Origin of the sequence: Enterobacter sp. BRE11, from assembly GCF_031844285.1 — a bacterium.
In the GTDB taxonomy this organism is placed as follows: Bacteria; Pseudomonadota; Gammaproteobacteria; order Enterobacterales; family Enterobacteriaceae; genus Pantoea.
On record NZ_JAUZUX010000011.1, the window covers coordinates 111389 to 167254 of the forward strand.

Consider the following 55866-nt stretch of genomic DNA (forward strand, 5'->3'; position numbering starts at 1 on the left):
CGGCATGCCTTAGTGTAGAGCGGCCTTTTTTTCATCAACCGATCTGTGAATAAGACCTTTTCAGGGATTCTGAGAGAACCAATGCAAACCTCATCTCCGCTTGCGCGCTATGAGCAAGCGCTGTCGCAGGGCGACTTTAAACCCGATGATGTACAACGCGATGCCATCACCCGACTGGACGCCGTTCAGCGGGCCTTACTCGCGCGTCAGCCCGAACCGCCCGCCAGCGGCAAAGGACTATTTGGCCGCCTCTCCCGACTGATGGGCAAAGAGAAAACCGACGTGCAGACGCCGGTGCGCGGCCTCTATATGTGGGGCGGCGTAGGACGCGGCAAAACCTGGGTCATGGATTTGTTTTTTCAGTCTATTCCTGGCAACCGCAAGCTGCGCCTGCACTTCCATCGCTTTATGCTGCGCGTGCATGAAGAGCTAACCCAGCTGCAGGGAGAGAGCGATCCGCTGCTCATCATCGCCGACCGCTTTAAAGCCGAAACTGACATTCTCTGCTTCGACGAGTTTTTTGTCTCAGATATTACCGACGCCATGCTGCTCGGCACCCTGATGGAAGCGCTGTTCGCGCGCGGCATTACGCTGGTGGCAACCTCGAACATTCCGCCAGACGATCTTTACCGCAACGGCCTGCAGCGCGCGCGTTTTCTGCCGGCAATTGAGCAAATTAAACAGCACTGCGACGTGATGAACGTCGATGCCGGCATTGACTACCGGCTGCGCACCCTGACCTCGGCGCATCTGTGGAACTCGCCGCTGAACGAGGCGACGCACGCCGAAATGGAGCGCATGTTTAAGGCGCTGGCGGGCAGCGCGCGCGATGATGCGCCGGTGCTGGAGATTAACCACCGCCAGATGGCGACGCTGGGCGTCAGCGAAGGGGTGCTGGCGATCGACTTCCTGACGCTGTGCGGAGAAGGGCGCAGCCAGCATGACTATATTGAGCTGTCGCGCCGTTTCCACAGCGTGCTGCTCTACGACGTACCGGTAATGATTTATAAAACCGAAGATCAGGCGCGCCGCTTTCTGGCGCTGGTGGATGAGTTCTACGAGCGCCACGTCAAGCTGGTGGTCGCGGCGGAAACGTCACTGTTCGAAATCTATCAGGGCACGCGACTGAAATTTGAGTATCAGCGCTGCCTGTCGCGCCTGCAGGAGATGCAGAGCGAGGAGTATCTGCGGCTGCCGCATCTGCCTTAAGGGCGCGCAAGAAAAAGATCAAATAGGGTTCGATTTTTGCAATCGACTTCTCTATAATCTTGCGACCCCACGTTACAGCAACTGGATTTATTTCCCGAATCCGTTGTGCTCCGGTAACTCTATCCGAAGGGGTGGGCTTGCTGGTCAAAATGGTCGTGTGAGCCTCAACCGTTTACTTAAGCGTTTGGGTTTTCACCAACGTGTAACTTAATTTGGGTAAGCTTTTCGATGAAAACTTTTACAGCTAAACCAGAAACCGTACAGCGTGACTGGTATGTTGTTGACGCAACTGGCAAAACCTTGGGTCGCCTGGCGACTGAACTGGCGCGCCGTCTGCGTGGTAAGCATAAAGCGGAATACACTCCGCACGTTGATACTGGTGATTACATCATCGTTCTGAACGCTGACAAAGTCGCCGTTACTGGCAACAAGCGTACTGACAAGATTTACTATCACCACACTGGCCACATCGGTGGTATCAAACAGGCGACCTTTGAAGAGATGATTGCTCGCCGTCCTGAGCGTGTGATTGAAATCGCGGTTAAAGGCATGCTGCCGAAGGGCCCGCTGGGCCGTGCAATGTTCCGTAAGCTGAAAGTTTACGCGGGCAACGAGCACACCCATGCGGCACAGCAACCGCAAGTTCTTGACATTTAATCGGGATTACAGGCAATGGCTGAAACTCAAAACTACGGCACTGGTCGCCGCAAAAGCTCTACCGCTCGCGTATTTATCAAGCCGGGCAGTGGCAACATCGTTATCAACCAACGTTCTCTGGAGCAGTATTTCGGTCGCGAAACTGCCCGCATGGTCGTTCGTCAGCCGCTGGAGCTGCTGGACCTGGTTGGTAAATTCGATCTGTACGTCACCGTTAAAGGTGGTGGTATTTCTGGTCAGGCAGGTGCGATCCGTCACGGCATCACCCGCGCTCTGATGGAGTACGACGAATCTCTGCGTGCTGAACTGCGTAAAGCGGGCTTCGTTACCCGTGACGCACGTCAGGTTGAACGTAAGAAAGTCGGTCTGCGTAAAGCACGCCGTCGTCCGCAGTTCTCCAAGCGTTAATTGTTTGCGGCTTCGGCTGCTGCGATTGGCACAAAAAACCCGCTTCGGCGGGTTTTTTATTTCCTGGCCCGTCACGTCAAAAAACGCGTAAAACCCCCACGCTGCTCGCAAATTCCCCGCAAATCTCGAATCCTCGCCCACAAGCTGCCCAAAATCTGGTAAACTCTGTGTCACTTTGCGCCCATCAGTCGGCGTGTGATGTCGGTCAACCCTCAGGATGTCGGAAAGACAGATCTAACGCGGGCTGTGAGCGAACGATTGAGCAGGTGAGTCGCCGTGTGGTTGGCTATTCGCAGTAACTTTTTGTGAACAAACTTGGAGGTTTTCATGGCTGTCGCTGCCAACAAACGTTCGGTAATGACGCTGTTTTCCGGTCCTACTGACATTTTCAGCCATCAGGTACGCATCGTACTGGCTGAAAAAGGCGTTAGTGTAGAGATCGAGCAGGTCGAAATGGATAACCTGCCGCAGGATCTGATTGACCTCAACCCGTATCGCACTGTGCCGACGCTGGTAGATCGCGAACTGACGCTGTATGAATCCCGTATCATCATGGAGTATCTGGACGAGCGTTTCCCGCATCCGCCGCTGATGCCGGTCTATCCGGTTGCGCGCGGCGAAAGCCGTCTGATGATGCACCGCGTCGAGCAGGACTGGTATAGCCTGATGCACATCATCGAAAAAAGCAGCGGCCAGGAAGCGGAAGCCGCACGCAAACAGCTGCGCGAAGAGCTGCTGGCGATTGCGCCGCTGTTCGCCCGCACGCCGTTCTTTATGAGCGAAGAGTTTAGCCTGGTGGACTGCTACCTGGCGCCGCTGCTGTGGCGTTTGCCGTCAATGGGCATTGATCTGGCTGGCGCTGGATCGAAAGAGCTGAAAGGCTATATGAATCGCGTATTTGAGCGTGACTCTTTCCTCGCTTCTCTGACGGAAGCGGAACGTGAAATGCGCCTGCAAGCCCGGGGCTAACCTATGGAAATGTCGCAACTCTCAGCCCGCCGTCCTTACCTGCTTCGCGCGTTCTATGACTGGCTGCTCGACAACCAGCTTACGCCGCATCTGGTGGTCGACATCAATCTGGAAGGGGTTCAGGTGCCGCTGGAATACGCGCGCGATGGACAGATTGTGCTGAATATTGCGCCGCGTGCGGTCGGCAACCTGGAACTCGGTAACGACGAAGTGCGCTTCAACGCGCGTTTCGGCGGCGTGCCGCGCCAGGTCTCCGTGCCGATGGCCGCTATTCTGGCAATCTACGCGCGTGAAAACGGCGCGGGCACGATGTTTGAGCCAGAACCCGCCTACGAGCTGGGTGCGCAGGAGGTCGAAGAGACGCCGGTCGATCCGGTGATGTCTGTGATCGATGGCGACCGCCCGGACGACGCCAGCGAAGACGATCCCTCACCGGATGACGATCCGCCGCCGCGCGGCAATCGCCCGTCGCTGCGGGTGGTGAAATAACCTGTAAAAAAGCCGGCTGCGATAGCCGGCTTTTTTGTTGCTGTGTGAACCTTACACTTCCAGATAGTCCATGATGCCTTCGGCGGCTTTACGCCCTTCAGCAATCGCTGTCACCACCAGATCTGAACCGCGCACCGCATCGCCGCCGGCGAAGATTTTCGGGTTGCTGGTCTGGAAGGCGCTTTCAGCCTGTTCCGGCGCGATAATGCGTCCCTGACCGTCCAGCTCTACGCTGAAGTCGGCCAGCCACTCCATTTTGTGCGGACGGAAGCCGAATGCCATGACGACCGCGTCTGCGGGCAGCACATGCTCGGAGCCCGGCACGATTTCCGCGCGGCGACGTCCTGCCGCATCCGGCTGGCCCATCTCGGTGCGCGCCACTTTGACGCCGCTGACGCGACCGCTGGCGTTGATTTCGACGCCCAGCGGCTGCACGTTGAACTGGAACTCCACGCCCTCTTCACGCGCGTTTTTCACCTCGCGCTTCGAGCCCGGCATGTTGGCTTCGTCACGGCGGTAGGCGCAGGTAACGTGCGTCGCACCCTGACGGATTGAGGTACGTACGCAGTCCATCGCGGTATCGCCGCCACCCAGCACCACGACGCGCTTGCCTTCCATACTGATGTAAGGCTGTTCCTCCTGCTGCGCAAAGCCCATCGTATGCTTCGTGTTGGCAATCAGGAACGGCAGCGCGTCATAGACGCCCGGCGCATCTTCGTTTTCCAGACCACCGCGCATTGACTGGTAGGTGCCGACGCCCAGGAAGACGGCGTCATAGCTGTTTAGCAGGTCGCTCATCTGCACGTCGCGGCCCACTTCTGTATTCAGTTGAAACTCAATGCCCATCCCGGTAAAGAGTTCGCGGCGCTTGATCATCACCTCTTTTTCCAGCTTAAACGACGGGATGCCGAAGGTCAGCAGGCCGCCGATTTCCGGATGGCGATCGTAAACCACCGCTTTGACGCCGTTGCGCGTCAGCACGTCCGCGCAGGCGAGGCCCGCCGGACCCGCGCCGATAATCGCCACGCGCTTGCCGGTCGGTTTAACGTGCGACATATCGGGACGCCAGCCCATCTCCATCGCTTTATCGTTGATGTAGCGCTCGATATTGCCGATGGTGACCGCACCAAACTCATCATTCAGGGTGCAAGAGCCTTCGCACAGACGATCCTGCGGGCAGACGCGTCCGCACACTTCCGGCAGGCTGTTGGTCTGATGCGACAGCTCCGCCGCTTCGATAATGCGGCCTTCGTTCGCCAGCTTCAGCCAGTTAGGAATGTAGTTATGAACCGGGCACTTCCACTCGCAGTAAGGGTTGCCGCACGAGAGACAGCGATCGGCCTGCGCCTTTACCTGGCTGTCAGAAAAGGGCTCATAAATTTCGACAAACTCAATTTTACGAATTTTCAGCGGCTTCTTTGGCGGGTCAACGCGCTGCAGGTCGATAAATTGATATACGTTTTGACTCATCGTAACCTCTTACGGCTATCCCGTCCGGCGGGCCGCGCCGGACGGAGCAAACTATTACTGTGCCTGCACGCGCAGCTCGGCTGCGGAACGACTGCGGTGACCCAGCAACGCTTTGACGTCGCTGGACTTCGGTTTAACCAGCGCGAAGCGCGACGACCAGAGCGGCCAGTTGGCGAGGATCTCTTCGCCGCGGCTGGAGCCGGTGTGCTGTACATGCTCGGTGATCAGGCCGCGCAGGTGTTCCTCATGGATCGCCAGCTCGTCGACGTTGAGCACTTCCACCAGCTCCGGGTTGACGCGCTTGCGGAACTCGCCGTCTTCATCCAGCACGTAGGCGAAGCCGCCCGTCATGCCGGCGCCGAAGTTAACGCCGGTGCGGCCCAGCACGCAGACGATGCCGCCGGTCATATATTCGCATCCGTTGTCGCCGATCCCTTCTACCACCGTAATCGCGCCCGAGTTGCGCACGGCGAAACGCTCGCCCGCGCGGCCTGCGGCAAACAGCTTGCCGCCCGTCGCGCCGTAGAGGCAGGTGTTGCCCGCAATGGTCGCTTCGTGGCTGCGGAACGCCGAGCCGACCGGCGGACGGATTGCCAGCATGCCGCCAGCCATTCCCTTGCCGACGTAGTCGTTGGCGTCGCCGGTCAGCGTCAGTTCGACGCCGCCAGCGTTCCATACGCCGAAGCTCTGACCGGCGGTGCCGGAGAAGTGCGCGCGGATCGGATCCGCCGCCAGCCCCTGATCGCCGTGGATCGCCGCGATAGCGCCGGAGAGCGTCGCGCCGACGGAGCGGTCGGTGTTGCGAATGTCGAAGAAGAAGGTCTTGCTCTGTCTCGCTTCTACAAACGGCATCGCCTGGTCGTGCAGCGCTTTATTCAGCTCGCCTTTGTCGAAAGGCGGGTTGCTGCCTTCGGTGCAGTGCAGCGCTTTGCCCGGCATCGGCGTCGCGGTTTTCAGCAGCGACGAGAGATCCAGGTTCTGCTGTTTGGCGGTGAAGCCGTCCAGCTCTTTCAGCAGATCGGTGCGGCCGATCAGGTCAGTCAGGCGTTTCACGCCCAGGCTGGCCATCAGCTCGCGGGTTTCACGCGCAATGAACTCAAAGTAGTTGGTTACCTTGAAGGGCAGGCCGTGATAGTGATTCTTACGCAGCTTGTCGTCCTGGGTCGCTACGCCGGTCGCGCAGTTGTTCAGGTGACAGATACGCAGGTATTTACAGCCCAGCGCCACCATCGGACCGGTGCCGAAGCCGAAGCTTTCCGCGCCGAGGATCGCCGCTTTGATAATGTCGAGGCCGGTTTTCAGGCCACCGTCGACCTGCAGACGGATCTTATGCCGCAGACCGTTGGAGACCAGCGCCTGCTGGGTTTCCACCAGACCGAGCTCCCATGGGCAGCCCGCATATTTCACCGAGCTTAGCGGACTGGCGCCGGTGCCGCCGTCATAGCCAGCGATGGTAATCAGGTCGGCATAGGCTTTTGCCACGCCGGTTGCAATGGTGCCGACGCCTGGTTCAGAGACCAGCTTCACCGAAATCATCGCTTTAGGATTCACCTGCTTCAGGTCGAAAATCAGCTGCGCCAGATCTTCGATCGAGTAGATGTCGTGATGCGGCGGCGGGGAGATCAGCGTGACGCCCGGCACGGAGTAGCGCAGCTTCGCGATATACGGCGTGACTTTGTCGCCCGGCAGCTGGCCGCCTTCGCCTGGCTTCGCCCCCTGCGCCACTTTAATCTGAATCACGTCGGCATTGGCCAGATAGGCTGGCGTCACGCCGAAGCGGCCGGAAGCGACCTGCTTGATACGCGAAACTTTGTTGGTGCCGTAGCGCGCCGGATCTTCGCCGCCTTCGCCAGAGTTAGAGTAGCCGCCGAGCGAGTTCATCGCTTCGGCCAGCGCCTCATGCGCCTCTGGGCTGAGTGCACCGATAGACATCGCCGCGGTGTCAAAACGCTTAAACAGCTCGCTGGCCGGCTCGACCTCATCAATGTGAACGGATTCAGTGCCTGGCTGCAGCGCCAGCAGATCGCGCAGCGTTGCCACTGGGCGCTCGTTTACCAGCTTCGCATAGGCCTGATAGTCGCTGTATTCGCCGCTTTCTACCGCGCGTTGCAGCGTACCCACCACGTCCGGGTTATAGGCGTGATACTCGCCGCCGTGCACATACTTCAGCAGGCCGCCCTGGTCCAGCGGCTTGCGCTGCAGCCAGGCGCGTTTCGCCAGGTTGGTCAGATCCTGCTGGAAGTCGGCGAAGCTGGCGCCGTTGATGCGGCTGACCACGCCCTGGAAGCAGAGGCGCGAGACATCGGCATGCAGGCCCACCGCTTCGAACAGTTTCGAGCAGCGATAGGAGGCGATGGTCGAGATGCCCATCTTGGACATGATCTTGTAAAGGCCTTTATTGATGCCGTTACGGTAGTTCAGCATTACCGCGCGATAATCTTTTTCGATCACGTTGCTGTCAACCATCTTCGCCAGTGACTCATAGGCCAGATAGGGATAGATAGCCGTCGCGCCAAAGCCGAGCAGTACGGCAAAATGGTGCGGATCGCGCGCGCTGGCGGTTTCAACAATAATGTTGGCGTCGCAGCGCAGGTTTTTCTCAACCAGACGCGTCTGCACCGCGCCGACGATCATCGGCGCCGGAACCGGCAGGCGGTTTTCGCCGATGGCGCGATCGGAGAGCACCAGCAGCACGGTGCCGTCGCGCACCATGCGTTCAGCCTCATCGCACAGCACGTGCATCGCCTGTTCCAGGGTTTGCGTCGCCGGGTCGAAGGTGCAGTCGAGCGTGTCGGCGCGATAGTACTCGCCTTCCATGGTGGTCAGCTGATTAAAGTCTGACCACAGCAGGATAGGGGACTTAAAGCTGACGCGATGCGCCTGGCCTTCCGCTTCGCAGAAGACGTTCATTTCACGGCCGATGCTGGTCGCCAGCGACATCACATGGTTTTCACGCAGCGGATCGATCGGCGGATTGGTCACCTGAGCGAACTGCTGGCGGAAATAGTCATAAATAATGCGCGGGCGACTGGAGAGCACGGCAAACGGCGTGTCGTCGCCCATCGAGCCGACCGCTTCCTGGCCGTTTTCGCCCAGCACGCGAATAATAGTGTCGAGCTCTTCGCTGCTGTAGCCGAACTGCTTCTGATAGGTCGCCAGCAGCGGATCGTTCAGCTCGCGGCTGCCAACCTGGTCGTCAGGCAGATCTTCGAACGGCACCAGACGCTTAACGTTTTTCTCCATCCACTCTTTATAGGGATGGCGACTCTTCAGATCGTTGTCGGTTTCCGCCGAATGGAGGATGCGACCGATACGGGTGTCGATCACCATCAGCTCGCCCGGACCGACACGGCCTTTCTCCACCACTTCATCCGGCTGGTAATCCCAGATGCCAACTTCGGAGGCGCAGGTAATCAGCTTGTCCTTGGTGATCACGTAGCGCGCCGGGCGCAGGCCGTTACGGTCAAGGTTACAGGCGGCGTAGCGGCCGTCGGACATGACGATGCCCGCCGGGCCGTCCCACGGCTCCATATGCATGGAGTTGAAGTCGAAGAAGGCGCGCAGCTCCGGATCCATATCCGGGTTGTTCTGCCAGGCGGGCGGCACCAGCAGGCGCATCGCACGCACCAGGTCCATGCCGCCGTTCAGGAACAGCTCCAGCATGTTGTCCATCGAACTGGAGTCGGAGCCGGTTTCATTAACGAACGGCCCGGCGTTCTGCAGGTCGGGGATCAGCGGCGTATTGAATTTATAGGCGCGCGCGCGCGCCCACTGCCGGTTACCGGCAATGGTATTGATTTCGCCGTTGTGCGCCATATAGCGGAACGGCTGTGCCAGCGGCCAGCGCGGCACGGTATTGGTGGAGAAGCGCTGGTGGAACAGGCAGATAGCCGATTCCAGGCGCAGATCCGCCAGATCGAGATAGAAGCGCGGCAGGTCGGCCGGCATACACAGGCCTTTATAGATATTGACCTGGTTTGAGAAGCTGCAGATATAGAACGCTTTATCATCGGTTTGTTCGATACGCTTTTCCGCGCGGCGACGCGCCATATAAAGGCGACGCTCCATATCGCGCGGACGCCAGCCGGCCGGGGCGTTAATAAAGAGCTGCTGAATGCGCGGCATAGAGGAGAGGGCAATCTCTCCCAGGACGTCCTGATTGACGGGCACGTCGCGCCAGCCGACCACAGAGAGGGTTTCACGGACCACTTCCTCTTCCACAATGCGGCGGCTCGCCTGAGCCTCTTCCTCATCATGGCTGAGGAACAGCATGCCTACGGCGTAGTTTTTCGCCAGGCGCCAGCCTTTCTCTTCCGCAACGACGCGGAAGAAGCGGTCAGGTTTTTGTAATAACAGACCACAACCGTCGCCGGTCTTGCCGTCGGCAAGGATCGCGCCACGGTGTTGCATACGGGCCAGCGCATGGATAGCGGTACGCACTACCTTATGGCTAGGTTCGCCTTCTATATGGGCGATGAGGCCGAAACCACAGTTATCCTTTTCAAGGGATTTGTCATACAACATTTCAGTGAACCTCCCCAGGCTCTGTGGATTCCCTTTGGTCGGGCTACGGGCGCAGAAAGTGCTAAGCGACAGGCTGGCGCGCATCGTGCGCTGCACTCCTGTGTCGCCCCATCTGTCTGGCCTTTGGCGTCGTTGTCACAAGCATCGTGGTCTTGTTACAGGGGGAATCTCTGTTACTGCATAAATATGACGAGTTGAGTACCCGTCCAGAAAGCTTCCAGCGGATTTCCAACTTATCGGGAAAGCGGAATAAGGTCAAATAGCATTCCTGGTCGTCTTTTTAGCGAGGAGTTATCAATTAACTATATGAATTTTATCGTCTTTAATGCGAAAAATGCGGTGATCAGCCACTGTGTCTGCCCGGCCGAAATGTGAACTGTCTCACTATCATGCAGCGGTCATATCCCTTAGGCGTGCTGGTTTGATGTGCTTTGACAGCAGAATGTGCTGAATAGCAGATTTCCCGCACATCATGTATCTGTTTTTCTTATAACAGCCTTTCTGCCGCAAATGAGCCAGCGCCATAAGTAAAATTAATCAGGCTGCGTGCGACTATTCACGCAATTAAAATGAATTTCTATTCAAATGGAAAAAGGGGGCCGGGACAACGGGAGGCTGTCAATAAAGAAAAAGAGAGGGTTGGATCACAGTCGCCGAGAAGCAGGCGGCCCTCCAGATTATTCGGTTGGTGCAATTAGTCAAGTGATTTAGCGCCAGCGCAGGCATCGTCGGCGATCGTGGCGTCAGATGCACCATAACGGGGCATAACGCGCGTTTTCCGGCGCTTCGCCGCGCCATCAGTCGCGTAATTACGTTATGATGAACCTGTTCTTTTCCAGGGAGTTCGTATGAAACAGATTCGCCTGCTGGCGCAGTATTATGTTGATTTGATGGTTAAGCTGGGACTGGTGCGTTTTTCGCTGCTGCTGGCGTCGGCGCTGGTGGTGCTGGCGATGGTGGTACAGATGGCGGTGACCATGGTGCTGCGCGGCCATGTCGAAAGCATCGACGTGGTACGTTCGGTGTTCTTCGGGCTGCTGATTACACCCTGGGCGGTTTACTTTCTCTCGGTGGTGGTCGATCAGCTGGAGGAGTCCCGTCAGCGTCTGTCGCGGCTGGTGGATAAGCTGGAGGAGATGCGCACCCGTGATTTAGAGCTCAATCAGCAAATGAAAGAAACCATCACCCAGCTCAATCAGGAAATTAGCGATCGTATCAAGGCGGAGCAGGCGCGCGAGCAGGTGATGGATAAGCTGCGCGAGGAGATGGCACGCCGCGAACAGGCGCAGATCGAACTGGAACAGCAATCTTCATTTCTTCGCTCTTTTCTCGACGCTTCGCCCGATCTGGTGTTCTACCGCAATATCGACAAGCAGTTCTCCGGCTGTAACCGCGCTATGGAGCTGCTGACCGGCAAAAGCGAAAAGCAGCTGATTGGCCTGACGCCGCGCGATATCTACGACGACGACGCGGCTACCAAAGTGCTGGAGACGGATGAAAAAGTTTTCCGCCATAACGTATCGCTCACTTATGAGCAGTGGCTGCAGTACCCGGACGGGCGCAAAGCCTGTTTTGAAATTCGTAAAGTGCCCTACTACGACCGCGTCGGCAAACGCAGCGGCCTGATGGGCTTTGGCCGCGATATTACCGAGCGTAAGCGCTACCAGGACGCGCTGGAGAACGCCAGCCGGGAGAAAACCACCTTTATCTCTACGATCAGCCACGAGCTGCGTACGCCGCTTAACGGCATTGTCGGCCTGAGCCGCATTTTGCTTGATACCGATCTCAATCAGGAGCAGCTGAAATACCTGAAAACCATTCACGTCTCTGCCATTACGCTCGGCAACATCTTCAATGACGTCATTGAGGTCGACAAGATCGAGCGCCGCAAGGTGCAGCTGGATAACCAGCCGCTCGACTTCACCGGCTTCCTGGCGGATCTGGAGAACCTTTCCGGGCTGCTGGCGCAGCCGAAAGGGCTTAAGTTCGTGATGGCGCCTGATTTGCCGCTGCCGCACAAGATTTGCGCCGACGGTACGCGCCTGCGTCAGATCCTGTGGAACCTGATCGGCAACGCAGTGAAGTTCACCCAGCAGGGCGAAATTGTGGTGCGCGTCGCCTATGAATCGAACGAGACGCTGCGCTTTGAGGTTGAAGACTCGGGGCAGGGCATTCCGCAGGAAGAGCAGGACAAGATCTTCGCCATGTATTACCAGGTAAAAGATCAGCACGGCGGCAAGCCTGCGACTGGCACCGGCATCGGGCTGGCGGTATCGCGTCGTCTGGCGCAGGCGATGGGCGGCGATATTACCGTACGCAGCGCGCCGGGGCAGGGCTCATGCTTTACCGTACTGATTAAGGCGCCGCGCGTGGCCGAAGAGGTAGAGGATGACAGCAGAGACAGCAGCATGCCGCTGCCAGCGCTGCACGTTTTGCTGGTGGAAGATATCGAACTGAACGTGATCGTGGCGCGTTCAGTGCTGGAGAAGCTTGGCTGCAGCGTCGAGGTCGCCATGACCGGCCAGGCTGCGCTGGAGATGTTTGATCCGCTGGAATTTGATCTCGCCCTGCTGGATATCCAGCTACCGGATATGACGGGTCTCGACGTCTCGCGCGCTATCCATCAGCGCTATCCGGACGCCAGCCTGCCGCCGCTGGTGGCGCTCACCGCCAACGTGCTCAAAGACAAAAAAGAGTATCTGGAGGCCGGTATGGACGATGTGCTGAGCAAACCGCTCTCCGTGCCGGCGCTGACCGCCATGATCAAAAAGTTCTGGGATCATCAGAACGAAGAGGCGGGTGCTGACCACCCGGAAATCGATGGCAAGACGCGCGCGCTGCTGGATGTGCCTATGCTGGAACAATATATTGAACTAGTGGGCCCCAGCCTGATTACACAGAGCCTGACAATGTTCGAACAGATGATGCCTGGCTATCTGGAGGTGCTCGATTCAAATTTGATGGCGCGCGACCAGAAAGGTATTGCGGAAGAGGGGCACAAAATCAAAGGCGCGGCGGGATCGGTTGGGCTACAGCACCTGCAGCAGGTGGCTAAACAGATTCAAAGCCCGGAGCTGCCGGCATGGTGGGACAACGTAGGAGAATGGGTCGAAGAGCTCAAGCGCGAATGGCGCCATGATGTTCAGGTATTGCGCGACTGGGTGGTGGAAAGAGAAAACCAGGGGGGCTAAAAAAAATGACCCCAGTCGAAGACCGGGGTGCGCGAATACTGCGCCAACACCAGGGAAAAAGTCGCTGTTGCTCTACTTGGAGGCGTTTAAATGCAGCAGCGTGGTATCGGTTAACGTCTGCCATCACCTTAGCAAATTCATCAATGACCAGGTAAAGATTCATTAAAATGTGTGATGTTGAGCAGCGTTTAAATACAGAAAACATTAATTTGGCAACACAGTCAAGTAAGGAATTAATTTCTGCGTTGCATTGCGCTCATTTTGACCAATTGTTGCATTTTTTGTGCGGTTTTCAGTAGCCGCAACCACCGGAACATGGCCTTAAGCCAGGGAAAAAGGCTTAAGGCGGTTTTTGGCATCCATAATCATGGTAACCTGATGAAATATAAAGTTTAAGTTGCACTTACCATAATCTTATCCAAAACGTTTTGGAAAGCGCGCCCTTAAAGTTCCAGTTTTGAATTGAGTCCTGCCAAATTACAGCGGTTGACGCGTCAGTTTTAATGGTTGAGCCAGTATGCGGGAAATCAAATTCGCGGCATGAGGTTGTCAATTGTGTAACCATTCGCTTCAATTGGTGAAAAGCGCAACAGTGCGGAATCTGGCACAGTTTAGAAAGTTGAATCATTCAAGGCGGCGCTTATCACAAATAATTAAGTAAAGGGCGTAAAAAGGGATAAGCATGCAGCAGGTATGGAACCGATTCCTTTTTTGCGGAAGTGCTTGATGTCACTGGATCTGTTTTAATATTTTGGCGGTAAAATCTCGTGGTGGCGGTTATCTTACGCGCATCTTTTGGCGCTTCTTCAGCGATTTTGACCAAGACGCGGCTTTCATCACGTCGGAAATTGATTAATGCAGGGAACAGGTAAGAGAAGATTGCATGAGCAAGAATAAAGGAAAGCGCTGGCAACGCCTTAAGCGCGCTGTTACTGGCGCAGCGATCGCTGTAGTCGGTATCTGGGTCGCAGGAATTATTCTGTTTTCCTTTCTGCCGGTGCCGTTTTCAGCGGTAATGGCGGAACGGCAAATTGGTGCCTGGCTGCGCGGCGATTTTCATTACGTCGCGCACGCCGACTGGGCGGGGCATGACGACATATCGCCCTGGATGGCGCTGGCGGTGATCGCCGCAGAAGACCAAAAGTTTCCCGAGCACTGGGGTTTTGACGTCGACGCGATTGAAACGGCGCTGGACAGCGAAAGCGAGCGAATGCGCGGTGCCTCGACGCTGTCGCAGCAAACGGCGAAAAATCTCTTTCTCTGGGATGGACGCAGTTGGGTGCGGAAAGGGCTGGAAGCGGGTTTAACGGTCGGCATCGAAACCGTCTGGACCAAGCGTCGCATCCTGACGGTCTATCTGAATATCGCTGAGTTCGGTCAGGGCACCTTCGGCGTGGAGGCGGCGGCGCAGCGCTATTTTCACAAGCCTGCCAGTCGATTAACCCTGTCGGAAGCGGCGCTGCTGGCGGCGGTGCTGCCGAACCCCATCCGTTTTCGCGCTGACGCCCCCTCAGGCTATGTGCGGCAGCGTCAGCAGTGGATTATGCGCCAGATGCGCCAGCTGGGTGGAGAAGGCTTTTTGCAGCGCCATCATCTCAACTAGCCTTTACTCTTCGTCGAAGCCAGCCTCGAAAAGTTCGATGACGGCAGCCAGCGCCTGACGCTCTTCCGGGCCGCTGGCTTCAATCTCAATATGGCCGCCTTTCGCCGAGTCGAGCATCAGCAGGGCGATGACGCTGCTGGCCTCCGCCTCGGTGCCGGATTCGTTACGCAGCAGCACGTCGGCATCGAAGCTCTGTACCAGCTCAAACAGCTTCATGGCCGGACGCGCGTGCATGCCCAGCTTATTTTTGATTTCCACAGTTTGTTTGACGGTCATGATTTGCGTTTTTCCAGCGTACGATGGCGTGACTGCACGTTTTTGCCGCGTGAGCGGAAGTAATCCGCCAGCTGTTCGGCAATATAGACCGAACGGTGTTTACCGCCGGTGCAGCCGATGGCAACGGTCAGATAGCTGCGGTTGTTGGTTTCCAGCATCGGCAGCCAAAGCTCAAGATAGCTGCGCGTCTGATAGATAAAGTTGTGTACTTCAGTATGGCGATCGAGAAACGCCGCCACCGGGCGATCGAGGCCGGTCATCGGCCGCAGTTTGGGATCCCAGTGCGGGTTGGGCAGAAAGCGCACGTCGAAAACGTAGTCGGCGTCGATGGGGATGCCGTGCTTAAAGCCGAAAGACTCAAATACCATGGTCAGTTCGCGTTCGCGCTTGCCCAGCAGGCGCGTGCGCAGCATCTCGGCCAGCTCGTGGACCGACATTTCAGAGGTATCGATAATTAAATCGGCACGGGAGCGCAGCGGCTCCAGCAGATCGTTCTCTTCATCGATAGCGCTTTCCAGCGACAGATTTTTGCTGGAGAGCGGGTGCAGGCGGCGCGTGTCGCTATAGCGGCGGATTAGCGTATTGCGATCGGCGTCCAGAAACAGCAGCTGCGGCGAAAAGTCATCCGGCAGATTGTTCAGCGCATGTTCGAATACCTCTGGCGACTCCGGCATATTGCGCACATCAATGCTGACGGCGGCCGAAATATTGCGCTCCACCAGCGAATTCGCCAGCTCGGGCAGCAGCACCACGGGCAGGTTATCAACGCAGTAGAACCCCATATCTTCCAGCGCGCGAAGCGCCACCGACTTTCCTGAGCCTGACCGACCGCTAACGATCATCAGCACCATGACCTTCTCTCCCGTTTTAAACCAGCGCGCACGCCGGTAAAAGCGCAGCGCGCGTTACTGCTCCTCTGGAGCTTCTGTAATAATGGCGTAGAGTTCTTCATCGCTCTGTGCCGCACGCAGGCGGCGACACACGGTCTTATCCGCCAGGCGTTTCGCGACCAGAGACAGGGTGTGCAGATGGGTTTTGCACTGATCCGCTGGCACCAGCAGCGCAAACAGCAGGTCGACCGGCTGGTTATCTACCGCATCGAATGCGATAGGCTGGTCGAGACTGATAAAAACACCGACGGCGCGCAGCGTGTCCTCTTCCAGCTTACCGTGCGGAATGGCGATACCGTTGCCGATACCGGTGCTGCCCATGCGTTCACGGGTCAGGATCGCTTCAAACAGCGTTTGATGCGGCAGATTAAGCTGCTTCGCTGCCAGCTCGCTGATAATTTCCAGCGCGCGCTTTTTACTCTGGCAGTGTACGCCGCTGCGCGTACAGTCCGGCGTCAGCACGGTGCTCAGTTCCAGTGTCAGATCGTTGTTCATTGTCGTTTCACTTGCGAGTTCACAGAGCCGCGGGCCTGCCGCGCTAAACAGCCGCGCGGTATCCCGTGGCGCTTGCACAGATGGCAAAACGGGGCGGTAAATCCGCCCCATCCTGACCGCCCTGAGCGCGCGACAGGCGCGCTGCAAGCGTGAAGGTTAGTGTTTTTTCAGTTTGTCTTTATGCCGGGTGAGCTGACGGACGAGTTTATCCACCAGTCCGTCAAGCGCCGCATACATATCTTCCGCTTCCGACGTGGCGTGCTGCTCGCCGCCGTTGACGTGCAAAGTCGCCTCTGCAACCTGAGTGACCTTTTCCACTTTCAGAACAATATAAACCTGATTAATACGATCGAAGTAGTGTTCCAGTTTGGCAAATTTCGTATTGATGAACTCACGCAGTGGTTCAGTGATTTCAACGTTTTGCCCAGTGAGGTTTAGCTGCATAGGTCTTCCTTCTCATTTCGGTCAAACCAGCTGTTTGCGCTGGTTGGAGGGCGGGATAGATAAAGACTCGCGATATTTAGCGACGGTCCGGCGCGCCACCATAATGCCCTGTTCAGATAACATGGTGGTGAGCTTGCTGTCGCTCAAGGGTTTAGCGGGATTCTCCGCCGAGATTAATTTTTTCACCAGCGCGCGGATCGCCGTAGAAGAGGCTTCGCCACCGCCTTCGGTATTCACATGGCTGGAGAAAAAATATTTAAGTTCAAAGATGCCGCGCGGGCTGTGCAGGTATTTCTGCGTGGTCACGCGAGAGATGGTGGACTCATGCATATCCACGGCCTGGGCGATATCCGCCAGCACCATAGGACGCATAAACTCTTCACCCTGTTCGAAAAAGGCCTGCTGCTGCTCAACGATGCAGCGCGTGACTTTCAGCAGCGTATCGTTGCGGCTTTCCAGACTTTTGATCAGCCAGCGCGCTTCCTGCAGATTAGTGCGGATAAACTGACTGTCGCTGTCGTTCCGCGCCGCGCCGCCCATAGCGGCGTAATGCTGATTGATCCTGAGACGCGGCACGCTATCGGCGTTGAGATCCACCGTCCAGCGCTTGCCGACCTTACGCACCAGCACATCGGGAATGACATATTCCGGCTCGCCGGTCTGCACCGACTGGCCAGGACGCGGATCCAGCGACTGAATCAGCAGCATCGCCTCTTTCAGCACATCTTCTTTGAAACGGGTGACGCGCATCAGGCTGCGGAAATCGTGGTTGGCCAGCAGGTCGAGATGATTGCTGACGATCAGGCGCGCCTCGGCCAGCATCGGCGTGGTCGGCGCGAACTGGGAAAGCTGCACCAGCAGGCAGTCGCGCAGATCGCGCGCGCCAACCCCCACCGGATCGAAGCGCTGAATACGCTTCAGCACCGCCTCGACCTCATCCAGCGCCAGCTCTTCATCGCCCATGCTGTCGAGGATATCCTCAAGCGAAACGGTAAGATAACCAGTATCGTCGATGGCGTCGACGATCGAGGTGGCGATAGCGCGATCGGTATCGGTAAAGGGCGTTAAATCTACCTGCCACATCAGGTAATCCTGCAGCGACTGAGTCGTTTCGCCCTGATAGACCGGCAGCTCATCATCCTGATAGTCAGTACCGGTGCCGGAAGGGGTGCCTGCGGTATACATTTCGTCCCAGGTGGCGTCGAGCGGCAAATCGTCCGGCAGCTCTTTCTGTTCAAGCGCCTCGCGCGTGTCCAGCACCTCATCTTCCTGATAGTCGCGGCTGTCGATCTCTTCATGCATTTCAGCCTGTTCCAGCAGCGGATTACTCTCCAGCGCCAGCTGCAGCTCTTGCTGCAGCTCAAGCGTAGAGAGCTGCAGCAGCCGAATGGCCTGCTGCAGCTGCGGAGTCATCGCCAGCTGTTGGCTGAACCTGAGTTGCAAACCTTGCTTCATATTCAGGACGGGATTTCCTAAGCAAACATCGTATTAACGACACCTTATCAGAGTCTGAACTCTTCGCCCAAATAAACCCGTTTAACCTGCTCATCTTCAAGAATTTCATTCGGCGTGCCGTGAGCGATAAGACGCCCCTGGCTGACGATATAGGCGCGTTCGCAAACCGCCAGGGTTTCACGTACGTTATGGTCGGTAATCAGCACGCCAAGCCCGCTGTCGCGCAGATGCTCAATGATTTTTTTAATATCGATAACCGAGATGGGATCGACGCCGGCGAAGGGCTCATCCAGCAGGATAAATTTAGGATTAGCGGCCAGCGCGCGCGCAATCTCGACGCGGCGGCGCTCGCCGCCCGACAGCGCCTGACCCATGCTGTCGCGCAGATGGGCGATATGGAACTCATCCATCAGCTCGTTAGCGCGATCCTGACGCTGCTCTTCAGTGAGATCGTCGCGAATTTGCAGCACCGCCATCAGGTTGTCGTAGACGCTGAGGCGGCGAAAAATCGACGCCTCCTGCGGCAAATAGCCAATGCCGCGACGCGCGCGAGCGTGCAGCGGCAGGATGCTGATATCATCCTCATCGATCACGATGCGACCCGCATCGCGCGGTACGATGCCGACGACCATGTAGAAGGTGGTGGTCTTGCCCGCGCCGTTAGGGCCAAGCAGGCCAACGATCTCGCCCGATTTCACCTGCAGGCTGACATCTTCCACCACGCGACGGTCTTTATACGCCTTCGCCAGATTTTCTGCGATTAAAGTGGCCATAGCGATCAGTTACTCTTTTTCGGGCTGTTAGCGTTCTTGTCCTGCAGCTGCGACGGCACCAGCACGGTGGTGACGCGCTTGCTCTGACCCTGGCTGTAGGCCTGCATTTTCTGCTCTTTGACCAGATAGGTTATACGGTCGCCTTTGATGTTGCTGTCCTGCTGCTCGATATAAGCGTTGCCGGTCAGCTCGACAAAATCTTTCGCCAGCTCATAGTGCAGCTTAGCGGCGTGGCCCTGCACCGGCTTGCCGCTATCCTGCATCTGATAGAAGGTGGCAGGATTGCCGTAGGCATCCACGATGGTTTTATTGCTGTCGCCGCCAGGCCGCGTTACCACCACTTTATCGGCGGTGATTTTGATCGTTCCCTGGGTCACGATGACGTTGCCGGTAAAGGTCGCCACATTGCCTTGCAGGTCCAGTGCCTGGTTTTCGGAGTCGATGTTAACGGGTTTGTCCGAGTCGCCGGTCACCGCCAGCGCGGGCAAGCTGGCCGCCAGCAGAGCGCCGACCAGGAAAAACTTAAGGCTGTTGTTGTGCATTTTGAATTTCATAATAAGTTTTGACCTTTTCAATCAACTCGGCGTTTTTCGTCCGTAGATTCCCGCGCATCTTCATGCCGGTAGAGTTAAAACCGCGCCCGAACAAGGTAACCTGATCGTCGGAGGTCACGTCCTGCGAGATGAGGTTGACCTGCGCGTTGTCCGTTTTGATGCGCTGCAGCTGTGAATCCTGCGTCAGGGTATTCACCTCGACGTGGCCATACAGATAAAGCATACGATCTTTGGTTAATTTGGCTTTATCGGCGCGCACCGACCATGTCGGCATTTTATTTTCGTCGTAGGTGGTCATAACCGGCTTGTCGAACCAGCTCACTTCATCCGCCGCGAAATAGGTCACTTTATCGGACACCAGTTTGTAAGCCAGCGCCCCTTGGGGGTTGTAGACCACGGTGTTCGAATTCGCGCTGGTATAGGTCGGCTCCTGGTCGTTAGCGGCGACCGGCGCGCTGCTTTCATCCTGACTGGTCAGGTTCCAGCCGATTAGCACCAGCGCAATCAAGGCCAGAATCAGCGTTATCCAACGCCTGCTTTTACTCATACTGATTGCCCTTTGGCATCCTCAAATTTGTTCTGCGCCATTAAAATCAGGTCGCAAAGTTCGCGTACTGCGCCGCGTCCGCCTGCAATGTGCGTAACGTAATGGGCGCGCGGCAGCAATACCGGATGCGCATCCGCTACCGCCACGCTCAGTCCTACCCGAGCCATCACCGGCCAGTCGATGAGGTCATCGCCGATATAGGCGACCTGCTCATCGGAAAGCGACAGTTTATCCAGAAGTTCGCGATAGGCCAAAAGCTTATCGGACTGTCCCTGGTAAAGATGACGAATGCCTAAGGTTTTGCAGCGATCCTCCATCAGACGCGCGTTGCGTCCGGTAATAATCGCCACCTCTATATCAGAGGTTAGCAAACAGCGGATGCCGTAGCCGTCGCGCACGTTAAAAGCCTTCAGCTCTTCGCCGTTATTACCCATATAGATCACGCCGTCGGACATCACGCCGTCGACGTCGCAAATCAGAAGGCGGATTTGACCGGCGCGCGCCATCACCTCCGCGCTGACCGGGCCGTAGCAGGTTTCTACCAGGGGAGTATTTACCGACATTCTTATTTCCTGTTCAGACTACGCCAGCGCGCAGCATGTCATGCATATGTACCACACCGAGCAGACGATCGTCATCGGCCACCAGCACAGCGGTAATGTTTTTGTTTTGCATCAGGTTCAGCGCTTCGACCGCCAGCATATTAGGGCGCACCCGAATGCCGCCGCGCGTCATCACTTCCGAAATAGTGGCCTTCTGAAAGTCGATGCCCATATCGAAAATGCGGCGCAGGTCACCGTCGGTAAAAATGCCTTCGATCTTCATGAGATCGTCGACAATAACCGTCAGCCCTAAATTTTTACGCGTAATCTCCAGCAGCGCGTCGCGCAGCGAGGCGTCGCGCGTCACGTGCGGGATTTCGTCGCCGCTATGCATGATGTCGCTGACGTGCAGCAGCAATTTGCGGCCCAGCGCGCCGCCTGGATGCGACAGCGCGAAATCTTCCGCGGTAAAACCGCGCGCTTCCAGCAGCGCCACCGCCAGCGCATCGCCCATGACCAGCGTCGCCGTGGTACTGCTGGTTGGGGCGAGCCCGAGCGGGCAAGCTTCCTGGGGGACTTTTACGCACAGATGCACATCGGCGGCGCGGCCCATGGCGCTCTCGGAGCGGCCGGTAAGGCAGATAAGCGGCACATGCTGACGCTTCAGCACCGGGATCAGCGCCAGAATCTCGTTGGACTCGCCGCTGTTTGAGATAGCGAGCACCACATCGTTGCGGCCGACCATCCCCAGGTCGCCGTGGCTGGCTTCGCCGGGATGCACGAAAAAGGCGGGGGTACCGGTACTGGCGAAGGTGGCGGCCATCTTCTTGCCGATATGGCCCGACTTGCCCATGCCCATGACGACCACTTTGCCCTGGCAGCGATAGATCATCTCGCAGGCGCGGGTAAAGTCGTCATTAATATACTGGTCCAGCTGCTCCAGACCTTCACGCTCGATGCGCAGTACCGCTTTTCCCGCCGTCTGAAAGTCGAAATTCGCGTTAGAAAGCTGAGTTGACATGGCAAACCTGTCCTTTGTTATCCGTCGAGGAAGGCGGGCTGAACCCATAAGAGCGCGCCCCAGACGATGAAACCACAGAGTAAGAAAGCGCCTGCGACGCGGCCAATGCGACGGCGGCGCTGCAGGCAGAGCAGGGCGAACAGCGCGCTGACGGCCAGCATGACCCAGTAATCGCGCGCAAAGGCGTGCTCGTCCACGCTACCGGGATTGATCAGCGCCGGTAAGCCCAGCACGATGGCGATATTATAAATGTTGGCGCCGATAAGATTGCCAATAGCGATATCGTCCTCGCCTTTCAGCGCGCCCGCCAGCACCGTCGCCAGCTCCGGCAGGCTGGTGCCTACTGCGATCAGCGTGGCGCCCATTACCAGCTCGCTGACGCCGAAATAATCGGCAAAGGCGGTGGCGTTGTCGATTACCATGCGCGTCGCCATGGGCAAAATAATCAGCGCGACCGCCAGCCAGAGAAAGGCTACCGTGTTGCCGCTCTCTTCGCGCGGCAGCTCCGCGAGCTGTTCGCGTGTCAGGGTATCGCTATTGTCCCGCTCGGCGCGGCGCGCGAAGCGGATTGCCACCAGCAAATAGGCGATGGCGATGGCGATCAGGCCGAGGCCGTCAAGGCGGCTCAGATAGTTATCGAACAGCATCAGGCCGCTGAGCAGCGAAACCAGCAGCATCAGCGGCAGCTCGCGCCGGATCAGATTGGAGTAGATATTCAGAGGGTGCAGTAGCGCCGCGCCGCCAAGGATCAGTAAAATATTGGTAATATTGGAACCCAGCGCGGTGCCAACGGCGAGATCCATCTGGCCATGCTGCGCCGCCGAAAAAGAGAGGATCATCTCCGGTAGCGAGGTGCCGATACTGACGACCGTCATGCCGATAATCAGCGGCGGGATACCAAAGGATCGACACAGTATCGCGGCGCTAAACACCAGGCGATCGGCGCCATAAGCCAGTAAAATCAAACCAACGATCATCAGGGCAGCGGCTACGAACATGGAAAATCCTTGGATGAAAGGCGTTGCCGTCACGTCTTGTGCGGCAGGTTTCAGCTTCTGTTATCAGAAACAGGCGCTGATTTTGACCGTCTGAGCGGCAAAAGTAAATTTTATGCCCGCTTTCGCCAAATGAAGGCGGTAAGTTTCTGTAATGCTATCGTGCACTGGCGCATTACAGGCTACCATCGTAGGCTTTATAACGCCCGATCCACAGAAGAGGTAATAATGGACCAACAGGAAACGAACCTGGTTGAGGTTCGTGGCGTCAGTTTTACACGCGGCGATCGTCCGATTTTCGACGATATTTCGCTGACGGTGCCAAAGGGAAAAGTAACGGCCATTATGGGGCCGTCGGGCATAGGCAAAACGACGCTGCTGCGCCTGATTGGCGGCCAGCTGCAGCCCGATCGGGGGGAAATCTGGTTTCGTGGTGAAAATATTCCCAGCCTGTCCCGCGCGAAGCTTTACGAAACCCGCAAAAAGATGAGCATGCTGTTCCAGTCCGGCGCGCTGTTCACCGACCTGACGGTATATGAAAATGTGGCCTGGCCATTGCGCGAGCATACGCAACTGCCCGCGGCGCTGCTGCACAGCACGGTGATGATGAAGCTGGAAGCGGTAGGACTGCGCGGCGCGGCGCAGCTGAAGCCGGCAGAACTCTCTGGCGGCATGGCGCGGCGTGCCGCGCTGGCGCGCGCTATCGCGCTTGAGCCGGAGCTCATCATGTTTGACGAACCGTTTGTTGGCCAGGATCCCATTACCATGGGCGTGCTGGTCAAGCTGATCGACGAGCTCAACCATTCGCTGGGCCTGACCTGCATTGTGGTATCGCACGATGTGCCAGAGGTGCTCAGCATCGCCGACAGAGCCTATATTGTGGCAGGCCAGAAAATCATTGCGCAGGGCAGTACACCGGAGCTGCGGCAAAACCCTGACCCGCGCGTGCGTCAGTTTCTGGATGGGATCGCGGACGGACCTGTCCCGTTCCGGTTTGCCGCCGGGGACTATCTTGCCGACTTAACCGGCTCAGGGAGAGTGTAAGCCAATGTTGTTAAAGGCGCTGGCGTCATTAGGACGCCGGGGAATCAATACCTGCTCCACCTTTGGTCGGGCAGGTTTAATGCTGTTTCACGCGCTGGTAGGGAAACCCGCCTTTCGTAAACACACGCCGCTGCTGATCAAACAGCTTTACAGCGTCGGCGTCTTATCGCTGTTGATTATCGTCGTGTCCGGGCTGTTTATTGGCATGGTGCTGGGGCTGCAGGGCTATCTGGTGCTGACCACCTACAGCGCGGAAACCAGTCTCGGCATGCTGGTGGCGCTGTCGCTGCTGCGCGAGCTGGGACCGGTAGTGACCGCGCTGCTGTTCGCCGGCCGCGCCGGATCGGCGTTGACGGCGGAGATTGGCCTGATGAAGGCGACCGAACAGCTCTCCAGTATGGAGATGATGGCGGTCGATCCGCTGCGCCGCGTTGTCTCGCCGCGCTTCTGGGCGGGCTTTATCAGCATGCCGCTTCTGACGCTAATTTTTACCGCCGTCGGCATCGCTGGCGGTGCGCTGGTCGGCGTGAGCTGGAAAGGCATCGATCCCGGCTTTTTCTGGTCGGCGATGCAAAACGCGGTCGATTTTCGTACTGACGTCATCAACTGCATTATTAAAAGCGCCGTTTTTGCCGTGACGGTCACCTGGATCGCGCTGTTTAACGGTTACGACGCGATTCCGACCTCTGAAGGGATTAGCCGCGCGACGACGCGCACCGTGGTGCACGCCTCGCTGGCGGTACTCGGTCTGGATTTTGTGCTGACAGCACTGATGTTTGGGAACTAATGCAATGCAAAGCAAAAAAAGCGAAATTTGGGTTGGCGTGTTTATGCTTCTGGCGCTGGTGGCGATGCTGTTTCTCTGCCTGCGCGTGGCGGATCTTAAGTCGCTCGGCACGCAGCCGACCTGGCAGCTTTACGCTACCTTCGATAATATCGGCGGCCTGAAAGTCAGCTCGCCGGTTAAAATCGGCGGCGTGGTGATCGGCCGCGTCACTGATATCTCCCTGGAACCTAAAACGCTGTTACCGCGCGTCACCATGGCGATCAGCGACGAGTACGCCGACAAGATTTCCGATACCAGCTCGCTGGCGATCCGCACACAGGGCTTACTCGGCGAGCAGTTTTTAGCGTTGAATCTGGGCTTTGACGATCCCGAGCTGGGCTCGGCGATGTTGAAAGACGGCGACACGCTGCGCGATACCAAATCGGCAATGGTACTGGAGGACCTGATAGGTCAGTTCCTGTACAAGAGCGGTGACAAGAAAAACGATGCGGATAACAAGGGTACGCAGGGCGACGAGAGCGCGCCTGCTGCCCCGGCTCAACCCTGAGAGGTAAAAAACGATGTTTAAACGTTTCCTGATGATTGCCATGCTGGTGGTTGCGCCGCTGGCCACGGCAAATGCCGTCGACCAAAGCAATCCTTACAAGCTGATGAATGAGGCGGCGGCCAAGACCTTTACGCGTCTTAAAAACGAGCAGCCAAAAATCAAGCAGAATCCTAATTACCTGCGCGATATCGTTCGTCAGGAGCTGCTGCCCTATGTGCAAATCAAGTACGCCGGCGCGCTGGTGCTGGGCCGCTACTATCGTGAGGCGACGCCAGCGCAGCGCGATGCCTATTTCGCCGCATTTGGCGACTATCTGGCTCAGGCTTACGGCCAGGCGCTGGCGCTTTATCACGGTCAGACTTACCAGATTCAGCCGGAGCAGCCGCTCGACGGCAAGAATATCGTTGCGATTCGCGTCACCATCGTGGACCCCAACGGTCGTCCGCCTGTTCGCCTGGATTTTCAGTGGCGTAAAAACAGCCAGAGTGGCAACTGGCAGGCGTATGACATGGTGGCGGAAGGCGTCAGCATGATCACCACTAAACAGAACGAGTGGGGCGACTTGCTGCGTACCAAAGGCATTGATGGCCTGACAGCACAGCTGAAAAGCTCTGCGGCACAGCCGATTACGCTGGATAAACAGTAACGATGCATGAGTCATTACGCTGGCAGCGTGACGCCAGCACGCTGTCGCTGTACGGCGAACTGAACCGCGATACGCTGCTGGCGCTCTGGCAGCAGCGCGACACGCTAATCGACAAAGCAGAGATTATCGACGTTTCCGGACTGGCGCGCGTCGACTCAGCCGGTCTGGCGTTGCTGGTGCACCTGCGCGAAATCGCCCGCGCTCAGGGCGTCACGCCGCGTTTTAGCGGCATCAGCGAGAAATTGCAGTCGCTGATTACTCTCTACAATCTTCAGCAGATTATTGTTTCTGCGGAAAAAAGCAGCTGACCGCTTTCTCACACTCTTAAGCCCCTGTTTCTGGCAGGGGCTTTTGCATGTTTAAGAGTCCGCCGCTTTCCTCTAAGATGTCACCCTTTATTCTTTACAACTTAAGTAATGAGCAATGGAAAACAGTGAAATTCAGGCCGTGCTGATGAAAGCGCTGCCGCTGGACGAAGTCCATGTGATGAGCAACGATGGCAGCCACTTTCAGGTCATTGCCGTAGGTGAAATGTTTGGCGAGCTGAGCCGCGTGAAAAAACAGCAGGCCGTTTACGCGCCGCTGATGGAATATATCGCCGACAACCGCATTCATGCCGTCTCCATTAAAACTTATACCCCTGCTGAATGGGCGCGCGACCGTAAACTTAACGGTTTTTGAGCCTTCATCATGGGCGCTCGCCGCTGGCGAGCTCTTCCCGTCTTTAGTTAATTGAGAGCCGTGTTAATGGACAAATTTCGTGTGCAAGGCCCCACCCGCCTGAGTGGTGAAGTCACCATTTCCGGGGCGAAAAATGCCGCACTGCCGATTCTGTTTGCTGCGCTGCTGGCTGAAGAGCCGGTCGAGATCCAGAACGTGCCGAAGCTGCGCGATATCGATACCACAATGAAGCTGCTAAGCCAGCTGGGTGCGAAGGTTGAGCGCAACGGCTCCGTCCACGTCGACGCCAGCAAGGTCGATATTTTCTGCGCGCCGTACGAATTAGTGAAAACCATGCGCGCTTCTATCTGGGCGCTCGGTCCGCTGGTCGCGCGCTTCGGCCAGGGCCAGGTCTCTCTGCCGGGCGGCTGCGCCATCGGCGCGCGTCCGGTCGACCTGCATATTACGGGCCTGGAGCAGCTGGGCGCTGAAATCAAGCTGGAAGAGGGCTACGTTAAGGCCTCTGTCGACGGCCGCCTGAAAGGCGCGCATATCGTGATGGATAAAGTGAGCGTAGGCGCGACCGTGACCATCATGAGCGCGGCGACGCTGGCTACCGGCGTCACCATTATCGAGAACGCGGCGCGCGAGCCGGAAATTGTCGATACGGCCAACTTCCTGATTACGCTGGGCGCGAAGATCAGCGGCGCAGGCACCGACAAGATCACCATTGAAGGCGTTGAACGCCTGGGCGGCGGCGTCTATCGCGTCCTGCCGGACCGCATCGAAACCGGCACTTTCCTGGTGGCGGCAGCCATCTCAGGCGGCAAAGTGCTCTGTCACAACACCCAGCCGGATACGCTGGACGCCGTTCTGGCGAAGCTGCGCGATGCGGGCGCCGACATCGAAACCGGCGACGACTGGATTAGCCTGGATATGCACGGCAAACGCCCTAAAGCGGTCAACGTACGTACGGCGCCGCACCCGGGCTTCCCGACTGACATGCAGGCGCAGTTCACCCTGCTTAACCTGGTAGCGGAAGGCACGGGCGTCATCACCGAAACCATTTTCGAAAACCGCTTTATGCATATTCCCGAGCTGATCCGTATGGGCGCGCACGCGGAAATTGAGAGCAATACCGCCATCTGCCACGGCGTGGAAAAACTTTCCGGCGCGCAGGTGATGGCAACCGATCTGCGGGCGTCGGCGAGCCTGGTGCTGGCAGGCTGCATCGCCGAAGGCACGACGCTGGTGGATCGCATATACCATATCGATCGCGGCTATGAGCACATCGAAGATAAACTGAAGGCGATGGGCGCGCAGATTGAACGCGTAAGCGCTGAGTAAACGCCGCGCGAATAAAAAAACCAGCCACGGCAGCGCGGCTGGTTTTTTTTTGCCTGTTCGATCCTCAGGCGCTGGCGGGATCCTGCTTGCGCTTCTCGTCTCCGGCGGGGGATCGAATACGCTTTTTGCGATCCAGCAGCAGATGGGTGTGCGGATCGTAGTAGCGGCTTGGCCAGATCTCGGCGGGATGGACGTCAATTGCCTCCGCAATTAGCCACTCTCCTTTCGGCCAGGGACGCGAAAGGGCATTGGCCAGCGTAGATGAACTCAAGCCCGCCTGGCGTGACAACGCCGCCAGCGTCGTGCCGCGTCTGCGCAGCGCAGCAATCACATCGGCTGGATGCCAGTCTTCACTCCTTTTTTGCATATCGCATTCTCCTTGTTCCTTGCGTGAATATTCCCAGTGCAGTGAGGGACCGTGCTCTTTTCTCTTATCTGGAATGTTGTGGAATTTTTATACCAGAAAGTTTCTTGTTGTTTCCAGTAATTTTTGGGCCAGTCGCGAGAAGTGAGCGCCTTGACGCAAAAGCGCGGCAACAGCAGTGATGCATTTTCGGAAAAAAGTGAAGCGGGAAGGGGGAAACAGCGGAGCTGCGGCGGCAGCTCCGAAGGGAAGTCAGAAATCGCGCTGGACAGACATATGCGCCAGCGCTTCGAGCGCGCTGCGCCAGGGCGATTCCGGCAGTGCGCTGAGCGCCGCAATAGCCTTATCCGCTTCCTGCTCGGCGCGCTTTCGGGTCCATTCCAGCGAACCGCACTGCTGCATGGCGGCGAGCACCGGTTCGAGCAGGTGACGGCCGTTGCCCTGTTCGATCGCCTCGCGGATCATCTTTGTCTGTTCCGGCGTGCCGTTATGCATCGCATGCAGCAGCGGCAGCGTCGGTTTGCCTTCGCTGAGATCGTCGCCGGTATTTTTGCCCAGCGTGGCGCCGTCGGCGCTGTAGTCGAGCAGATCGTCGATTAACTGGAAAGCGGTGCCGAGAAAGCGTCCGTAATCCTGCATCGCTTTCTCCTGTGCCGGCGTGGCGTCGGCGAGAATAGCGGATGCCTGCGAAGCGGCTTCGAACAAACGCGCGGTTTTGCTGTAAATTACGCGCATATAGCTCTCTTCAGTGATGTCCGGATCGTTGACGTTCATCAGCTGCAGCACCTCGCCTTCAGCTATCACGTTCACCGCTTCGGACATCAGCGCCAGAATACGCAACGAGCCCATGCTGGTCATCATCTGGAAGGCGCGCGTATAGATAAAGTCGCCGACCAGCACGCTGGCCGCATTGCCGAACGCCGCATTAGCGGTCGCTTTGCCGCGACGCATATCGGATTCATCCACCACGTCGTCATGCAGCAGCGTCGCAGTGTGGATAAATTCGATCAGCGCCGCGTTAATGACGTGCAGCTCGCCCTGGTAGCCGAGCGCGCGTGCCGAAAGCACGGCGATCATCGGACGGATGCGCTTGCCGCCGCCGCTGATGATGTAATAGCCAAGCTGATTAATCAGCGAGACCTCGGAATTCAGCTGGTCGAGGATGGTCTGGTTGACGGCCGCCATATCCTGCGCGGTTAATTCATTAATTTGTTCTAAGTTCATTCGTCTGTTCAGCTTTGACTCGTTTCAACGGCTCATGGTACGTGCTTTAACCAGCCTGAGTTCAGGTAATCTGTTACTGATTGTACTTGAATTTTCCGGATGAGAAACGTTTGCGATCGGCCTGTGTTTTTTTTCTGCAAGAGAGTGCAAAGTGCTCTTGTCTTCTGCTGGAGATTTGCGTAGAATTCGCGCCCTATTGTGAATATTTATCGCGCCGCCTGATGAACGAAAGGCATGCGCAGAAGCGGAGTTTTATATGTACGCGGTTTTCCAAAGTGGTGGTAAACAACACCGAGTAAGCGAAGGTCAGACCGTTCGCCTGGAAAAGCTGGACATCGCAACCGGTGAAACCATTGAGTTTGACCAGGTGCTGATGATCGCAAATGGCGAAGACGTGAAAATCGGCGCGCCACTGGTTTCAGGCGGCGTTATCAAAGCTGAAATCGTTGCTCACGGTCGTGGCGAGAAAGTTAAAATCGTTAAGTTTCGTCGTCGTAAGCACTACCGTAAGCAGGCTGGCCACCGTCAGTGGTTCACTGATGTGAAAATTACTGGCATCAGCGCTTAAGAGGAGATCTGACAAATGGCACATAAAAAGGCTGGTGGCTCGACTCGTAACGGTCGTGACTCCAATGCAAAACGTCTGGGTGTAAAACGTTTCGGTGGCGAATCTGTTCTGGCAGGTAGCATCATCGTTCGTCAGCGTGGCACCAAGTTCCACGCCGGTAACAACGTAGGTTGTGGTCGTGACCACACCCTGTTCGCTACCGCAGACGGCAAAGTTAAATTCGAAGTGAAAGGTCCGAACAACCGTAAATACATCAGCATCGTTGCTGAGTAAGGTTGTCGTGACGCAGACAGCGACTGTCTGAACGCACGAATAAAAGCCCCGCAGCCATTGCGGGGCTTTTTACATTCTGCGACCTGTCGTTCTGTATTGCTGTACACTTTATGTACGCCTGATGTAAATCAGTCCTGATTTATCCGCCGCCGGTCGGCGCAGACAGACCCTGGCGGACCCGTTCGCAGCCCTGTAGGGGCGCGCGGGCGATTGTGTGACGGAGAAAGAAAATGAAGTTTGTTGATGAAGCGACAATCCTGGTGGTTGCCGGCGATGGCGGCAATGGCTGCGTCAGCTTCCGCCGTGAAAAATATATTCCGAAAGGCGGTCCGGACGGCGGTGACGGCGGTGACGGCGGTGATGTCTATCTGGTTGCCGACGAGAACCTGAATACCCTGATTGACTACCGTTTTGAGAAGTCCTTCCGCGCCGAGCGCGGTCAGAACGGCCAGAGCCGCGACTGTACCGGCAAACGCGGTCAGGACATTATCGTTAAGGTGCCGGTCGGCACCCGCGTGATCGACCAGGGCACCGGCGAAACGCTGGGCGATATGACGCGCCATGAGCAGAAGCTGATGGTCGCTAAAGGCGGCTGGCACGGCCTGGGCAATACGCGCTTTAAATCCTCGGTAAACCGTACCCCGCGTCAGAAAACCATGGGCACGCCGGGCGAGAAGCGCGATTTGCAGCTGGAGCTGATGCTGCTGGCCGACGTTGGCATGCTGGGCCTGCCGAACGCCGGCAAATCGACCTTTATCCGCGCCGTCTCTGCGGCCAAGCCGAAAGTGGCGGATTATCCGTTCACCACGCTGGTGCCAAGCCTGGGCGTGGTACGTATGGACAGCGAGCAGAGCTTCGTCGTTGCTGACATTCCGGGCCTGATTGAAGGCGCTGCCGATGGTGCTGGCCTCGGTATTCGCTTCCTCAAGCACCTCGAGCGCTGCCGCGTGCTGCTGCACCTGATCGACATCGCGCCGATCGACGAGTCCGATCCGGTGGAAAACGCCCGCATCATCCTCGGCGAGCTGGAGAAGTACAGCGACAAGCTGTTCAACAAGCCGCGCTGGCTGGTGTTCAATAAAATCGACGTGATTGGCGAAGAGGAAGCGCAGACGCGCGCTAAAGCGATTGCCGAAGCGCTGGGCTGGGAAGAGAAATACTATCTTATCTCCGCCGCAAGCCGTCAGGGCGTGCAGGATCTCTGCTGGGACGTGATGAGCTTCATCAACGCCAACCCGAAAGAAGCGGAAGAAGAAGAGAAGAAACCCGAGAAAGTCGAGTTCATGTGGGATGACTATCACCGTGAAGCGATGGAAAACGTGGTTGAAGAAGAAGATGAAGAGTGGGATGACGACTGGGACGAAGATGACGACGAAGGCGTCGAAATCATCTACCAGCGTTAATGCCAGAAAAAAGGGACAGCGAAAGCTGTCCCTTTTTCATTACCCCAACACCGCCACCGTCAGGCGCGACGAACAGCAGAGCTGGCCGCGCGCGTTGCGGATCTCAATCTGCCACACCTGATTGCGTGAGCCGATATGCAGCGGACGGCAGATGCCGCGCACTTCGCCGCTGGAGACCGGGCGGTGATGGCTGGCGTTGACCTCGATGCCCACCACGCTTTTCCCCTCTTCGGTGCAGAGATAGCCGGCGATCGAGCCCATCGACTCCGCCAGCACCACCGACGCGCCGCCGTGCAGCAGGCCGAACGGCTGATGGGTGCGCGCATCGACCGGCATAACCGCCTCCAGGTAATCGTCGCCGATAGCGGTAAAGCGGATGCCGATATGCGCCACCAGCGAATTTTCACCGATAGCGTTCAGCGCGTCGAGATCGGTCGCGCGTTTCCAGATCGCCATCGGTCAGGCTCCCAGCGTCGCGCCGCCGTCCACCACGATATCCTGCAGCGCGACGTGGCTGGCGAGATCCGAGGCGAGGAACAGCACGTTATGGGCGATCTCCTGCGGCGTGGCGATCTTCCGCAGCGGGATCCCCAGCTTATATTGATCCGGGAAGCCGTCGATCATCTCCTGCTCGGCGGTCGGCGTATGCCACAGGCTGCGCTGCATCTCGGTGTCGGTCGAGCCGGGCGAGACGATATTGCAGCGCACGCCATAGGGTGCCATCTCCAGCCCGACCGTCAGGGTCAGGCTGCGCAGCGCGGCTTTCGAGGCGCCGTAGGCCGACATACCGATACGCGGCGCGTGCGCCGAGTTAGAGGCGACAGAGACGATGGCGCCTGCACGCTGCTGGCGAAATACCGGCAGCGTCTGCTGGAACATATTGAAGGCGCCGCCCACATTGACCGCCAGACAGGCCTGGAAATCCGCGGCGGAAATCTCGTCGGTGGCGCCGATACGCAGGATGCCCGCGCCGTTCACCAGCACGTCGAGGCGCGGCTGCTGCGCCAGCAGGCGCTGGCACACCGTTTTCACCTGTCCTGCATCGGCCACGTCAAGCGTATGGCAGGCGAAAGGGTAGTCGAGGTCGTGAAAGCGCAGATCGAAGCCCTGAACCTGCGCGCCCGCGGCGTGAAAGGCGAGCGCGGTGCAGTAGCCGATGCCCTGGCCTGCGCCGGTTACCCACACCTGTTTACCGCTGAAGTCGAAGCGCTGGCTCATTATGCAGGCTCCCGTGACAGCAGCGCCCACCAGCCGTTGATAGTGGGATTTTTCGCCAGGCTGACAAAGTCGATATCGTCGTGCGCCTGACGCCAGCGCGCCGCCAGCGCCATCATGCGCACGGAATCGAGACCGTAGTCGATCAGGTTCTCATCATCTTCCGGCACGTCATCGTCTTCCAGCAGCGGCAGAACCAGCGCGCGCAGCTCCTCCTTGCTGAGCGGCAGCGTCATCACATCTGCGGTCATCACCACTTTGCCGCTGCGTCCGGCGGTATAGGTCAGCGCCATCATATGTTCCTCGCGGCTAAAGTCCGCCAGCGCATCCGCCACCATAAAGGGCTGGATGTTGCGCATAAAGGCATCGATCGCGGTGGTGAGACAGCCGATGTGGGCGTACACGCCGGTGATGATCAGCTGATCGCGTCCCATCTCCTGCAGAATTGACTCCAGCGGCGAGCGGACAAAGGCGCTGTAGCGCCACTTGGTCAGCACCTGATCCTCGGCGTCGGGCGCCAGCGCATCGACAATCTTCTGCTGCTCGGGATGTTTGTTCAGGCCCGGCCCCCACATATCGTTCAGCAGCGCGCGATCTTCATCGCTCTGCTGGTCAGGCTGCGCGGTGTAGAACACCGGGATGCCCTGCGACTTGCACCAGGCGCGCAGGCGGGCGATGTTTTCCACCACCTGATTGACCAGCGGGCTGTTTTCGCCCCAGAAGTTAAGAAAGTAGGCCTGCATATCGTGAATCAGCAGAGCGGCGCGCTGCGGCTCCAGCGTCCATTTCACCTTGTTGGCGGGCAGCTCGGCGGCGGCAGGCAGCGAATATGAGGTCAGTTTTGGAATAGCCATAAAATCTCCGGAACAGGTCAGGCTTGCGCTTGTTGATCGGCAAGCTGTTGGCGCAGGCGTTTCTTGTCTACTTTGCCGACGGGCGTCAGCGGCAGCGCATCTACGCAGGTAATACGGTCAGGCAGCTTATATTCGGCGACGCCCAGCTCGCGCAGATGGCGGCGCAGCGCCACCGGCTTGAGCGGCTGGCGCGCGACGATAAAGGCGCAGCTTTTTTCGCCCATCAGCTCGTCATGCATCGATACCAGAGCCGCATGGATCACGTCCGCATGGCGCTGCAGCAGGTTTTCGATCTCCTCGGCAGCGATCTTTTCGCCGCCGCGGTTAATCTGATCTTTCTCGCGTCCCTGTACGGTGATGTAGCCCTGCGGGTTAATCTCGATCAGATCGCCCGAGCAGTAAAAACCGTCGGCGTCGAAGCTGGCGGCGTTGTGCGCCGGGCTGTTGTAGTAGCCGCGGAAGGTATAGGGACCGCGCGTCATCAGGCGGCCGATGGCGCCGGTCGGCAGCGGATCGCCATTCTCGTCGGCTACCCAGACCTCATCGTCCGGCGAAATCGGACGTCCCTGAGTGGTGAGAATGGTGCGCTCATCGTCGTCAAGCCGGGTGTAGTTCACCAGCCCTTCCGCCATACCGAACACCTGCTGCAGCCGGCAGCCGATCTCGCTCTGAATGCGCGTCGCCAGCGTCTCGCCCAGTTTGGCGCCGCCGACCTGCATCCGCTGCAGCGACGCCAGCGCCCGGTTGCTGCCCCACTCCTGAATCGCCTGCAGCCACAGGCTGACGGCGGGCGGCACCAGGCCGGTGTCAGTGACCTGGTGTTTTTCGATTAGCGGGAAGCAGTTCGTCGCGCTGGGATCCTCGGCCAGAATCACCTGGCCGCCCGCGTAGAAGACGCCCAGCGCGCCAGGGGAACTCATCGCAAAATTATGCGGCGCGGGCAGGGCGATCAGATAGCGCGTGTCGGCGGTGACCGCGCAGATCTCGTCGCTGGCGCGGATGCTGTAGTAGTAGTCGTTGTGGGTGCGCGGGATCAGCTTCGGCGTGCCGGTGCTACCGCCGGAGAGCTGGAAAAACGCCACTTCGTCGGCGGCGGTCGGCGTCGGCTGAAAAGCGTTCGCGGCCTCCGCCATCAGCGCTTCCAGCCCGTTTTCCGGCTGGCTGTCGTTGCGCAGGATCACCTGCCGCAGCGACGGACAATCGGCGCACAGCGCGTCGATAAAGCGGTCGTCGGCGAACAGCCCATGGCGGCGATCGGCGATCAGCAGCGCAGGTTCGATCTGCGCGGCGTAGGATTGCAGCTCGGTGCGCTGGTGGCTGAACAGCGCGTAGACCGACGCGACGCCCAGCTTGAACAGGGCGAAAACGGTGACGTAGAAGTCGGCGACGTTGCCGAGCTGCACCAGCGCGGTGTCGCCGTTTTTCAGCCCGCGGCGCTGCAGCGCCGCGGCGAGGTTGTCGCTGCGCTGCGCCAGCTGACGGTAGCTCAGCTGCAGATCGCCTTCGATAACGGCGATAGCGTCGCTGTTTTCATGGCGCGCCAGGATATCGGTCATCGGCACATCCAGCCAGTAGCCTTTCTCGCGGTAGCGCGCCGCCAGATCGTCTGGCCAGCGATGGTAGGGGATCGACATGGTATTTCCTTTATTGCAGTCCAAAAGCGCGCAGCATGGTGTCGAGTTTGACACCCGTCTCGCGCCATTCTGATTCCGGTTGCGAATCGGCCACGATGCCCGCGCCAGCGAACAGGCGCACGCGCGCGCCGTGCACAGTGCCGCAGCGGATAGTCACAACCCATTCGCCGTTGCCCTGCTCGTCGCACCAGCCGACGATGCCGCCGAACAGACGGCGGTCAAACGGCTCCAGCGTCTGGATCAGCTGCTGCGCGCGCGCGTGCGGGAAGCCGCTCAGCGCTGGCGTCGGATGCAGCAGACAGGCGAGCGACAGCGCATTCTCCTGCTCATCGAGCGCCTCACCGTCAATCTGCGTCGCCAGATGCCACAGCGTGGCGGTGGTCAGCAGAGAAGGGGTCGCGGGCACCGAGAGCAGGCGGCTGCGCGGCTGCAGCACCGCGCGCATCGCGTCAGTCACTAGCTTATGCTCGTGGCGATCTTTCGCTGATTGCATCAGGGCGTCGCCCGCGGCCCTGTCGCGCTGCGCGTCGGCGTCGCGTCGCGCAGAGCCAGCCAGCGGACAGGAGCGGAAATCACGCCCCTCTTTACGCAGCATCAGCTCCGGGCTGGCGCCTACCAGCGAGCCGCCCTGCGGCAGCGGCAGGTGAAAGTGATAGTTGTTCGGGTTTTGCGCCACGATGCGCTGCATCAGCGCAGCGATATCCACCGGCTGCTCCGTCACGATATCCATCAGGCGCGACAGCACGACTTTATCCAGCTCGCCGCGCTGCGTAGCGGCCACGGCCTCTGCCACCATGGCGGTAAACACCGCGTGCTCCGGCATGGCGGCGCGGCGGCGTATCTGCGGCAGCGGCGCCTGAACGGCGGGCAGCGCAGCCTGAAGATCGGCGCGGTTAAAAGTCTGATGCGATTCCGGAATAAACAGCGCGGCGGGCTGGCTGACGTCGAAGGGGATGGCGCCGACCAGGACTGGGTGGGCGATGCCCTGTTTTTTTGCCGATGCGAAGTGGCATCGCAGCTGCTGTTGAAAGTCGCCGTTTAGCGCGTCGCCATCGACCGCCGGCGCGGCGATCGTGGTGTAGCAGCCTTGCGTAGCGATACTGCGCCACGGGGAGGTGAAGATAAATCCCCGGCACAGCGCGGAGAAATCCTCAAGCAGGGGATTTCCAAACGTCAACGTTTCCACCATAATTTTCACCTATAAATGATAAGATAACTAATAATGATTATCATTTGTATTGTGGTTCTGTAACCTACGTTGATTAGGCTGGAGTGTCAATAAATTCGCGGCAGTGAGCGTGCGATCTCAGCGTGATGCGTAGAGGTGACAGAAGGTTGGATTACAGTAAAAAGTGGACTGAATCTTATGTTTAAGCGGATTTTTACCACGGTGGCCGCGCTGGCTTTCATGACCGTGCTGGCTCACCCGGAGGCGCGCGCTGAAGGCGGCTGGCCGCGCACGCTGCAAAGCGTCGGCGGCAGCGTCACGCTGGAGAACGCGCCGCAGCGCATCGTCTCTACCAGCGTCACCCTGACCGGCTCGCTGCTGGCGATCGACGCGCCGGTCATCGCCAGCGGGGCGACCGCGCCGGGCAGCCGACTGGCGGACGCGCAGGGCTTTTTCCGTCAGTGGAGCGACGTCGCGAAGCGTAAAAATCTCAAGCGGCTCTATATTGGCGAGCCGAGCGCCGAAGCGGTGGCCGCCGAAGCGCCGGATCTGATTATCGTCAGCGCGACCGGCAACGACTCCGCGCTCAAGCTGGTGGATCAATTCTCGGCTATCGCGCCGACGCTGGTGGTGAACTATGACGATAAAAGCTGGCAGCAGCTGGTGACGCTGCTCGGCGAAGCGACCGGCCACGAGGCGGAGGCAGCGGCGCGCGTGAAGGCGTTCGATGCGCAGGAGGCGGCGCTGAAGCAGAAAATCACGCTGCCGCCGCAGCCCGTTTCCGCCATGGTGTTTAACGGCGGCGGCCGCGCGGTAAACCTGTGGACCCGCGAATCAGCGCAGGGCAAGCTGCTGGAGCAGCTCGGCTTTACGCTCGCCGTGCCGCCTGCGGATCTGCAGCAGACGCACAGCATGGGGCAGCGCAAAGATATTATTCAGCTCTCCGGCGAGAACGTCGCCAGCGGCCTGAACGGCAATACCTTCCTGCTGTTCGCCGCAGAGGAGCAAGGGGCGAAACAGCTGATGCAGAACCCCTTCCTGGCGCAAACCGCGGCGGTGAAGCAGCAGCAGGTTTACGCGCTAGGGGCCGACACCTTCCGTCTTGACTACTACAGCGCCAGCCATCTGCTGACGCGTCTGGCGCAGCTGTTTGTTAAATCATGACGCCTCTTCCGCCAGCGTGGGCGCTGGCGGTTGATAGCGTCGCAGCTTCGCCATCAGCATCCACATCACGCCTCCCAGCAGCGCCGCGCCGAAACCGAACAGCGCGGCGGCCTGCTGCGGCAGCAGCCATGACCCCAGCGCGCCGATCATCGCCGCGCCGATCGCATCGCCGGTGACGTTCTGCGCCGTCCAGAGGCTGTTGATGCGCCCCAGCAGCGCATCGGGCGTCAGCGACTGGATCAGCTGGTACTGCACCAGGCTGTTAACGGCGCTGCAGTAGCCGAACGCCGCCAGGCAGGCCAGGCCGAGGGCAAACTGCGGCATCAGGCTGAAGGCGCCAAGCGCGAGGAAAGCGGCGACGGCGCTGGCTAACATCACCTTGCCTGGCTGCGGCGTCTGCGCCAGCCGCCCACTGGTCAGCGCCCCCAGCGCCGCGCCGAGCGGCACGGCGGCGTACATCAGGCCCAGCTCATCGAGGCTGACCTGCCAGTGCGGCGCCAGCGCCGGATAGAGCACGCGCACCGCGCTCGCCAGGGTTACCAGCGCGCCGATCAGCGCCGCCATGCCGACCAGCGGCGCGGCAAACAAAAACTGCACGCCGCTGGCGAGTGCCCGCAGCGGATGTTCGCGCGGCTGCGGCGGCGGCGGCATCACGGGCAGCCGCAGCAGGGTCAGCACGGTGAGCAGCGTGCCCAGGGCGGCGAGGCCGTAGTTCCACGCCGCGCCGCCGTGCGCCAGCACCAGGCCGCCGACGGCGGGCGAAAGAATCGCGCCGAAGCGCACCGTGAGCATGGTAATGGCGCCCGCCTGCATCAGGTTTTCGCGCCCTACCAGCGCTGGCGTCGCCGCCAGCAGCGCCGTGACGCCGATTGCGCCGAAGAAGCCATCCCACAGGCCGAGCAAAAAGACCGCGCTGACCGATGGGGTCGGCAGCGAGGCGTTAACGGCCAGCGCCACGAAGCCGAGGCCGCAGGTGGATCGCGCAATCAGGATCAGCCGTTTGCGCTCGTAGCGATCTGCCAGCACGCCGCCGGTGAGCAGTCCGACGAACATGCCTGCACCTGCCAGGGTGACCGCAAGCCCCACCAGCGCAGGCGAATGCGTCAGCTGCTGGATCTGCACCGGCACGGCGACGGCCAGCATGCCGAGCGCGACGATAGAGATAAAACGGGCGATAAAGACGGCGCGAAAAGCGGGGTGCGTCTTCAACAGGCTGAGATCGATGAGATGGGAGGGTTTGTTCATTGCGTCGCCTTTTGCTGCGGTTTTCCTCGCTACGGTTGAGGCGAATCATGGTAACATACAAAAATACGAGTAATAACGATAACAAGTATCATTATCAAATTGACGCGTTCGCTGCGTCAGTGAACAGTGAAGGTTCGGAACGTTATGCGCCAACTCTCCGCAATAGCCGCCTCAGGAGTGCTGCTGTTGCTCCTGCTCGCGCTCAGCCTGATGCTCGGCGCCAAATCGATCGCCATTCATGATGTTTCCCTTGCCCTGACGACCCACTGCGGCAGCGCCGACTGCGTTATCGTGCGCGAAGCGCGTCTGCCGCGCACCCTTGCCGGTCTGCTGGCGGGCGGTGCGCTCGGGCTGGCGGGCGCGCTGATGCAGAGCCTGACGCGCAATCCGCTCGCCGATCCCGGCATTCTCGGCGTCAACGCGGGCGCAGGCTTCGCCGTGGTGCTGGGTATCGCCCTGTTCGGCGCGGATTCGCCGGCCGACTGGCTCGGCTTCGCCTTCGTCGGCGCACTGCTGGCGTCGCTGCTGGTGGCGCTGACCGGCGCGCTCGGCGGCGGCCGCGTTAATCCGGTGCGCCTGACCCTGGCTGGCGTGGCGCTCGGCGCGGTGCTGGAGGGGCTGACATCCGGACTGTCTCTCCTTAACCCCGATATTTACGATCATCTGCGCTTCTGGCACAGCGGCTCGCTGGATATTCGCAGCGCTGCCGTGCTGCGCGCCACCTGGCCAGCGGTGGCGGTCGGCGCGCTGATCGCGCTGCTGCTGGCGCGCGCGCTCAATACCCTGAGCATGGGCGGCGACCTGGCGACGGCGCTCGGCACGCGCGTGGCGCGTACCCAACTGCTCGGACTGCTGGCTATCGCCCTGCTGAGCGGCGCCGCCACGGCCGCCGTCGGCCCTGTCGCCTTTGTCGGGCTGATGACGCCGCATCTGGCCCGCTGGCTGTGGGGCAACGACCACCGCTGGATGCTGCCCGGCACGCTGCTGATCACCCCCTGTCTGCTGCTGAGCGCCGATATTCTGGGGCGCCTGATGGTGCCGGGCGAACTGCGCGTCTCGGTAGTCACCGCGCTGATCGGCGCGCCGATGCTGATCGTGCTGGTGCGCCGCAAGCTGGGGAGAGGGCAGGTATGAGTCGGGCAATGATGCACGCCATCTGGCTGCTAGCGGCCTGCGCGCTGCTGGCCTTTTTTGGCGTCACGCGCGGCGCGCTGCCGGTGACGGGCGCGCAGCTCTGGCAGCTGGTCACCGGCGAGGGGGCGCGCAACCTTCAGCTGATCGTGCTGGAGTGGCGACTGCCGCGCGTGGCGATGGCGCTGCTGCTCGGCGCGGCGCTCGGGGTGAGCGGCGCAATTTTTCAGTCGCTGCTGCGCAACCCGCTCGGCAGCCCCGATATTCTCGGCTTCAATACCGGCGCCTATAGCGGCGTACTGGTGGCGCTGGTGCTGTTTCAGCAGAACAGCGAGGCGATGACGCTGGCGGCGCTGCTGGGCGGCGTGCTGACCGCTGGCGTGGTGTACCTGTTCGCCTGGCGCAACGGCGTAGAGACCTTCCGGCTGATTATCGTCGGCATCAGCGTGCGTGCGCTGCTGATGGCGCTCAACGGCTGGCTGATTATCAGCGCCTCGCTGGAGGCGGCGCTCAGCGCCGGGCTGTGGAGCGCCGGATCGCTTAACGGCATCACCTGGGCGAAAACCGCGCCGGTGGTCGTCGTGCTGGCGGCGGCGCTGCTGCTGACCGCGCTGCTGGCGCGGCGGATGCGCCTGCTGGAGATGGGCGACGACACCGCCTGCGCGCTGGGCGTGCCGGTGGAGCGCAGCCGGCTGTGGCTGATGCTGCTCGGCGTGGTGCTGACCGCCGCCTCCACCGCGCTGGCCGGTCCCATTTCATTTGTCGCCCTGCTGGCGCCGCAGATTGCTCGTCGTCTGTGTGGCGGCATTAAAGGCCCGCTGCCGCTGGCGGCGCTGTGCGGCGCACTGCTGCTGCTGGCGGCGGACTATGCGGCGCAGCATCTTTTCCTGCCCTATCAGCTGCCGGTCGGCGTGATTACCGTCAGCCTTGGCGGGCTTTATTTGATTGCACTACTGGTCAGGGAGGCGCGACGCCAATGACAGAGAGGATTGCGCGCCTGCAGGGCGAGGCGCTGACGCTGGGCTACGAGAAGAAGATTGTGGCTGAAGGGCTGTCGGTCGCGATTCCGGATGGCGAACTGACGGTGATCATCGGCCCCAACGCCTGCGGCAAATCGACGCTGCTGCGCGCGCTGAGTCGCCTGGCGCCGCCGCTGCAGGGGCAGGTGCTGCTCGACGGCGAGGCGATTTCGCGCCTCTCCACTAAAGAGGTGGCGCGGCGTCTCGGCCTGCTGCCGCAGAGTTCGCAGACCCCCTCCGGCATCAGCGTCAGCGAGCTGGTGGCGCGCGGGCGCTATCCGCATCAGCCACTGTTCGGCCGCTGGCGCGACGAGGATGAGGCGGCGGTGCAGCAGGCGATGCAGGCAACCGGCGTGGCGGATATTGCCGCGCAGCCGGTCGATCAGCTTTCCGGCGGTCAGCGCCAGCGCGTCTGGATCGCCATGGTGCTGGCGCAGCAGACGCCGCTGCTGCTGCTGGACGAGCCCACGACCTGGCTCGATATTACCCATCAAATCGAACTGCTGGAGCTGATGCAGGATCTCAATCAGCAGCATGGCCGCACGCTGGTGGTGGTGCTGCACGATCTGAATCAGGCGTGCCGCTACGCCACGCATCTCATCGCGATGCGCAGCGGCCAGATTGTCGCCGAGGGCAGGCCGTCGAAGATTGTTACGCCGGAATTGATTGAGGCGGTCTACGGCCTGCGCTGCGTTATCGTTGAGGATCCGGTGGCGCATACGCCGATGATTGTGCCGCTGGGACGCGGGCGCAGCTGAGGCGCTGGCTAAAACCCGCACTGAATAGGGATGGTTTAGGAGAGAGGTGCCAAAGCGGATGATATGGCCCGATCGCAAAGTCGCTTTACGCATCCCTGCTCGCTCGGCCCGCGACATCCCTGTCGCGGGACGCTTTGCTCTCCGGGCCATACCATCCGCTTTTCGAGCTAATCAGCTGCCTTTAGAAAACACCATCAGCAATTGCTGCAACTGCGGTCCGATCTGCTCGAACATGCGCGGCGAGATAATCTCGACGTGGGCGCACGCCAGCGGCCGCACCTCCAGCTCGCCGACATAGGGCGCCCAGGCGCGACGCGCATCCTGGCCCGGCTGCTGCGTCTCGGTGGCGAGGAACAGCGTGGCGCGACCGCCGAAGCGCGCGCTACGCGCCGTCGCCAGCAGCCGCACCGAGCTGGCGTAGTTGGCCTCGATGGCGTCGAACATCGCCTCTAACCCTTCGCCCGCCTGCTGACGCTGCGCGGCGACAAACTGCTCGCGCTCGCGGTTAACTTCCTCCAACACCGCCGGATCAAGCTGGTTCTCGCCGCGCTGCTCATCCCAGTTCTGCGTCTCCGGCGGCCAGGTATCAAGCAGGCCGAGGAACGCCACCTCTTCGCCGAGCGCCTCCAGCCGCGCGGCGATGCCCTGCGCCAGCGTGCCGCCCAGCGAATAGCCGAGGAAATAGTAAGGGCCCTGCGGCTGATGCTGTCGCAGCGTGGCGAGATGCGCGTCGCACACCTCATCCAGATGCGTCGCCTGATTCAGCGGGCCGCTGGCGTCGGGCGACTGAATGCCGACGATAGACCAGCGCGCGTCCAGATAACGTTGCAGAATGCTGAACTGCCAGGCGAAGCCCGACGCCGGATGGAAGCAGAACAGCGTGGGTCCGCTGCCGAGGCGCAGCGGCAGCACCGGCTCAAAACCGGCGGTCTGCGCGGTCTGCGCATCGCTCAGCAGGGCCGCCAGCTTCTCCACCGTCGAGGCGACCATAATCTGGCCGACGGAAACCGGCTGCTTCAGCTGGCGCCGCAGCTGCGCCGCCAGCCGCATTGCCAGCAGCGAGTGGCCGCCGAGGGCGAAGAAATCCTCCTGCGCGCCGACCGCATCGCGTTCCAGCAGCGCGGCGAACGCCTGAGCCAGCTGCGTCTCCAGCCCCGGCAGCGGCGCGCGACCGCCTTCGCCCGTACGGCTTTGCGGCAGCGGCAGGGCCTTGCGATCCAGCTTGCCGTTGCTGCTGAGCGGCAGCGCCTCCAGCGCGACGATCGCCACCGGCACCATATGCGCCGGTAGCTGCTGCGCCAGCGCAGCGCGCATCGCTTCGGCGTCAATCGGCCGCTCTGCCACCACATAGCACACCAGCTGGCGCGCGTCGCCCTGCTGCGCGTCGGCGCTGCCCAGCACCACCGCGTGCGTCACCGCCTGCTGCACGCCGGGCAGCGCCGCCAGCGCATGATCGATTTCGTTCAGCTCGATGCGCTGGCCGCGGATCTTCAGCTGATCGTCGCTGCGGCCCAGATATTCCACCGCGCCGTTCGCCAGCCAGCGCGCCACGTCGCCGGTACGGTACATGCGCGTGCCGTCGCCGAACGGATCGGCGACGAAACGGCTGGCGGTGAGATCGGGACGATCGAGATAGCCGTGCGCCAGCTGCACGCCGGTAAGATAGAGATCGCCCGCGACGCCTGGCGGAACCGGCTGCAGGCGCGCGTCGAGGATGCGCAGGCCGGTGTTCCAGACCGGGAAGCCGATCGGCACGCTGGCGCCCTCTACCGCCGCCAGCGCCGGGCCGAAGGCGGGATAGTAGCTGACGTCTACCGCCGCTTCGGTCGGGCCATAAAGATTATGCAGCGGCGTCTGAGTCAGCGCTTCCCACTGGCGCGACAGATCGGCCGGCAGCGCTTCGCCGCTGCAGAAGACGCGGCGCAGGCTGGCGCAGCGCGCCACCGCATCCTCGTCCTGCAATGAGGCGACGAAGGCCGCCAGCATCGAGGGCACAAAGTGGGTGGTGGTGACGCGATAGCGCGCAAAAAGCTGCTGAAGCGCGTCGGGATCGCGGTGCGCCTCCGGCGGCGCCATCACCAGCTGCGCGCCGGTCATCAGCGGCCAGAAAAATTCCCAGACCGAGACGTCGAAGCTGCTGGGGGTCTTTTGCAGCACTACATCTGTGGCATCGAGCGGGTAGCTCGCCTGCATCCACAGCAGACGGTTGACGATGGCCTCATGGCCGACCAGCACGCCTTTGGGACGGCCGGTCGAGCCGGAGGTATAAATAAGATAGGCGCCGTCCTGCGGGCGCGGCGGCTGCCCAGGCGCGGGCGCGGCGACGTCGGGCAGCAGCGCGTCGTAGAAGAGCGGAGCAACCGGCGAAAGAGCGGCGAAGCGCGTCGCCAGCGCGCGGCTGACGATCAGCGTCTTCGGCGCGGCGTCCTCCAGCATCATTTGCAGACGGTCGTCGGGATAGCCGGTATCCAGCGGCAGGTAAGTGGCGCCGACGCTGAGGATCGCCTGCAGCGCCAGCGAGAGAAAGACCGCGCGCGGCAGCGCCACGGCGACGATATCGCCGCGCCGCACGCCGCTGGCGATCAGCTGCTGTCCCAGCGCCTCGACCTGCTGGCGCATCTCGCGGTAGCTGAGCCGGTGGCTACCGTCCGCCAGCGCGGGCGCGTCCGGGGTGCGCCGCGCCTGCGCCTGCAGCAGGCTGTCGAGCGTGGCCGCTGGCAGCGCCATCGCGGTCTGATTGATGCTCTCCAGCTGCAGATGTTCCGCCTCGGTCAGCAGATCCAGTTCGCCGCAGGGGCGCTCCGGCTGCGCCGCCAGCTGCCGCAGCAGCAGATCGAAACGGCTGGCGTGCTGCGTCAGCGTCGTTTCCTGATAGCGTTCCGCATTAGCCAGCAGCTCCAGCGTCAGCGCGCCCTGTTCGCTGAGGTAGATCGCGATCTCGAGGTCGCGCACCGGCCCGGAGGCGAGCTGATGCGTTATCCCCTCCACCCCGTTGAAATCGAGCTGATAGTCGAACATCTTCAGGTTAATTACCGGACCGTAGAGCGGATCGCCGTCGCCGAGCCGTCCGGCGTCGCGCTGCACCTGCTCGGCGTCGAAGCGCTGATGGCGACGCATCTTTTTCACCTCCGCGGCCAGCTGCTGCGCCAGCGCGGCGAGCGGCTGGGCGGGATCGTAATGCACCGCCATCGGCAGTACGTTAATCACCGGTCCGGTGGCGCAGAGCGCCGCCGAGCCGATGCGGCGCATAAAGATAAAGCCGGCGGCGAAATCGTTCTGGCCGCTCAGGCGCGCCAGCCACAGCGCCACCAGCGCAAAGGCGGCGTCAGCCGCGCTGACATCCAGCTGCTGTACCAGCGTCTGAAAGCGCGCACTCTCCAGTGAGAAAGTGTGACGCAGCAGCGCGGTGCTGGCGCGCTGTCCGGCCAGCGGCAGGGGAGAGATCGAGGCGGGCGGCGGCAGCTGCGCGCTCTTTTCGCGCCAGAAGTCGCGATCCCGCTGCCAGTTCGGCGAAGCCTGATAGCGCTGATACTCCTCTACCACCTCGCTGAAGGGCGTAAAAGGCGTCGGTTCCGGCGTTTCGTTGCGCATCCACGCGGTATAGAGGTTAGCGATGCGGCGCGTCAGGGCGGTAAAGCTGAAGCCGTCCACCACCAGATGATGATAGCGCTGATACCAGAACCAGCGCTGCTCTCCCAGCCGCATCAACTGGTGATGCCACAGCGGCGCGCCGCTCAGCACGCGCAGATCGCCAGCCATATCGACGCGCATCAGATGGCGCGCAGCGGCCTCTGGATCGGCGTGCTGACGCAGGTCGACGATCTCAGGCAGGAGAAAGGTTTGCGGCGACGGCCACTGCACCGCCTCACCCTCAAGCTCGCCGAACGCCATGTTTAGCGTATCCGCCTCCTGCATTCCAGCGACGATCGCCTTGCTCAGCAGCGCGCTGTCCAGCTCGCCGCGCAGCTCGACAAAGTGCGCGACCGCATAAGCGTTAGTCTGCTGCGACAGCAGGTCGGCCATCCAGATGCCGGGCTGCGCCGCTACCAGCGGCAGGATTTTCTGGTCAGTATGGCGTGAGTTTATCAGCGTCTCAGACATGGTCGCTCCGGTTTGCGCTCGGGTGGGCCGGGCGGATATCGCGCCAGTTTGCGTTGAGCCAGCTCAGGCACTCCGCCTGCGGCTGCGGGCCGAAGAGGCTGCGCCAGCCCGCGGGCAGGGCGCGAAAAGCGGGCCAGAGGCTGTACTGCTGGCGATCGTTGATCAGCACGAGACAATCCTGCTGCGGATCGTCAAAGGGATTAGGTTGCATATCGGTCTCCTGCCCGCAACAGTCGGGCTAGCCAGGCGATTTAAAGAAGATGTTGCCACATTGCTTTCAGTCCATTGAGCAGCCCGCCGCGCCAGCACAGCGCGTCGTGGCCCCCGTCGACCGGATGAAAAACGACCTGATGCCCAGCGGCGGACAGGTCCTGTTGAAGCTGCTGGTTTGCTTTGAATATCAGCTGTTCGCGGCGTCCCGCTTCCAGATAGATGCGCGACGGCGCGAGACGGTAGTCGCCCTGCTGCAGCTGCTGGATCAGCCTGCCGTTGGGCTGGCCGCGCTCCGGCCACCAGAACGAACCGGAGAGGCTGATGGCGCCGCCGAAGCAGTGCGGCCAGTTAAGCGCGGCGTAGACGGACGACAGCCCGCCGAAGCTCTGTCCGCTCACCAGCGTCTCGGCGGCGCTGACGCGATGCGGCGCCCAGCCCTGCAGCTGCGGCAGCAGCTCCTCCTGCAGGGCCAGCCAGAAGTCGGGATTGCAGGGCAGTTCGCGGCTGCGGTGCTCGCGGTCGATGATGTCGATCATGACGTAGACCGCCGGCGGCAGTTCGCCGGCGTCGGTGAGCTGCTGCAGCGGCCAGGCAACCGGCATGCTGTTTGCCCAGAACTGGCCGTCCAGCAGCAGCGCCAGCGGACGTTCGGTCGGCTGGGCCTCGCCGGTGGCGTAGATCCACACCGAACGGCGATTGCCGAGGCGCGCGCTCTGCCAGATATGGTGCTGAAGCGGCAGCGCGGGCGCGCGACCGCTGTCGACCGCCTGCCAGACGCGCTGATCGGGCGCGTCCGGCAGATGCAGCGGCGAGACGTGCATGCCGCGCCCGCCCGCCCAGCCGCGCTGCGGGTTCAGCGTATCCGCCTGGGCGGTAGGGAATTTTTCGCGCCACCAGGCGCGCAGCGTCGCCATATCTGGCTCGCCTGCAAAGTCGGCGGGATCGCTGTCGGGCATCAGGCAGTAGCTGCCGCGCCAGCTGGCAGGCAACTGGGTGCGCCAGAACCAGACGTCGGTGCCGGGGAGGCGGCTGAGCGAGCGGGGCGCGGCACGCTGGTGATGATCGGTGACGCCGGTGATATTGATCCAGACGCGACGGATAGAGGAGGTGGCTTCACTTCCCTGCGGATCGCGCCAGAAAAAGGTGACGCCGCATTCGCCGCGCTCGGCGGGTTCGATTAAGGGAAGCCCCTGCTGCTGTAATGTTCGCCACCAGGATTCACTGCCGGTTTCGTTGGTTAACCACGTCATAGAGCGCTTATTTACTGGGCCAGGCGCACCTGAAGGTGCGCAGATGTTATGAAGAATACTATTGATAATTATTTGCATTTGCAATAGGGTGTTTCCCGCTCCGACATCAAGGAGCGCGCGCGTTCCGCCAGCCTCATCAGCCTGTGTTGTCAGACGGATGTTCCGCCAGGGAGAGCCTGGGCGCGGCTGGAATGCTTGCTCGCAAGGAAAGACCCTTTTACCGGCGCGCCCGCAGGAGACGGTGAGGTTTCCGCAGGCAATCCAGGAATATAAAAAATGCCTACATTATCCCGTTTGTCATTAGCCATTCTCATTGAACTCGGCCTGGCCGCGACCAGCGCACAGGCTGCCGATGCCCGCACCGCTTCAACTGCCGAGGTCGGCGATACCCTGGTGGTCAGCGCGGCGCAGCAGAACCTGCAGGCGCCGGGCGTCTCCACCATCACCGCCGACGAGATTAAAAAGCGTCCGCCTGCGCGCGACGTATCGGAGATCATCCGCACCATGCCGGGCGTCAATCTGACCGGCAACTCCACCAGCGGCCAGCGCGGCAACAATCGCCAGATCGATATTCGCGGCATGGGGCCGGAAAATACGCTGATTCTGGTGGACGGCATGCCGGTCTCCAGCCGCAACTCGGTGCGTCTCGGCTGGCGCGGCGAACGCGACACGCGCGGCGATACTAACTGGGTGCCGCCGGAGCTGATCGAGCATATTGAGGTGATCCGCGGCCCGGCAGCGGTGCGCTATGGCAACGGCGCGGCGGGCGGCGTGGTGAATATCATTACCAAAAAGTATGACGACAAGCAGTGGCACGGCTCCTGGAACGCCTACTACAACGTGCCGGAGCATAAGGACGAGGGCGCGACGCGCCGCACCAATTTCAGCCTGGAAGGGCCGCTGGGCGACGACGTCAGCTTCCGACTCTACGGCAATCTGGCGAAAACCCAGGCGGACGCCTACGACATCAACGAAGGACACGCGGCGGATCGCACCGGCACCTACGCTGGCAGCTATCCGGGCGGGCGCGAAGGGGTGGTCAATAAAGATATTAACGCGCTGCTGCGCTGGGCGTTCGCGCCGATGCAGGCGCTGGAGTTTCAGGCGGGCTACAGCCGCCAGGGTAACCTCTATTCAGGCGACACCCAGAACACCAACACCAGCGCGCTGGTGAAAAGCCTGTACGGCAAAGAGACCAACCGCCTCTATCGGCAGAACTTTGCCGTGAAGTGGACCGGCGCCTGGGATAACGGCATCAGCACCAACAGCTATGCACGCTATGAAAATACCCGCAACTCGCGCATCAACGAAGGGCTGGCGGGCGGCACCGAAGGCATCTTCTCCAACAGCGGCTTCAACACCATCGAGCTGGACGATGTGCTGCTGCACAGCGAGATCAGCGTGCCGTTCGACCTGCTGGTGAATCAGACCGCCACCCTCGGCACCGAGTGGAACCAGCAGCGGATGAAAGATCCCTCATCGACCACCCAGGCGGCTTCGAACGGGGCGGTGCCAGGCATCTCCAGCTCTGGCCGCAGCCCGTACTCGCAGGCGGAAATCTTCTCGCTGTTTGCCGAAGACAATATGGAGCTGACCGACAGCACCATGCTGACGCCGAGCCTGCGCTTCGATCACCACTCGATCGTCGGCGATAACTGGAGCCCGTCGCTTAACCTTTCCCAGGGCTTAGGGGACGATTTCACGCTGAAGATGGGCATCGGCCGCGCCTATAAAGCGCCGAGCCTTTATCAGACCAATCCCAACTATCTGCTCTACAGCAACGGGCAGGGCTGCGCCGCCAGCACCGGCGCCTGCTATTTGCAGGGCAACAGAGACCTGAAAGCGGAAAACAGCATTAATAAAGAGATTGGCCTGGAGTGGAAGCATGAAGGCTATCAGGCGGGTCTGACCTGGTTCCGCAACGACTATCGCAACAAGATCGAAGCAGGCTATGGGCCGTCCGGCAAAGCCTCGAACGGCACCACCGACATCTATAAGTGGGAGAATGTGCCGAAAGCGGTGGTGGAAGGGCTGGAGGGCACGGTGAATATCCCCGTGACCGACAGCATCGCATGGAATAACAACTTCACTTATATGTTGCAGAGCAAGAATAAAGAGACCGGCGATCGCCTGTCGATTATTCCCGACTATACGCTCAACTCCACGCTGAGCTGGCAGGCGACGCAGGATTTGTCGCTGCAAACCACCCTCACCTGGTACGGCAAGCAGGTGCCGAAGAAGTATGACTACAAAGGCAATGCGGTCACCGGCAGCGCCACCGACGAGGTAAGTCCTTACTCGGTAGTCGGCCTGAGCGGCACCTATGACGTCAATAAATACGCCAGCGTAACGCTCGGTATTGATAACCTGTTCGATAAGCGCCACTACCGCCAGGGCAATGCCCAGACCACCGGCAACGCCAACACCAACTCGTATCTGTACGGCGCGGGCGCGAATACCTATAACGAATCAGGCCGTACCTGGTACGTCAGCCTGAATACGCGGTTCTAATCAGTTAAGCCGTAACGGCAGCACGCAGCGGGCGATCAGCCCGCTGCGGTCGCTGCGATTGATCAGCTTCAGCTCGCCATAGTGCATCTGCAGAATGCGCAGCACGATATTCAATCCTAAGCCACTGCCGCCGTAGCGCTGATCGCGACGGCGAAACGCTTTGGTCACCTCTTCCGCCGCGTCGGGATCGATGCCCGGCCCCTCATCGATCACGCTGAGCACGATCTGGCTGTCGCGCTCTTCGAGCCTGATTTCAATCTGGCTCTCCGTTGGGCTATAGCGCGAGGCATTCTCCAGCAGATTGCGCAGCAGCAGACGCAGCAGCACCGGTTCGCCCTGGCTTTCCGCCACCGCGTTGCCTGGCCAGATAAGCTGCTGCTGACGCTGTTCAACCAGCTCGCGCATCTCCGGCTGCAGTGGCTGCAAAATGTCCGCCTGCCAGTGAATAGCCTGCGCATGCCCGCTGGCCAGCGCCTGGCTGGCGCGCGCCAGCATCAGCAGCTGCTCGACGGTATGCATCAGCTGATCGATGCGCGCCACCAGCATTTCGCTGTGCGGCACGCCCTGCTGCTGCAGCAGCTCAAGATGCAGGCGCAGCCCGGCGAGCGGGGTGCGCAGCTCATGCGCGGCGTCCGCCGTAAACAGCCGCTCCTGCTGCAGCGTGTGATCGAGGCGCGCCAGCAGCTGGTTAATCGCGCCGGTTACCGCCACCACCTCTTCCATATCGGACTGAATGGCGAGCGGGGTCAGATTGTCGGCGGAGCGCTGCGCCAGGCTGGTCTGCAGCGCGCGCAGCGGACGCACGATCCAGCTAATCGCCCAGAACGAGAGCACCAGCGTCAGGCCGACCATGACGACAGAAGGCAGCAGCAGCGAGGCGATCGCTTCGCGGATCTCATTTTCGACGCGATCGTTGCGCGCCTTGGCGGAGAGGGTTTCGTTGACGAGAAAGCTGATCTGCTCGCGGCTTTCGTGCCACAGCCAGAAGGCGCTCATGATCTGACAGGTAAGCAGAATCAGCGCCAGCATAATCAGCAGGCGCTGACGCATGCTGTTCATTCGCGGTTCTCCAGTCGATAGCCGACGCCGCGCACGGTTTTAATGCGGTCTTTGCCCAGCTTGCGGCGCAGATTATGGATATGCACCTCCAGCGTGTTAGAGCCGGTATCATCCTGCCAGCTGTAGAGATCCTGCTGCAGCGTTTCGCGATGCACATTCTGTCCGATGCGCATCAGCAGGCGCGTCAGCAGCGCGAACTCTTTGGGCGTGACGTCGAGCGGCTGGTTTTCCAGCAGCACCTGCTGCGAAGAGAGGTTCAGCGTAAGATCGCCCTGGCGCAGCAGGTTGTCGCTGTGGCCCTGATAGCGGCGGATCAGGGCACGCACGCGCGCCTGCAGCTCCGCCAGCGCCAGCGGCTTGATCAAGTAGTCGTCGGCACCGGCGTCGAGCCCCTCGACGCGATCGCTGAGCGCGTCGCGCGCGGTCAGGATCAGCACCGGCAGATCGACGCCCGCTCGCCGCCACTGTCGCAGCAGATCGCCGCCGTCGCGATCCGGCAGGCCGAGATCCAGCACAATCAGGCTGTACTGCGCGCTGTGCAGCAGCCCGTCCGCCTCGGCGGCGCTCCCGGCGCAGTCAACGGCGTAACCCTGGCTGCCCAGCGCCTGGCTCAGGCCGCCCTGCAGCAGTACATCGTCCTCAACGATCAATATTTTCATGCGTTAGTTGTTCTGATAAATATCCCGATAGAGACGGCTCTCGAAACGCACCAGCGGAATGCGTCGCGTGCGCTGATCCTGTGGCGGCACCGCATAGCCCGACAGGTACTGTACAAAGGCGACGCGCGCGCCGCTGGCGGTGGTAATAAAGCCAGCCAGATTATAGACGCCCTGCAGCGAGCCGGTTTTCGCCGACACTTTGCCATCTACGCCCGCTTCGTGCAGACCGCCGCGATATTGCAGCGTGCCGTCGTGGCCCGCCAGCGGCAGCATAGAGATGTAATCGAGCGTCGCATCGTTTTTCGCAATGTACTGCAGCACCTGCATCATGGTGTCCGGCGCGATGAGATCGTGGCGCGACAGCCCCGATCCATCCACCTGAATACTGTTGCCTAAATCAATGTTGGCTTTCTCGCGCAGGATACGGCGGATAGCGTCCGATCCGGCGCGGAAGGTGCCCGGCACGTTGAAATAGTGATGGCCGATAGTGCGGAACACCGTGTCGGCAATCATGTTGTCCGACTTTTTCAGCATAGTACGCAACAGCGAATGCAGCGGCGCGGACTGGGTAGACGCCAGCACCGTGCCCGGTGACGTGACCTGCGTCTGGCGTACCAGGTGCCCGCTGTAGTCGATATCGGCCTGACGCAGCTCTTGCTTCAGGATCTCGCCAGCCCAGGCGGCGTCATCCTGTACGGCGAACGCCAGCGGCAGCGGCTCAGCGCGCTGGCGCATGCAGCCGGTCAGCGTATAGCGGTTGAGCTCGCCCGGCACCACGTCCAGCTCGCAATACTGCGCTTCTCCGCTGTTGCGGCCGAGGGTGCGTACCTGGCTGAACATATGGGCAGGATAGTAAGAGGCGATACGCACGAAGGCGGTTTCGCCTGGCGTACTGGCGCTGTAGAGCGAAACGGAGAAGCAGTTTTTATCGACGATCGCCGCGCCCGGCGGCGCGCTAAAGCACTGCGTCAGATCGTTCCACGGCCAGCCTGGCGCCATGTCATGGCTGGCGAATACCGAGGTGTCGATCACCAGGTTGCCTTTGATATGGGTGATGCCCTGCTTTTTGAGCATAGCGACCATATTGCGCAGATCCTGACGGCTCAGCGTCGGATCGCCGGCAAAGCGCGCGACCAGATCGCCGTTTAGCGTGCCGTCGCTGATGGCGCCTTTGGTTTCCAGCGTGGTCTGGAAGCGGTAGTCGCCGCCCAGCTCCAGCAGCGCCGCCAGCGCGGTAATCACCTTCATGGTGCTGGCGGGCAGCGCCATCTGTTTGCCGTGATAATCGATTATGGGGGTGCTGGCGCCTATTTTCTGCACCATCAGCGCCAGATTGGCGCCATCCGGCAAATACTGCATGTATTCATCTACGGGCGCTGCTTGTGCCTGCAGCATAAACGCACAGGTTAGTCCGGTAACAAGTCGTGAAAATCGCATAATCTCGCGGTAACTGGCAGGTGAAGCCGTCAATACTACGTCCCGTTACGGTGGAAAGTAAACGATGACCCGCAGGGAACTCTGGGTTAAAATACGTATCAAAATGCAAAATCCTGTTCTGGCCTGGAACCTTTTCCGGGTCAGGATTCTTTTATTTGCAAAACGAGGGTCAGGCCCTGCAGAACCGGTTTTTCTGTGGACACTGGTCAGGATGACGCCGTTAAAACAGGAAAGAGAGCGAGGAGCTTAAATGAATCAGATTCCGATGACGTTAAGGGGCGCCGAAAAGCTGCGCGAAGAGCTGAATGAGCTGAAAACCGTTAAACGCCCGCGCATCATCGCCTCAATCGCTGAAGCACGTGAGCACGGCGATCTGAAAGAGAACGCGGAGTATCACGCCGCGCGCGAAGAGCAGGGGTTTTGCGAAGGCCGTATTCAGGAGATCGAAGCCAAGCTTTCCAACGCACAGGTTATTGACGTCACCACCATGCCGAACAATGGCCGCGTGATCTTTGGCGCGACCGTCACCGTGCTCAACACCGATACCGACGAAGAGTCGACCTATCGCATCGTGGGCGACGACGAAGCGGACTTTAAGCAAAATCTGATTTCGGTCAACTCGCCGATGGCGCGCGGTCTGGTAGGCAAAGAGGTGGACGATGTGACCATCATCAAAACCCCGGGCGGCGATGTTGAGTATGAAATTCTTAAAGTGGAATACCTTTAAGAGAGAGCTACGCTTTGAAAAGCGTCGAAGCATTATGTAAAGAATGGAAAAGGCCGCGATGCGGCCTTTTAACCCATGCGGGAGCATGGCACTTTCTCTGGCCGGTTGCCCGGCGACGCCGTTAGCGCGGCAGAGAAATCTTGCTCTCTTTAGAAGGGCGATACAGCACCAGCGTTTTGCCGATCACCTGCACGTTGCCGGCGTTGGTCTCACGCACGATAGCCTCAACGATCAGCTGTTTGGTTTCACGGTCTTCCGAGGCGATTTTCACCTTGATCAGTTCGTGATGTTCCAGCGCGGATTCGATTTCGGCCAGCACGCCTTCGGTCAGGCCGTTGCCACCGATCATGACCACCGGTTTCAGTGGATGGGCGAGGCCTTTCAGGTGCTGTTTTTGTTTGGTACTTAGATTCATCGTATTTTTTGCTTACTCAGGGATTGAAAACGGTTCATTCTACCGCCATCTCGGGGTTATCACCAAATCAACGCAACCCATTGCGTGCAGGTTTCTCGCTGCGATGACGATTTAGTTGAGAAAATTATGACGGGTAAAAAGCGTTCGGCCAGCTCCAGCCGCTGGTTACAGGAACACTTTAGCGATAAATATGTGCTTCAGGCACAGAAAAAGGGGTTGCGTTCGCGCGCCTGGTTTAAACTTGATGAAATACAACAGGGTGACAAGCTTTTCAAACCCGGTATGACCGTGGTAGATCTGGGGGCGGCACCCGGCGGCTGGTCGCAGTATGTTGTCCAGCAGATTGGCTCTTCGGGACGTGTTATCGCCTGCGATATTCTGCCGATGGATCCTATCGTCGGCGTCGATTTCCTTCAGGGCGATTTTCGTGAAGAATCGGTGATCAAAGCGCTGCTCGATCGCGTCGGCGATCAAAAAGTGCAGGTGGTCATGTCGGATATGGCGCCCAACATGAGCGGGACGCCGGCAGTCGATATTCCCCGGTCGATGTATTTGGTTGAACTGGCGCTCGAAATGTGTCGGGATATCCTGGCACCGGGCGGCAGTTTTGTAGTGAAAGTGTTTCAGGGAGATGGCTTCGATGAATACCTGCGGGAAATTCGCTCCCTGTTTACGAAAGTGAAAATTCGTAAGCCGGACGCTTCGCGATCTCGTTCGCGCGAAGTGTACATTGTGGCGACAGGGCGCAAACTATAGCCCAATTGATGAAGTTGCAGCCCACCAGCCGCGATTCCATGTATGAAGGATATATAGTACCCTACGCTGTCTGTTAACACCGTTGTAATATGAGGTTAATCCCTTGAGTGACATGGCGAAAAACCTGATTCTCTGGTTAGTCATCGCGGTCGTGCTGATGTCAGTATTCCAGAGCTTTGGGCCCAGCGAGTCGAATGGCCGTAGGGTTGATTATTCAACCTTCCTGTCGGAAGTGAACCAGGATCAGGTCCGCGAGGCACGTATTAACGGGCGTGAGATTAACGTAATCAAGAAAGACAGTAATAAATACACGACCTACATTCCTGTCAACGATCCCAAGTTACTCGATAACCTGTTGACCAAAAACGTCAAAGTAGTCGGCGAACCGCCGGAAGAACCGAGCCTGCTGGCTTCGATCTTCATCTCCTGGTTCCCAATGCTGCTGCTGATTGGCGTGTGGATCTTCTTTATGCGTCAAATGCAGGGCGGCGGTGGCAAAGGCGCAATGTCCTTTGGCAAGAGTAAAGCCCGTATGCTGACGGAAGATCAGATCAAAACCACTTTCGCTGACGTGGCAGGCTGTGACGAAGCGAAAGAGGAAGTAGGCGAACTGGTCGAGTATCTGCGCGAACCGAGCCGCTTCCAGAAGCTGGGCGGTAAAATTCCCAAAGGCGTGCTGATGGTGGGCCCGCCGGGTACCGGTAAAACCCTGCTGGCAAAAGCGATCGCGGGTGAAGCGAAAGTGCCGTTCTTCACCATTTCGGGTTCTGACTTCGTGGAAATGTTCGTGGGCGTGGGCGCATCTCGCGTGCGCGACATGTTCGAACAGGCCAAGAAAGCCGCTCCTTGCATCATCTTTATCGATGAGATCGACGCCGTCGGTCGTCAGCGCGGCGCAGGTTTAGGCGGCGGTCACGATGAACGTGAACAGACCCTGAACCAGATGCTGGTTGAGATGGATGGTTTTGAAGGCAACGAAGGCATTATCGTTATTGCCGCGACGAACCGTCCTGACGTTCTTGACCCGGCGCTGCTGCGTCCAGGCCGCTTTGACCGTCAGGTTGTCGTGGGGCTGCCAGACGTGCGCGGCCGCGAACAGATTCTGAAAGTGCATATGCGCCGCGTGCCGCTGGCGACCGATATCGACGCAGGTATTATCGCGCGCGGTACGCCGG

The 55866-nt window shown here is 59.8% G+C and carries 53 protein-coding genes (1 of these 53 running past the window's edge); 25 read left to right on the plus strand and 28 right to left on the minus strand.

Annotated elements, in window-relative coordinates:
* The first annotated feature begins 81 nt into the window (after positions 1-81).
* The 5 genes from zapE (at position 82) to sspB (ending at position 3732) form a co-directional block, all read left to right on the plus strand.
* Positions 82-1209, plus strand: a complete 1128-nt coding sequence (gene zapE, locus Q9R34_RS13510) for a cell division protein ZapE (RefSeq protein WP_485894345.1) — start codon at positions 82-84, stop codon at positions 1207-1209.
* Positions 1210-1437: 228 nt separating this feature from the next.
* Complete coding sequence (gene rplM, locus Q9R34_RS13515) at positions 1438-1866, plus strand: 50S ribosomal protein L13 (RefSeq protein ID WP_033793286.1); 429 nt, start codon at positions 1438-1440, stop codon at positions 1864-1866.
* Positions 1867-1881: 15 nt separating this feature from the next.
* Positions 1882-2274, plus strand: coding sequence for a 30S ribosomal protein S9 (rpsI, locus tag Q9R34_RS13520; RefSeq protein ID WP_031375459.1), 393 nt, complete (start codon positions 1882-1884; stop codon positions 2272-2274).
* Between the two features lie 327 nt (positions 2275-2601).
* A complete protein-coding gene (gene sspA / locus Q9R34_RS13525) occupies positions 2602-3243 on the plus strand; it encodes a stringent starvation protein SspA (RefSeq protein WP_033793297.1) in 642 nt (213 codons plus the stop codon).
* A gap of 3 nt (positions 3244-3246) precedes the next feature.
* Positions 3247-3732, plus strand: coding sequence for a ClpXP protease specificity-enhancing factor (gene sspB / locus Q9R34_RS13530; protein ID WP_434124262.1), 486 nt, complete (start codon positions 3247-3249; stop codon positions 3730-3732).
* Between the two features lie 51 nt (positions 3733-3783).
* Here the strand turns inward: sspB and Q9R34_RS13535 are convergent, their stop codons facing one another.
* Complete coding sequence (locus Q9R34_RS13535; RefSeq protein WP_485894349.1) at positions 3784-5202, minus strand: glutamate synthase small subunit; 1419 nt, start codon at positions 5200-5202, stop codon at positions 3784-3786.
* 54 nt (positions 5203-5256) lie between these two features.
* The gene (gene gltB, locus Q9R34_RS13540) at positions 5257-9726 is read right to left on the minus strand and encodes a glutamate synthase large subunit (protein WP_485894434.1); all 4470 of its coding nucleotides are present in this window, start codon (positions 9724-9726) and stop codon (positions 5257-5259) included.
* An 848-nt stretch (positions 9727-10574) separates the two neighbouring features.
* Between gltB and arcB the strand changes: the two genes are divergently transcribed.
* Positions 10575-12917, plus strand: coding sequence for an aerobic respiration two-component sensor histidine kinase ArcB (arcB, locus tag Q9R34_RS13545; protein WP_485894351.1), 2343 nt, complete (start codon positions 10575-10577; stop codon positions 12915-12917).
* A gap of 883 nt (positions 12918-13800) precedes the next feature.
* A complete protein-coding gene (gene mtgA, locus Q9R34_RS13550; RefSeq protein WP_434124266.1) occupies positions 13801-14520 on the plus strand; it encodes a monofunctional biosynthetic peptidoglycan transglycosylase in 720 nt (239 codons plus the stop codon).
* Positions 14521-14523: 3 nt separating this feature from the next.
* Here the strand turns inward: mtgA and npr are convergent, their stop codons facing one another.
* The 11 genes from npr to Q9R34_RS13605 form a co-directional block, all read right to left on the minus strand.
* Positions 14524-14796 carry a PTS phosphocarrier protein NPr gene (npr, locus tag Q9R34_RS13555; protein WP_434124268.1) on the minus strand — a complete coding sequence of 91 codons (273 nt, stop codon included), beginning with the start codon at positions 14794-14796 and terminating at the stop codon, positions 14524-14526.
* A complete protein-coding gene (gene rapZ, locus Q9R34_RS13560) occupies positions 14793-15647 on the minus strand; it encodes an RNase adapter RapZ (protein ID WP_485894354.1) in 855 nt (284 codons plus the stop codon). The genes npr and rapZ overlap by 4 nt, the downstream gene beginning before the upstream one ends.
* A 54-nt stretch (positions 15648-15701) precedes the next feature.
* The gene (gene ptsN / locus Q9R34_RS13565; RefSeq protein WP_033749262.1) at positions 15702-16181 is read right to left on the minus strand and encodes a PTS IIA-like nitrogen regulatory protein PtsN; all 480 of its coding nucleotides are present in this window, start codon (positions 16179-16181) and stop codon (positions 15702-15704) included.
* 156 nt (positions 16182-16337) lie between these two features.
* Complete coding sequence (hpf, locus tag Q9R34_RS13570; protein ID WP_485894356.1) at positions 16338-16625, minus strand: ribosome hibernation promoting factor; 288 nt, start codon at positions 16623-16625, stop codon at positions 16338-16340.
* Positions 16626-16646: 21 nt separating this feature from the next.
* Positions 16647-18080, minus strand: coding sequence for an RNA polymerase factor sigma-54 (rpoN, locus tag Q9R34_RS13575; RefSeq protein WP_485894358.1), 1434 nt, complete (start codon positions 18078-18080; stop codon positions 16647-16649).
* A 47-nt stretch (positions 18081-18127) separates the two neighbouring features.
* Positions 18128-18853 carry an LPS export ABC transporter ATP-binding protein gene (gene lptB / locus Q9R34_RS13580; protein WP_485894360.1) on the minus strand — a complete coding sequence of 242 codons (726 nt, stop codon included), beginning with the start codon at positions 18851-18853 and terminating at the stop codon, positions 18128-18130.
* Positions 18854-18858: 5 nt separating this feature from the next.
* Positions 18859-19407: a lipopolysaccharide ABC transporter substrate-binding protein LptA gene (gene lptA, locus Q9R34_RS13585; RefSeq protein WP_033749266.1), complete on the minus strand. Its 549-nt coding sequence runs from the start codon at positions 19405-19407 to the stop codon at positions 18859-18861.
* Positions 19376-19954 carry an LPS export ABC transporter periplasmic protein LptC gene (gene lptC / locus Q9R34_RS13590; RefSeq protein ID WP_434124270.1) on the minus strand — a complete coding sequence of 193 codons (579 nt, stop codon included), beginning with the start codon at positions 19952-19954 and terminating at the stop codon, positions 19376-19378. The genes lptA and lptC overlap by 32 nt, the downstream gene beginning before the upstream one ends.
* On the minus strand, positions 19951-20517 hold the full coding sequence (gene kdsC / locus Q9R34_RS13595; protein WP_434124271.1) for a 3-deoxy-manno-octulosonate-8-phosphatase KdsC: 567 nt from the start codon (positions 20515-20517) through the stop codon (positions 19951-19953). Before kdsC ends, lptC begins: the two co-directional genes overlap by 4 nt.
* Positions 20518-20530: 13 nt before the next feature.
* On the minus strand, positions 20531-21517 hold the full coding sequence (kdsD, locus tag Q9R34_RS13600) for an arabinose-5-phosphate isomerase KdsD (protein WP_485894363.1): 987 nt from the start codon (positions 21515-21517) through the stop codon (positions 20531-20533).
* A 17-nt stretch (positions 21518-21534) separates the two neighbouring features.
* Entirely contained in the window at positions 21535-22515 is a 981-nt protein-coding gene (locus Q9R34_RS13605) for a calcium/sodium antiporter (protein WP_485894365.1), read from the minus strand.
* 225 nt (positions 22516-22740) lie between these two features.
* Between Q9R34_RS13605 and mlaF the strand changes: the two genes are divergently transcribed.
* The 7 genes from mlaF to murA all read left to right on the plus strand — a co-directional run bounded on the left by mlaF (position 22741) and on the right by murA (position 27543).
* Positions 22741-23556, plus strand: a complete 816-nt coding sequence (gene mlaF / locus Q9R34_RS13610) for a phospholipid ABC transporter ATP-binding protein MlaF (RefSeq protein ID WP_033749271.1) — start codon at positions 22741-22743, stop codon at positions 23554-23556.
* Between the two features lie 4 nt (positions 23557-23560).
* Positions 23561-24343: a lipid asymmetry maintenance ABC transporter permease subunit MlaE gene (mlaE, locus tag Q9R34_RS13615; RefSeq protein WP_033749272.1), complete on the plus strand. Its 783-nt coding sequence runs from the start codon at positions 23561-23563 to the stop codon at positions 24341-24343.
* A 4-nt stretch (positions 24344-24347) separates the two neighbouring features.
* On the plus strand, positions 24348-24890 hold the full coding sequence (mlaD, locus tag Q9R34_RS13620) for an outer membrane lipid asymmetry maintenance protein MlaD (protein ID WP_434124275.1): 543 nt from the start codon (positions 24348-24350) through the stop codon (positions 24888-24890).
* A 13-nt stretch (positions 24891-24903) separates the two neighbouring features.
* Positions 24904-25536, plus strand: coding sequence for a phospholipid-binding protein MlaC (gene mlaC, locus Q9R34_RS13625; protein WP_434124276.1), 633 nt, complete (start codon positions 24904-24906; stop codon positions 25534-25536).
* A 2-nt stretch (positions 25537-25538) separates the two neighbouring features.
* Positions 25539-25844, plus strand: a complete 306-nt coding sequence (mlaB, locus tag Q9R34_RS13630) for a lipid asymmetry maintenance protein MlaB (protein ID WP_033749276.1) — start codon at positions 25539-25541, stop codon at positions 25842-25844.
* 115 nt (positions 25845-25959) lie between these two features.
* Positions 25960-26217 carry a BolA family iron metabolism protein IbaG gene (ibaG, locus tag Q9R34_RS13635; RefSeq protein ID WP_033749277.1) on the plus strand — a complete coding sequence of 86 codons (258 nt, stop codon included), beginning with the start codon at positions 25960-25962 and terminating at the stop codon, positions 26215-26217.
* A gap of 66 nt (positions 26218-26283) precedes the next feature.
* Positions 26284-27543, plus strand: a complete 1260-nt coding sequence (gene murA, locus Q9R34_RS13640) for a UDP-N-acetylglucosamine 1-carboxyvinyltransferase (protein WP_434124277.1) — start codon at positions 26284-26286, stop codon at positions 27541-27543.
* A 64-nt stretch (positions 27544-27607) separates the two neighbouring features.
* Here the strand turns inward: murA and Q9R34_RS13645 are convergent, their stop codons facing one another.
* Positions 27608-27910, minus strand: coding sequence for a helix-turn-helix domain-containing protein (locus Q9R34_RS13645; protein WP_434124278.1), 303 nt, complete (start codon positions 27908-27910; stop codon positions 27608-27610).
* Positions 27911-28159: 249 nt separating this feature from the next.
* Positions 28160-29131, minus strand: a complete 972-nt coding sequence (ispB, locus tag Q9R34_RS13650) for an octaprenyl diphosphate synthase (protein ID WP_033749280.1) — start codon at positions 29129-29131, stop codon at positions 28160-28162.
* Between the two features lie 256 nt (positions 29132-29387).
* Here ispB and rplU point away from each other — a divergent pair, with 256 nt between their 5' ends.
* From rplU to cgtA, 3 genes are all read left to right on the plus strand, one after another.
* Positions 29388-29699, plus strand: a complete 312-nt coding sequence (gene rplU / locus Q9R34_RS13655) for a 50S ribosomal protein L21 (RefSeq protein WP_033749281.1) — start codon at positions 29388-29390, stop codon at positions 29697-29699.
* A 15-nt stretch (positions 29700-29714) separates the two neighbouring features.
* Positions 29715-29972 carry a 50S ribosomal protein L27 gene (rpmA, locus tag Q9R34_RS13660; protein ID WP_006121751.1) on the plus strand — a complete coding sequence of 86 codons (258 nt, stop codon included), beginning with the start codon at positions 29715-29717 and terminating at the stop codon, positions 29970-29972.
* A 230-nt stretch (positions 29973-30202) separates the two neighbouring features.
* Positions 30203-31375, plus strand: a complete 1173-nt coding sequence (cgtA, locus tag Q9R34_RS13665; RefSeq protein ID WP_434124279.1) for an Obg family GTPase CgtA — start codon at positions 30203-30205, stop codon at positions 31373-31375.
* Between the two features lie 39 nt (positions 31376-31414).
* On the opposite strand, the gene Q9R34_RS13670 is transcribed toward cgtA, so the two are convergent.
* Genes Q9R34_RS13670 through Q9R34_RS13690 form a run of 5 tightly spaced genes read right to left on the minus strand, consistent with a single transcriptional unit; the run spans position 31415 to position 36267 of the window.
* The gene (locus Q9R34_RS13670) at positions 31415-31831 is read right to left on the minus strand and encodes a hotdog fold thioesterase (protein WP_485894375.1); all 417 of its coding nucleotides are present in this window, start codon (positions 31829-31831) and stop codon (positions 31415-31417) included.
* A 3-nt stretch (positions 31832-31834) separates the two neighbouring features.
* Positions 31835-32593 (minus strand): 2,3-dihydro-2,3-dihydroxybenzoate dehydrogenase, encoded by a 759-nt coding sequence (gene dhbA / locus Q9R34_RS13675; RefSeq protein ID WP_434124281.1) that lies wholly within the window; start codon positions 32591-32593, stop codon positions 31835-31837.
* A complete protein-coding gene (locus Q9R34_RS13680) occupies positions 32593-33444 on the minus strand; it encodes an isochorismatase family protein (protein ID WP_485894377.1) in 852 nt (283 codons plus the stop codon). The genes dhbA and Q9R34_RS13680 overlap by 1 nt, the downstream gene beginning before the upstream one ends.
* Positions 33445-33461: 17 nt before the next feature.
* Entirely contained in the window at positions 33462-35078 is a 1617-nt protein-coding gene (locus Q9R34_RS13685) for a (2,3-dihydroxybenzoyl)adenylate synthase (RefSeq protein ID WP_485894379.1), read from the minus strand.
* Between the two features lie 10 nt (positions 35079-35088).
* On the minus strand, positions 35089-36267 hold the full coding sequence (locus tag Q9R34_RS13690; protein WP_485894381.1) for an isochorismate synthase: 1179 nt from the start codon (positions 36265-36267) through the stop codon (positions 35089-35091).
* Positions 36268-36444: 177 nt separating this feature from the next.
* Between Q9R34_RS13690 and fepB the strand changes: the two genes are divergently transcribed.
* On the plus strand, positions 36445-37410 hold the full coding sequence (gene fepB / locus Q9R34_RS13695; RefSeq protein ID WP_485894383.1) for a Fe2+-enterobactin ABC transporter substrate-binding protein: 966 nt from the start codon (positions 36445-36447) through the stop codon (positions 37408-37410).
* Here the strand turns inward: fepB and entS are convergent.
* Positions 37405-38655, minus strand: a complete 1251-nt coding sequence (gene entS / locus Q9R34_RS13700; RefSeq protein WP_485894385.1) for an enterobactin transporter EntS — start codon at positions 38653-38655, stop codon at positions 37405-37407. The two genes, fepB and entS, sit on opposite strands and share 6 nt — an antisense overlap.
* A 144-nt stretch (positions 38656-38799) precedes the next feature.
* Between entS and fepD the strand changes: the two genes are divergently transcribed.
* The 3 genes from fepD to Q9R34_RS13715 are packed head-to-tail and all read left to right on the plus strand — an operon-like array spanning position 38800 to position 41563.
* Positions 38800-39789 carry a Fe(3+)-siderophore ABC transporter permease gene (fepD, locus tag Q9R34_RS13705; RefSeq protein WP_434124288.1) on the plus strand — a complete coding sequence of 330 codons (990 nt, stop codon included), beginning with the start codon at positions 38800-38802 and terminating at the stop codon, positions 39787-39789.
* A complete protein-coding gene (gene fepG / locus Q9R34_RS13710) occupies positions 39786-40766 on the plus strand; it encodes an iron-enterobactin ABC transporter permease (protein WP_485894388.1) in 981 nt (326 codons plus the stop codon). Before fepD ends, fepG begins: the two co-directional genes overlap by 4 nt.
* Positions 40763-41563 carry an ATP-binding cassette domain-containing protein gene (locus Q9R34_RS13715; RefSeq protein ID WP_485894390.1) on the plus strand — a complete coding sequence of 267 codons (801 nt, stop codon included), beginning with the start codon at positions 40763-40765 and terminating at the stop codon, positions 41561-41563. Before fepG ends, Q9R34_RS13715 begins: the two co-directional genes overlap by 4 nt.
* Positions 41564-41734: 171 nt before the next feature.
* Here Q9R34_RS13715 and Q9R34_RS13720 read toward each other — a convergent pair whose 3' ends face one another.
* Genes Q9R34_RS13720 through fes form a run of 3 tightly spaced genes read right to left on the minus strand, consistent with a single transcriptional unit; the run spans position 41735 to position 47127 of the window.
* A complete protein-coding gene (locus Q9R34_RS13720) occupies positions 41735-45664 on the minus strand; it encodes an amino acid adenylation domain-containing protein (protein WP_485894392.1) in 3930 nt (1309 codons plus the stop codon).
* Complete coding sequence (locus Q9R34_RS13725) at positions 45657-45875, minus strand: MbtH family protein (RefSeq protein ID WP_434124293.1); 219 nt, start codon at positions 45873-45875, stop codon at positions 45657-45659. The genes Q9R34_RS13720 and Q9R34_RS13725 overlap by 8 nt, the downstream gene beginning before the upstream one ends.
* 40 nt (positions 45876-45915) lie before the next feature.
* On the minus strand, positions 45916-47127 hold the full coding sequence (fes, locus tag Q9R34_RS13730; protein ID WP_434124294.1) for an enterochelin esterase: 1212 nt from the start codon (positions 47125-47127) through the stop codon (positions 45916-45918).
* A 276-nt stretch (positions 47128-47403) separates the two neighbouring features.
* Here fes and Q9R34_RS13735 point away from each other — a divergent pair, with 276 nt between their 5' ends.
* Positions 47404-49638 (plus strand): TonB-dependent siderophore receptor, encoded by a 2235-nt coding sequence (locus Q9R34_RS13735; RefSeq protein ID WP_485894395.1) that lies wholly within the window; start codon positions 47404-47406, stop codon positions 49636-49638.
* On the opposite strand, the gene pmrB is transcribed toward Q9R34_RS13735, so the two are convergent.
* Genes pmrB through dacB form a run of 3 tightly spaced genes read right to left on the minus strand, consistent with a single transcriptional unit; the run spans position 49639 to position 52793 of the window.
* The gene (gene pmrB / locus Q9R34_RS13740) at positions 49639-50697 is read right to left on the minus strand and encodes a two-component system sensor histidine kinase PmrB (RefSeq protein WP_485894397.1); all 1059 of its coding nucleotides are present in this window, start codon (positions 50695-50697) and stop codon (positions 49639-49641) included. It lies immediately after the preceding gene.
* On the minus strand, positions 50694-51356 hold the full coding sequence (gene pmrA, locus Q9R34_RS13745; protein ID WP_434124298.1) for a two-component system response regulator PmrA: 663 nt from the start codon (positions 51354-51356) through the stop codon (positions 50694-50696). Before pmrA ends, pmrB begins: the two co-directional genes overlap by 4 nt.
* Before the next feature lie 3 nt (positions 51357-51359).
* Positions 51360-52793 carry a serine-type D-Ala-D-Ala carboxypeptidase gene (gene dacB / locus Q9R34_RS13750; protein ID WP_434124299.1) on the minus strand — a complete coding sequence of 478 codons (1434 nt, stop codon included), beginning with the start codon at positions 52791-52793 and terminating at the stop codon, positions 51360-51362.
* Between the two features lie 250 nt (positions 52794-53043).
* On the opposite strand from dacB, the gene greA reads away from it, so the two are divergent.
* Positions 53044-53520 (plus strand): transcription elongation factor GreA, encoded by a 477-nt coding sequence (gene greA, locus Q9R34_RS13755; protein ID WP_103793785.1) that lies wholly within the window; start codon positions 53044-53046, stop codon positions 53518-53520.
* A gap of 121 nt (positions 53521-53641) precedes the next feature.
* On the opposite strand, the gene yhbY is transcribed toward greA, so the two are convergent.
* Positions 53642-53935 (minus strand): ribosome assembly RNA-binding protein YhbY, encoded by a 294-nt coding sequence (gene yhbY, locus Q9R34_RS13760; RefSeq protein WP_434124300.1) that lies wholly within the window; start codon positions 53933-53935, stop codon positions 53642-53644.
* Between the two features lie 126 nt (positions 53936-54061).
* Between yhbY and rlmE the strand changes: the two genes are divergently transcribed.
* Together rlmE and ftsH are read left to right on the plus strand one after the other, a co-directional pair.
* Positions 54062-54691 (plus strand): 23S rRNA (uridine(2552)-2'-O)-methyltransferase RlmE, encoded by a 630-nt coding sequence (gene rlmE, locus Q9R34_RS13765; protein ID WP_033749635.1) that lies wholly within the window; start codon positions 54062-54064, stop codon positions 54689-54691.
* Between the two features lie 112 nt (positions 54692-54803).
* Positions 54804-55866, plus strand: partial view of an ATP-dependent zinc metalloprotease FtsH gene (gene ftsH / locus Q9R34_RS13770; protein WP_033749306.1) — the 5' portion only. The gene runs 863 nt beyond the window's last position; only the first 1063 of its 1926 coding nucleotides appear in the window; its start codon is at positions 54804-54806; the stop codon falls past the right edge of the window.

What these genes read in the sequence shown, in the direction of transcription:
- Q9R34_RS13645 (WP_434124278.1), bottom strand. Translation starts at nt 27,910, where the DNA reads ATGCAAAAAAGGAGTGAAGACTGGCATCCAGCCGATGTGATTGCTGCG.
- mlaB (WP_033749276.1), top strand. Translation starts at nt 25,539, where the DNA reads ATGCATGAGTCATTACGCTGGCAGCGTGACGCCAGCACGCTGTCGCTG.
- Q9R34_RS13670 (WP_485894375.1), bottom strand. Translation starts at nt 31,831, where the DNA reads ATGGCGATCTGGAAACGCGCGACCGATCTCGACGCGCTGAACGCTATC.
- murA (WP_434124277.1), top strand. Translation starts at nt 26,284, where the DNA reads ATGGACAAATTTCGTGTGCAAGGCCCCACCCGCCTGAGTGGTGAAGTC.
- pmrB (WP_485894397.1), bottom strand. Translation starts at nt 50,697, where the DNA reads ATGAACAGCATGCGTCAGCGCCTGCTGATTATGCTGGCGCTGATTCTG.
- rpmA (WP_006121751.1), top strand. Translation starts at nt 29,715, where the DNA reads ATGGCACATAAAAAGGCTGGTGGCTCGACTCGTAACGGTCGTGACTCC.
- rplM (WP_033793286.1), top strand. Translation starts at nt 1,438, where the DNA reads ATGAAAACTTTTACAGCTAAACCAGAAACCGTACAGCGTGACTGGTAT.
- npr (WP_434124268.1), bottom strand. Translation starts at nt 14,796, where the DNA reads ATGACCGTCAAACAAACTGTGGAAATCAAAAATAAGCTGGGCATGCAC.
- ibaG (WP_033749277.1), top strand. Translation starts at nt 25,960, where the DNA reads ATGGAAAACAGTGAAATTCAGGCCGTGCTGATGAAAGCGCTGCCGCTG.
- Q9R34_RS13725 (WP_434124293.1), bottom strand. Translation starts at nt 45,875, where the DNA reads ATGCAACCTAATCCCTTTGACGATCCGCAGCAGGATTGTCTCGTGCTG.
- Q9R34_RS13715 (WP_485894390.1), top strand. Translation starts at nt 40,763, where the DNA reads ATGACAGAGAGGATTGCGCGCCTGCAGGGCGAGGCGCTGACGCTGGGC.
- ispB (WP_033749280.1), bottom strand. Translation starts at nt 29,131, where the DNA reads ATGAACTTAGAACAAATTAATGAATTAACCGCGCAGGATATGGCGGCC.
- dhbA (WP_434124281.1), bottom strand. Translation starts at nt 32,593, where the DNA reads ATGAGCCAGCGCTTCGACTTCAGCGGTAAACAGGTGTGGGTAACCGGC.
- zapE (WP_485894345.1), top strand. Translation starts at nt 82, where the DNA reads ATGCAAACCTCATCTCCGCTTGCGCGCTATGAGCAAGCGCTGTCGCAG.
- rapZ (WP_485894354.1), bottom strand. Translation starts at nt 15,647, where the DNA reads ATGGTGCTGATGATCGTTAGCGGTCGGTCAGGCTCAGGAAAGTCGGTG.
- rlmE (WP_033749635.1), top strand. Translation starts at nt 54,062, where the DNA reads ATGACGGGTAAAAAGCGTTCGGCCAGCTCCAGCCGCTGGTTACAGGAA.
- fepG (WP_485894388.1), top strand. Translation starts at nt 39,786, where the DNA reads ATGAGTCGGGCAATGATGCACGCCATCTGGCTGCTAGCGGCCTGCGCG.
- Q9R34_RS13690 (WP_485894381.1), bottom strand. Translation starts at nt 36,267, where the DNA reads ATGGTGGAAACGTTGACGTTTGGAAATCCCCTGCTTGAGGATTTCTCC.
- pmrA (WP_434124298.1), bottom strand. Translation starts at nt 51,356, where the DNA reads ATGAAAATATTGATCGTTGAGGACGATGTACTGCTGCAGGGCGGCCTG.
- mtgA (WP_434124266.1), top strand. Translation starts at nt 13,801, where the DNA reads ATGAGCAAGAATAAAGGAAAGCGCTGGCAACGCCTTAAGCGCGCTGTT.
- mlaE (WP_033749272.1), top strand. Translation starts at nt 23,561, where the DNA reads ATGTTGTTAAAGGCGCTGGCGTCATTAGGACGCCGGGGAATCAATACC.
- arcB (WP_485894351.1), top strand. Translation starts at nt 10,575, where the DNA reads ATGAAACAGATTCGCCTGCTGGCGCAGTATTATGTTGATTTGATGGTT.
- Q9R34_RS13535 (WP_485894349.1), bottom strand. Translation starts at nt 5,202, where the DNA reads ATGAGTCAAAACGTATATCAATTTATCGACCTGCAGCGCGTTGACCCG.
- mlaC (WP_434124276.1), top strand. Translation starts at nt 24,904, where the DNA reads ATGTTTAAACGTTTCCTGATGATTGCCATGCTGGTGGTTGCGCCGCTG.
- fes (WP_434124294.1), bottom strand. Translation starts at nt 47,127, where the DNA reads ATGACGTGGTTAACCAACGAAACCGGCAGTGAATCCTGGTGGCGAACA.
- rplU (WP_033749281.1), top strand. Translation starts at nt 29,388, where the DNA reads ATGTACGCGGTTTTCCAAAGTGGTGGTAAACAACACCGAGTAAGCGAA.
- kdsD (WP_485894363.1), bottom strand. Translation starts at nt 21,517, where the DNA reads ATGTCAACTCAGCTTTCTAACGCGAATTTCGACTTTCAGACGGCGGGA.
- rpsI (WP_031375459.1), top strand. Translation starts at nt 1,882, where the DNA reads ATGGCTGAAACTCAAAACTACGGCACTGGTCGCCGCAAAAGCTCTACC.
- Q9R34_RS13685 (WP_485894379.1), bottom strand. Translation starts at nt 35,078, where the DNA reads ATGTCGATCCCCTACCATCGCTGGCCAGACGATCTGGCGGCGCGCTAC.
- hpf (WP_485894356.1), bottom strand. Translation starts at nt 16,625, where the DNA reads ATGCAGCTAAACCTCACTGGGCAAAACGTTGAAATCACTGAACCACTG.
- mlaF (WP_033749271.1), top strand. Translation starts at nt 22,741, where the DNA reads ATGGACCAACAGGAAACGAACCTGGTTGAGGTTCGTGGCGTCAGTTTT.
- rpoN (WP_485894358.1), bottom strand. Translation starts at nt 18,080, where the DNA reads ATGAAGCAAGGTTTGCAACTCAGGTTCAGCCAACAGCTGGCGATGACT.
- sspA (WP_033793297.1), top strand. Translation starts at nt 2,602, where the DNA reads ATGGCTGTCGCTGCCAACAAACGTTCGGTAATGACGCTGTTTTCCGGT.
- fepB (WP_485894383.1), top strand. Translation starts at nt 36,445, where the DNA reads ATGTTTAAGCGGATTTTTACCACGGTGGCCGCGCTGGCTTTCATGACC.
- dacB (WP_434124299.1), bottom strand. Translation starts at nt 52,793, where the DNA reads ATGCGATTTTCACGACTTGTTACCGGACTAACCTGTGCGTTTATGCTG.
- greA (WP_103793785.1), top strand. Translation starts at nt 53,044, where the DNA reads ATGAATCAGATTCCGATGACGTTAAGGGGCGCCGAAAAGCTGCGCGAA.
- lptA (WP_033749266.1), bottom strand. Translation starts at nt 19,407, where the DNA reads ATGAAATTCAAAATGCACAACAACAGCCTTAAGTTTTTCCTGGTCGGC.
- sspB (WP_434124262.1), top strand. Translation starts at nt 3,247, where the DNA reads ATGGAAATGTCGCAACTCTCAGCCCGCCGTCCTTACCTGCTTCGCGCG.
- lptC (WP_434124270.1), bottom strand. Translation starts at nt 19,954, where the DNA reads ATGAGTAAAAGCAGGCGTTGGATAACGCTGATTCTGGCCTTGATTGCG.
- lptB (WP_485894360.1), bottom strand. Translation starts at nt 18,853, where the DNA reads ATGGCCACTTTAATCGCAGAAAATCTGGCGAAGGCGTATAAAGACCGT.
- fepD (WP_434124288.1), top strand. Translation starts at nt 38,800, where the DNA reads ATGCGCCAACTCTCCGCAATAGCCGCCTCAGGAGTGCTGCTGTTGCTC.
- cgtA (WP_434124279.1), top strand. Translation starts at nt 30,203, where the DNA reads ATGAAGTTTGTTGATGAAGCGACAATCCTGGTGGTTGCCGGCGATGGC.
- kdsC (WP_434124271.1), bottom strand. Translation starts at nt 20,517, where the DNA reads ATGTCGGTAAATACTCCCCTGGTAGAAACCTGCTACGGCCCGGTCAGC.
- yhbY (WP_434124300.1), bottom strand. Translation starts at nt 53,935, where the DNA reads ATGAATCTAAGTACCAAACAAAAACAGCACCTGAAAGGCCTCGCCCAT.
- mlaD (WP_434124275.1), top strand. Translation starts at nt 24,348, where the DNA reads ATGCAAAGCAAAAAAAGCGAAATTTGGGTTGGCGTGTTTATGCTTCTG.
- Q9R34_RS13680 (WP_485894377.1), bottom strand. Translation starts at nt 33,444, where the DNA reads ATGGCTATTCCAAAACTGACCTCATATTCGCTGCCTGCCGCCGCCGAG.
- Q9R34_RS13605 (WP_485894365.1), bottom strand. Translation starts at nt 22,515, where the DNA reads ATGTTCGTAGCCGCTGCCCTGATGATCGTTGGTTTGATTTTACTGGCT.
- entS (WP_485894385.1), bottom strand. Translation starts at nt 38,655, where the DNA reads ATGAACAAACCCTCCCATCTCATCGATCTCAGCCTGTTGAAGACGCAC.
- Q9R34_RS13735 (WP_485894395.1), top strand. Translation starts at nt 47,404, where the DNA reads ATGCCTACATTATCCCGTTTGTCATTAGCCATTCTCATTGAACTCGGC.
- gltB (WP_485894434.1), bottom strand. Translation starts at nt 9,726, where the DNA reads ATGTTGTATGACAAATCCCTTGAAAAGGATAACTGTGGTTTCGGCCTC.
- Q9R34_RS13720 (WP_485894392.1), bottom strand. Translation starts at nt 45,664, where the DNA reads ATGTCTGAGACGCTGATAAACTCACGCCATACTGACCAGAAAATCCTG.
- ptsN (WP_033749262.1), bottom strand. Translation starts at nt 16,181, where the DNA reads ATGAACAACGATCTGACACTGGAACTGAGCACCGTGCTGACGCCGGAC.